General features: G+C 65.4%; 52 protein-coding genes, 2 pseudogenes and 1 riboswitch (2 of these 55 cut by a window edge). Of the genes and pseudogenes, 24 read left to right on the top strand and 30 right to left on the bottom strand.

Annotated features, from left to right (window positions below; all coding sequences use genetic code 11):
• Positions 1-1,127 carry the 3' portion of an NHL repeat-containing protein gene (locus tag GA0061098_RS21050; protein WP_091960311.1) on the top strand. The gene continues 493 nt to the left of window position 1, outside the view, so the window shows 1,127 of its 1,620 coding nt (coding positions 494-1,620); its start codon lies off the left edge, out of view; it ends in the stop codon at positions 1,125-1,127.
• 92 nt (positions 1,128-1,219) lie between these two features.
• Here the strand turns inward: GA0061098_RS21050 and clpB are convergent, their stop codons facing one another.
• Positions 1,220-3,859 (bottom strand): ATP-dependent chaperone ClpB, encoded by a 2,640-nt coding sequence (gene clpB / locus GA0061098_RS21045; protein WP_091960307.1) that lies wholly within the window; start codon positions 3,857-3,859, stop codon positions 1,220-1,222.
• 240 nt (positions 3,860-4,099) lie between these two features.
• On the opposite strand from clpB, the gene GA0061098_RS21040 reads away from it, so the two are divergent.
• The gene (locus GA0061098_RS21040) at positions 4,100-4,888 is read left to right on the top strand and encodes an MOSC domain-containing protein (protein WP_091960304.1); all 789 of its coding nucleotides are present in this window, start codon (positions 4,100-4,102) and stop codon (positions 4,886-4,888) included.
• A 129-nt stretch (positions 4,889-5,017) separates the two neighbouring features.
• Here GA0061098_RS21040 and GA0061098_RS21035 read toward each other — a convergent pair whose 3' ends face one another.
• Positions 5,018-5,692 (bottom strand): TIGR02594 family protein, encoded by a 675-nt coding sequence (locus GA0061098_RS21035; protein WP_091960299.1) that lies wholly within the window; start codon positions 5,690-5,692, stop codon positions 5,018-5,020.
• 216 nt (positions 5,693-5,908) lie between these two features.
• Here GA0061098_RS21035 and GA0061098_RS21030 point away from each other — a divergent pair, with 216 nt between their 5' ends.
• The gene (locus GA0061098_RS21030) at positions 5,909-6,772 is read left to right on the top strand and encodes an alpha/beta fold hydrolase (protein ID WP_091960295.1); all 864 of its coding nucleotides are present in this window, start codon (positions 5,909-5,911) and stop codon (positions 6,770-6,772) included.
• Positions 6,773-6,894: 122 nt separating this feature from the next.
• On the opposite strand, the gene metW is transcribed toward GA0061098_RS21030, so the two are convergent.
• Complete coding sequence (metW, locus tag GA0061098_RS21025; RefSeq protein ID WP_091960292.1) at positions 6,895-7,557, bottom strand: methionine biosynthesis protein MetW; 663 nt, start codon at positions 7,555-7,557, stop codon at positions 6,895-6,897.
• Between the two features lie 2 nt (positions 7,558-7,559).
• A complete protein-coding gene (gene metX, locus GA0061098_RS21020; RefSeq protein ID WP_091960386.1) occupies positions 7,560-8,759 on the bottom strand; it encodes a homoserine O-acetyltransferase MetX in 1,200 nt (399 codons plus the stop codon).
• A 91-nt stretch (positions 8,760-8,850) separates the two neighbouring features.
• A riboswitch (SAM riboswitch) is annotated at positions 8,851-8,930 on the bottom strand.
• Between the two features lie 156 nt (positions 8,931-9,086).
• Between metX and GA0061098_RS21015 the strand changes: the two genes are divergently transcribed.
• Genes GA0061098_RS21015 through GA0061098_RS21005 form a run of 3 tightly spaced genes read left to right on the top strand, consistent with a single transcriptional unit; the run spans position 9,087 to position 12,001 of the window.
• A complete protein-coding gene (locus GA0061098_RS21015) occupies positions 9,087-9,935 on the top strand; it encodes a chorismate mutase (RefSeq protein ID WP_091960290.1) in 849 nt (282 codons plus the stop codon).
• A gap of 36 nt (positions 9,936-9,971) precedes the next feature.
• A complete protein-coding gene (hisC, locus tag GA0061098_RS21010; protein WP_038948510.1) occupies positions 9,972-11,069 on the top strand; it encodes a histidinol-phosphate transaminase in 1,098 nt (365 codons plus the stop codon).
• Positions 11,066-12,001, top strand: coding sequence for a prephenate/arogenate dehydrogenase family protein (locus tag GA0061098_RS21005; RefSeq protein WP_091960287.1), 936 nt, complete (start codon positions 11,066-11,068; stop codon positions 11,999-12,001). The genes hisC and GA0061098_RS21005 overlap by 4 nt, the downstream gene beginning before the upstream one ends.
• A 105-nt stretch (positions 12,002-12,106) precedes the next feature.
• On the opposite strand, the gene GA0061098_RS21000 is transcribed toward GA0061098_RS21005, so the two are convergent.
• The gene (locus GA0061098_RS21000) at positions 12,107-13,291 is read right to left on the bottom strand and encodes a DUF2125 domain-containing protein (protein ID WP_091960284.1); all 1,185 of its coding nucleotides are present in this window, start codon (positions 13,289-13,291) and stop codon (positions 12,107-12,109) included.
• A 110-nt stretch (positions 13,292-13,401) separates the two neighbouring features.
• Between GA0061098_RS21000 and GA0061098_RS20995 the strand changes: the two genes are divergently transcribed.
• On the top strand, positions 13,402-14,010 hold the full coding sequence (locus tag GA0061098_RS20995) for a gamma-glutamylcyclotransferase (protein ID WP_165637500.1): 609 nt from the start codon (positions 13,402-13,404) through the stop codon (positions 14,008-14,010).
• Here the strand turns inward: GA0061098_RS20995 and GA0061098_RS20990 are convergent.
• The 4 genes from GA0061098_RS20990 to ftsE form a co-directional block, all read right to left on the bottom strand.
• Positions 14,007-14,780, bottom strand: coding sequence for a lysophospholipid acyltransferase family protein (locus GA0061098_RS20990; protein WP_091960278.1), 774 nt, complete (start codon positions 14,778-14,780; stop codon positions 14,007-14,009). The two genes, GA0061098_RS20995 and GA0061098_RS20990, sit on opposite strands and share 4 nt — an antisense overlap.
• A gap of 23 nt (positions 14,781-14,803) precedes the next feature.
• Entirely contained in the window at positions 14,804-15,508 is a 705-nt protein-coding gene (locus tag GA0061098_RS20985; protein WP_091960274.1) for a YdcF family protein, read from the bottom strand.
• Positions 15,509-15,761: 253 nt separating this feature from the next.
• Positions 15,762-16,730 (bottom strand): cell division protein FtsX, encoded by a 969-nt coding sequence (locus tag GA0061098_RS20980; protein ID WP_028139935.1) that lies wholly within the window; start codon positions 16,728-16,730, stop codon positions 15,762-15,764.
• Positions 16,723-17,382, bottom strand: coding sequence for a cell division ATP-binding protein FtsE (gene ftsE, locus GA0061098_RS20975; RefSeq protein ID WP_020508614.1), 660 nt, complete (start codon positions 17,380-17,382; stop codon positions 16,723-16,725). Before ftsE ends, GA0061098_RS20980 begins: the two co-directional genes overlap by 8 nt.
• Before the next feature lie 174 nt (positions 17,383-17,556).
• Here ftsE and GA0061098_RS20970 point away from each other — a divergent pair, with 174 nt between their 5' ends.
• Entirely contained in the window at positions 17,557-18,438 is an 882-nt protein-coding gene (locus GA0061098_RS20970; protein WP_091960270.1) for an MJ0042-type zinc finger domain-containing protein, read from the top strand.
• 41 nt (positions 18,439-18,479) lie between these two features.
• Positions 18,480-18,854, top strand: a complete 375-nt coding sequence (locus GA0061098_RS20965; RefSeq protein WP_025033579.1) for a response regulator — start codon at positions 18,480-18,482, stop codon at positions 18,852-18,854.
• Positions 18,855-19,006: 152 nt separating this feature from the next.
• Here the strand turns inward: GA0061098_RS20965 and GA0061098_RS20960 are convergent, their stop codons facing one another.
• Positions 19,007-20,152, bottom strand: a complete 1,146-nt coding sequence (locus GA0061098_RS20960; protein WP_091960267.1) for a DUF4175 family protein — start codon at positions 20,150-20,152, stop codon at positions 19,007-19,009.
• A complete protein-coding gene (locus tag GA0061098_RS20955) occupies positions 20,140-22,089 on the bottom strand; it encodes a TIGR02302 family protein (protein ID WP_091960263.1) in 1,950 nt (649 codons plus the stop codon). Before GA0061098_RS20955 ends, GA0061098_RS20960 begins: the two co-directional genes overlap by 13 nt.
• A 165-nt stretch (positions 22,090-22,254) precedes the next feature.
• On the opposite strand from GA0061098_RS20955, the gene GA0061098_RS20950 reads away from it, so the two are divergent.
• Both GA0061098_RS20950 and GA0061098_RS20945 read left to right on the top strand, forming a co-directional pair.
• A complete protein-coding gene (locus GA0061098_RS20950; protein ID WP_018316258.1) occupies positions 22,255-22,638 on the top strand; it encodes a carboxymuconolactone decarboxylase family protein in 384 nt (127 codons plus the stop codon).
• A gap of 233 nt (positions 22,639-22,871) precedes the next feature.
• A complete protein-coding gene (locus GA0061098_RS20945) occupies positions 22,872-23,780 on the top strand; it encodes an NAD(P)-dependent oxidoreductase (protein ID WP_091960260.1) in 909 nt (302 codons plus the stop codon).
• A gap of 187 nt (positions 23,781-23,967) precedes the next feature.
• Here the strand turns inward: GA0061098_RS20945 and lysA are convergent, their stop codons facing one another.
• The 3 genes from lysA to argH all read right to left on the bottom strand — a co-directional run bounded on the left by lysA (position 23,968) and on the right by argH (position 27,039).
• Positions 23,968-25,233: a diaminopimelate decarboxylase gene (gene lysA / locus GA0061098_RS20940; protein ID WP_091960257.1), complete on the bottom strand. Its 1,266-nt coding sequence runs from the start codon at positions 25,231-25,233 to the stop codon at positions 23,968-23,970.
• A 23-nt stretch (positions 25,234-25,256) separates the two neighbouring features.
• Entirely contained in the window at positions 25,257-25,547 is a 291-nt protein-coding gene (lptM, locus tag GA0061098_RS20935; protein WP_038948523.1) for an LPS translocon maturation chaperone LptM, read from the bottom strand.
• A gap of 94 nt (positions 25,548-25,641) precedes the next feature.
• Complete coding sequence (gene argH / locus GA0061098_RS20930; RefSeq protein ID WP_091960253.1) at positions 25,642-27,039, bottom strand: argininosuccinate lyase; 1,398 nt, start codon at positions 27,037-27,039, stop codon at positions 25,642-25,644.
• Between the two features lie 101 nt (positions 27,040-27,140).
• Here argH and tlpA point away from each other — a divergent pair, with 101 nt between their 5' ends.
• Positions 27,141-27,806 carry a thiol:disulfide interchange protein TlpA gene (gene tlpA / locus GA0061098_RS20925; protein WP_091960382.1) on the top strand — a complete coding sequence of 222 codons (666 nt, stop codon included), beginning with the start codon at positions 27,141-27,143 and terminating at the stop codon, positions 27,804-27,806.
• 6 nt (positions 27,807-27,812) lie between these two features.
• Here the strand turns inward: tlpA and GA0061098_RS20920 are convergent, their stop codons facing one another.
• The 6 genes from GA0061098_RS20920 to GA0061098_RS20895 form a co-directional block, all read right to left on the bottom strand.
• Positions 27,813-28,007, bottom strand: coding sequence for a hypothetical protein (locus GA0061098_RS20920; RefSeq protein WP_091960250.1), 195 nt, complete (start codon positions 28,005-28,007; stop codon positions 27,813-27,815).
• A gap of 180 nt (positions 28,008-28,187) precedes the next feature.
• Positions 28,188-29,069 carry a 3-hydroxybutyryl-CoA dehydrogenase gene (locus GA0061098_RS20915; protein WP_026201637.1) on the bottom strand — a complete coding sequence of 294 codons (882 nt, stop codon included), beginning with the start codon at positions 29,067-29,069 and terminating at the stop codon, positions 28,188-28,190.
• A gap of 210 nt (positions 29,070-29,279) precedes the next feature.
• A complete protein-coding gene (locus GA0061098_RS20910; protein WP_091960248.1) occupies positions 29,280-30,224 on the bottom strand; it encodes an electron transfer flavoprotein subunit alpha/FixB family protein in 945 nt (314 codons plus the stop codon).
• Positions 30,224-30,973 (bottom strand): electron transfer flavoprotein subunit beta/FixA family protein, encoded by a 750-nt coding sequence (locus GA0061098_RS20905; RefSeq protein ID WP_091960245.1) that lies wholly within the window; start codon positions 30,971-30,973, stop codon positions 30,224-30,226. Before GA0061098_RS20905 ends, GA0061098_RS20910 begins: the two co-directional genes overlap by 1 nt.
• Before the next feature lie 126 nt (positions 30,974-31,099).
• Positions 31,100-31,672 (bottom strand): cob(I)yrinic acid a,c-diamide adenosyltransferase, encoded by a 573-nt coding sequence (locus tag GA0061098_RS20900; RefSeq protein ID WP_091960242.1) that lies wholly within the window; start codon positions 31,670-31,672, stop codon positions 31,100-31,102.
• A 2-nt stretch (positions 31,673-31,674) separates the two neighbouring features.
• Positions 31,675-31,869, bottom strand: a complete 195-nt coding sequence (locus GA0061098_RS20895) for a twin transmembrane helix small protein (RefSeq protein WP_091960239.1) — start codon at positions 31,867-31,869, stop codon at positions 31,675-31,677.
• A 295-nt stretch (positions 31,870-32,164) separates the two neighbouring features.
• Here GA0061098_RS20895 and GA0061098_RS20890 point away from each other — a divergent pair, with 295 nt between their 5' ends.
• A complete protein-coding gene (locus GA0061098_RS20890; RefSeq protein ID WP_091960235.1) occupies positions 32,165-33,058 on the top strand; it encodes a YihY/virulence factor BrkB family protein in 894 nt (297 codons plus the stop codon).
• Here GA0061098_RS20890 and GA0061098_RS20885 read toward each other — a convergent pair.
• Complete coding sequence (locus tag GA0061098_RS20885; protein WP_091960229.1) at positions 32,985-34,265, bottom strand: ATP-binding protein; 1,281 nt, start codon at positions 34,263-34,265, stop codon at positions 32,985-32,987. The genes GA0061098_RS20890 and GA0061098_RS20885 overlap by 74 nt on opposite strands.
• A gap of 104 nt (positions 34,266-34,369) precedes the next feature.
• Positions 34,370-35,242 (bottom strand): tRNA glutamyl-Q(34) synthetase GluQRS, encoded by an 873-nt coding sequence (gene gluQRS / locus GA0061098_RS20880; RefSeq protein ID WP_091960377.1) that lies wholly within the window; start codon positions 35,240-35,242, stop codon positions 34,370-34,372.
• Between the two features lie 122 nt (positions 35,243-35,364).
• Here gluQRS and GA0061098_RS20875 point away from each other — a divergent pair, with 122 nt between their 5' ends.
• Positions 35,365-36,018, top strand: a complete 654-nt coding sequence (locus GA0061098_RS20875; RefSeq protein WP_091960226.1) for a DNA-3-methyladenine glycosylase family protein — start codon at positions 35,365-35,367, stop codon at positions 36,016-36,018.
• A 97-nt stretch (positions 36,019-36,115) separates the two neighbouring features.
• On the opposite strand, the gene GA0061098_RS20870 is transcribed toward GA0061098_RS20875, so the two are convergent.
• The gene (locus tag GA0061098_RS20870; RefSeq protein WP_091960223.1) at positions 36,116-37,003 is read right to left on the bottom strand and encodes a LysR family transcriptional regulator; all 888 of its coding nucleotides are present in this window, start codon (positions 37,001-37,003) and stop codon (positions 36,116-36,118) included.
• Positions 37,004-37,184: 181 nt separating this feature from the next.
• Here GA0061098_RS20870 and GA0061098_RS20865 point away from each other — a divergent pair.
• From GA0061098_RS20865 to GA0061098_RS20840, 6 genes and pseudogenes are all read left to right on the top strand, one after another.
• Positions 37,185-38,156, top strand: a pseudogene (locus tag GA0061098_RS20865) (NAD(P)H-dependent flavin oxidoreductase).
• A 35-nt stretch (positions 38,157-38,191) separates the two neighbouring features.
• Entirely contained in the window at positions 38,192-39,376 is a 1,185-nt protein-coding gene (locus tag GA0061098_RS20860) for an ABC transporter substrate-binding protein (protein ID WP_091960219.1), read from the top strand.
• Between the two features lie 23 nt (positions 39,377-39,399).
• A complete protein-coding gene (locus tag GA0061098_RS20855; RefSeq protein ID WP_091960215.1) occupies positions 39,400-40,926 on the top strand; it encodes an acyl-CoA synthetase in 1,527 nt (508 codons plus the stop codon).
• A 164-nt stretch (positions 40,927-41,090) separates the two neighbouring features.
• A complete protein-coding gene (locus tag GA0061098_RS20850; protein WP_129590904.1) occupies positions 41,091-42,866 on the top strand; it encodes a flavin-containing monooxygenase in 1,776 nt (591 codons plus the stop codon).
• A 60-nt stretch (positions 42,867-42,926) separates the two neighbouring features.
• Entirely contained in the window at positions 42,927-43,904 is a 978-nt protein-coding gene (locus GA0061098_RS20845) for a peptidyl-alpha-hydroxyglycine alpha-amidating lyase family protein (protein ID WP_091960211.1), read from the top strand.
• Positions 43,905-44,118: 214 nt separating this feature from the next.
• Positions 44,119-44,676, top strand: a complete 558-nt coding sequence (locus GA0061098_RS20840; protein ID WP_018316280.1) for an HNH endonuclease — start codon at positions 44,119-44,121, stop codon at positions 44,674-44,676.
• A 9-nt stretch (positions 44,677-44,685) separates the two neighbouring features.
• Here GA0061098_RS20840 and GA0061098_RS20835 read toward each other — a convergent pair.
• Both GA0061098_RS20835 and GA0061098_RS20830 read right to left on the bottom strand, forming a co-directional pair.
• Positions 44,686-46,150: pseudogene (locus tag GA0061098_RS20835) on the bottom strand (GH1 family beta-glucosidase).
• Positions 46,151-46,152: 2 nt separating this feature from the next.
• Entirely contained in the window at positions 46,153-47,154 is a 1,002-nt protein-coding gene (locus GA0061098_RS20830; protein WP_091960207.1) for a glycoside hydrolase family 16 protein, read from the bottom strand.
• Positions 47,155-47,392: 238 nt separating this feature from the next.
• Between GA0061098_RS20830 and GA0061098_RS20825 the strand changes: the two genes are divergently transcribed.
• From GA0061098_RS20825 to GA0061098_RS20810, 4 genes are all read left to right on the top strand, one after another.
• Entirely contained in the window at positions 47,393-47,614 is a 222-nt protein-coding gene (locus GA0061098_RS20825) for a dodecin (RefSeq protein WP_018316283.1), read from the top strand.
• Positions 47,615-47,788: 174 nt separating this feature from the next.
• Complete coding sequence (locus tag GA0061098_RS20820; RefSeq protein WP_165637499.1) at positions 47,789-49,693, top strand: sensor domain-containing diguanylate cyclase; 1,905 nt, start codon at positions 47,789-47,791, stop codon at positions 49,691-49,693.
• A gap of 136 nt (positions 49,694-49,829) precedes the next feature.
• Positions 49,830-50,873: a helix-turn-helix domain-containing protein gene (locus tag GA0061098_RS20815; RefSeq protein ID WP_091960203.1), complete on the top strand. Its 1,044-nt coding sequence runs from the start codon at positions 49,830-49,832 to the stop codon at positions 50,871-50,873.
• Between the two features lie 56 nt (positions 50,874-50,929).
• Complete coding sequence (locus tag GA0061098_RS20810) at positions 50,930-51,577, top strand: HAD family hydrolase (RefSeq protein ID WP_091960199.1); 648 nt, start codon at positions 50,930-50,932, stop codon at positions 51,575-51,577.
• A gap of 113 nt (positions 51,578-51,690) precedes the next feature.
• On the opposite strand, the gene GA0061098_RS20805 is transcribed toward GA0061098_RS20810, so the two are convergent.
• The 5 genes in view from GA0061098_RS20805 to GA0061098_RS20785 are tightly spaced (at most 29 nt apart) and all read right to left on the bottom strand, a layout consistent with a single transcriptional unit that may run on beyond the window.
• On the bottom strand, positions 51,691-52,659 hold the full coding sequence (locus GA0061098_RS20805; RefSeq protein WP_091960195.1) for an ABC transporter ATP-binding protein: 969 nt from the start codon (positions 52,657-52,659) through the stop codon (positions 51,691-51,693).
• Positions 52,656-53,651 (bottom strand): ABC transporter ATP-binding protein, encoded by a 996-nt coding sequence (locus tag GA0061098_RS20800; protein ID WP_091960192.1) that lies wholly within the window; start codon positions 53,649-53,651, stop codon positions 52,656-52,658. The genes GA0061098_RS20805 and GA0061098_RS20800 overlap by 4 nt, the downstream gene beginning before the upstream one ends.
• The gene (locus GA0061098_RS20795) at positions 53,651-54,568 is read right to left on the bottom strand and encodes an ABC transporter permease (protein ID WP_018316289.1); all 918 of its coding nucleotides are present in this window, start codon (positions 54,566-54,568) and stop codon (positions 53,651-53,653) included. Before GA0061098_RS20795 ends, GA0061098_RS20800 begins: the two co-directional genes overlap by 1 nt.
• Positions 54,534-55,493, bottom strand: a complete 960-nt coding sequence (locus GA0061098_RS20790; RefSeq protein ID WP_018316290.1) for an ABC transporter permease — start codon at positions 55,491-55,493, stop codon at positions 54,534-54,536. Before GA0061098_RS20790 ends, GA0061098_RS20795 begins: the two co-directional genes overlap by 35 nt.
• A 29-nt stretch (positions 55,494-55,522) precedes the next feature.
• Positions 55,523-56,372, bottom strand: partial view of a peptide ABC transporter substrate-binding protein gene (locus GA0061098_RS20785; RefSeq protein WP_091960189.1) — the final stretch only. Its footprint extends 941 nt past the window's final position; only the last 850 of its 1,791 coding nucleotides appear in the window; its start codon lies beyond the right edge, outside the window; it ends in the stop codon at positions 55,523-55,525.

Genomic DNA, 56,372 nt, shown 5'->3' with positions numbered 1-56,372 from the left:
ACGGCTTCGAGTTCGGTCCCGACGACAAGCTCTATGGTCCGCTCTGGTTCAAGGGCCAGGTCGCAAAAGTCGACGTCGACAAGGCCGAGCTGACGGTCGTCGCCGACGGCTTCAAGGTCCCGGCCGCAGTGAACTTCGATTCCAAGGGCAATCTCTTTGTGGTCGACACCGCACTCGGCCAGCTCGTCCGGGTCGATCCCAAATCGGGCGCCAAGACCATGGTCGCGCAATTGAAGCCGTCGCTGGACAATCTCGCCATCGACGACAAGGACCGCATCTACGTCTCCAACATGGCCGACAACGGCATTCAGGAGGTCGATCCCGCGACCGGCCAGGCCAAGCAGATCATCATCGGCAAGCTCGCTTTGCCCGGCGGCATCGGCGTCACCTCGGAGAACGGCAAGGATACGATCCACCTCGCCGACGTGTTCGCCTATCGCACGGTGGACGGCGCAACCGGCGAGGTCACCGAAAAGGCGCGCATGCACGCCGCAGGCACCACGCTGGAATATCCGATGAGCGCGACGGCGCGAGGCAACGACGTGGTGCTGTCGAGCTGGTTCACGGGCACGGTGCAGGTGATCGACGCCAAGACCGGCGCGACGCGCGACATGCTGCATGGCTTCAAGGCGCCGCACGATGCGATCGTGCTCGCCGATGGCGGCATTTTGGTCGCCGAGCTCGGCACCAAGTCGCTGGTCAAGGTGAGCGGCGAGCACGGCAAGGACCGCACCACGCTGATCGGCGACCTCGAGGGCCCGGTCGGGCTCGTTCGTGGCAAGACCGACGAGGTCTACGTCACCGAGGCCTTTGCAGGCACCGTGTCCCGGATCGACAGCAACGGCGAAAAGACCGTGGTCGCCAAGGAGCTGAAAATGCCCGAAGGCATCGCACTCGGCAGCGACGGCACGCTGATCGTCGCGGAGGTCGGCGCCAAGCGACTGATCGCGATCGTGCCGGAAAGCGACAAAATCACCGAGATCGCGGCCAATCTCCCGATCGGCCTCGCGGGCGCACCCGGCGGCCTGCCGACCAACATTCCGACAGGCGTGGCGGTCGGGGCGAACGGGGTGATCTATTTCTCGTCCGACATCGAGAACGCGATCTACAAGGTGACGAGAAAATAGCGATCGGCCGGCGGGCAAGCCGGGCAAGAACAATTCGCCCCGGAGAGGTTGACCTCTCCGGGGCGATAATGTTTATCGGCGACCGCCCGCGTTCAGTTCAGCTTCCGCTTCGCCACCGGCGCCTCGAACTGGGTGATCTCGGCGGTCTGCGGCGCCTTGCCGTTGAAGGTCAGGACGTTGCCTTCGGACGAGATCGCGACACTGTCACCGTCCCTGATGTCGCCGGCCAGGATCATCTCGGCGAGCGGGTCCTGGACGTGACGCTGGATCACACGCTTCAGCGGCCTTGCGCCGTAGGCGGGGTCCCAGCCCTTGGCGGCGAGCCAGTCGCGGCCGGCAGCATCGAGCGTCAGCACGATCTTGCGATCGGTCAGAAGCTTCTGCAGCCGCGCGAACTGGATCTCGACGATCCGGCCCATCTCGCTCCGCTGCAAGCGGTGGAACAGGATGATCTCGTCGACGCGGTTGAGGAATTCGGGGCGGAAATGCCCGCGCACCATTGCCATCACCTGCTCGCGCACGGCCGAGGTATCCTCGCCCTCCGGCTGGTTCACCAGGAATTCCGAACCGAGGTTCGAGGTCATGATGATCAGCGTGTTGCGGAAGTCGACGGTGCGGCCCTGGCCGTCGGTCAGGCGGCCGTCGTCGAGCACCTGCAACAGGACGTTGAAGACGTCGGGATGCGCCTTCTCGATCTCGTCGAACAGCACCACCTGATAGGGCCGGCGCCGCACCGCTTCGGTGAGCGCGCCACCTTCGTCATAACCGACATAGCCCGGAGGCGCACCGATCAGCCGCGAGACCGAGTGCTTCTCCATGTATTCGGACATGTCGAGGCGGACCATCGCGGTCTCGTCGTTGAACAGATACTCCGCGAGCGCCTTGGTCAGCTCGGTCTTGCCGACGCCGGTGGGCCCTAAGAACATGAACGAGCCCGTGGGGCGGTTCGGGTCCTGCAGGCCCGCGCGCGAGCGACGCACGGCGGTTGCGACCGCGCGCACGGCCTCGGCCTGGCCGACGACGCGGGTGCCGAGCTGCTCCTCCATCTTCAGGAGCTTTTCCTTCTCGCCCTCCAGCATCTTGTCGACGGGCACGCCGGTCCAGCGCGAGACCACCTGGGCAATGTGGTTGGCGGTGACCGCCTCCTCCATCATCTCGCCGGAGCCTTCACGCGCCTCGATATCCGCAAGCTGCTTCTCGAGCTGCGGGATCCGGCCATAGGCCAGCTCGCCGGCCTTCTGGAATTCGCCGCGACGCTGGGCGTCGGCGAGATCGACACGCAGGGCGTCCAGCTCCGATTTCAGCTTCTGGGCGTTGGAGAGCTTGTTCTTCTCCGCGCTCCAGCGTGCCGTCAGCGCCGCGGACTTCTCCTCGAGCTCGGCGAGCTCCTTTTGGAGCGCCTCAAGACGGGACTTGGAGCCGGGATCGCTTTCCTTCTTGAGAGCTTCCTGCTCGATCTTGAGCCGGATGATCTCGCGGTCGAGCGAATCCAGCTCTTCCGGCTTGGAATCGACCTGCATCTTCAGCCGCGCAGCCGCCTCGTCCATGAGGTCGATCGCCTTGTCGGGCAGGAAACGGTCGGTGATGTAACGGTTGGACAGCGTCGTCGCGGCCACGAGTGCGGAATCGGTGATCCGCACGCCATGGTGCTGCTCGTACTTGTCCTTCAGGCCACGCAGGATCGAGATGGTATCTTCAACCGAGGGCTCGCTGACGAAGATCGGCTGGAAGCGCCGCGCCAGCGCGGCGTCCTTCTCGACGTGCTTCTGGTACTCGTCGAGCGTGGTCGCGCCGATGCAGTGCAGCTCGCCGCGGGCGAGCGCGGGCTTGAGCAGGTTCGAGGCGTCCATCGCGCCGTCGCCTTTGCCGGCGCCGATCAGCGTGTGCATCTCGTCGATGAAGAGGACGAAATTTCCCTCGCTCGCGGTCACCTCCTGGAGTACGGCCTTCAGCCGCTCCTCGAACTCACCGCGGTATTTTGCACCCGCGATCAGCGCGCCGAGGTCGAGCGAGAGCAGCTTCTTGTCCTTCAGGCTCTCCGGCACGTCGCCGTTGACGATGCGCAGCGCCAACCCTTCTGCGATGGCGGTCTTGCCGACTCCGGGCTCGCCGATCAGGACGGGATTGTTCTTGGTCCGGCGCGAAAGCACCTGGATGGTGCGGCGGATCTCCTCGTCGCGGCCGATGACCGGATCGAGCTTGCCGTCGCGCGCGGCCTGGGTCAGGTCGCGGGCATATTTCTTCAGCGCGTCGTACGCGTTCTCGGCAGTGGCCGAGTCGGCCGTGCGGCCCTTGCGCAGGGCCTCGATCGCCGCATTGAGGTTTTGCGGGGTGACGCCGCCCTTGGCGAGGATGGTGCCGGCCTCGCTGGTCTTTTCCAGCGTCAGGCCGAGCAACAGCCGCTCGACGGTGACGAAGCTATCGCCAGCCTTCTCGCCGGCCTTTTCGGCGGCATCAAAAGTGCGGGCGAGCTCGGGCGCCAGATAGATCTGGCCGGCGCCGCCGCCACTGACCTTCGGCACCTTGCCGAGGGCATCCTCGGTCGCCTTCAGGATTGCACGGGAATTTCCGCCGGCGCGGTCGATCAGGCCGGAAGCGAGGCCCTCATTATCGTCCAAGAGGACCTTGAGCACGTGCAGGGTGGAAAACTGCTGGTGCCCCTCGCGCATCGCGAGCGACTGCGCTGACTGGACGAAGCCCCTGGAGCGTTCGGTGTATTTGTCGATATTCATCTTTTCTGTCCCTCGGCCTGCCCCTGGAGCCCTCTAAGGCACTCCAAACGGCATCTTCATTGGGTTTCCGATTACCGCATTGACGTTTCTCAACCGGTAACGGTCGTGTTTTTGCCGACGTTGCCGCCGGCCTGAGGCAGATGTGGGAAGCAGGTTGCGGATGCGAAAGAGGCCAGTTCACAATTTCGTGCGCTGATCCGCCGGCTTGGCGGGGCCGGGTCGAATCCCTTAAGTAGCGGCATGACAGCCAGCCAGACCGCCGAGATCACCGGCCTTTACCGCTACCCGATCAAGGGCCTGACACCGGAGCTCCTGCACCGCGCCCCCTTGCGGACGGGCCAGACCCTGCCCGCCGACCGCCGCTACGCCATCGAGAACGGTCCGAGCGGCTTTGATCCCGAACGGCCCGAGTGGAGGCCGAAAATCCAGTTTCTGATGCTCGCGCGCAATGAGCGCCTTGCCGAGCTCGACAGCCGGTTCGACGACGCCACCAATGTCTTGACCATCCGCAGGGACGGCCAGACCGTCGCCAGCGGCGACCTCGAGAGCGCCGCCGGGCGCGCCGCCATCGAGAGGTACTTCGCGGAGAACTTTCAGCCGGAGCTAAAGGGCCCGCCGAAGCTGCTGTCCGGCCGCGACCACAGCTTCTCCGACCTCGCCCGCAAGGTCGTCTCCATCATCAATCTCGGCAGCGTCCGCGCCATCGAGACAATGCTGGGCGGCACCGCCGTGAATCCCCTGCGTTTCCGCGCCAATCTTTATGTAAAGGGCTGGCCGGCCTGGTCGGAGCTCGATCTCGTCGGCCAGACGCTGGCGATCGGCGCGGCGCGCCTGAAAGTGGTCAAGCGCATCGTCCGCTGCCCGGCCACCAATGTCGACCCGGTGACGGCCAAGCGCGATCTCGAGATACCGCCGACGCTCTCGCGCAATCTCGGCCACATGGACTGCGGCATCTATGCCGAGGTGATCGAAGGTGGCGAGATCGGCGTCGGCGATGCGATCGCGTTGGAAGAGCCGAAGCTGGTGTGAGCTTCGTAGGGTGGGTTAGCCGAAGGCGTAACCCACCACTGTCTGTCACCGCAGAAACAGAAGAGGTGGGTTACGCCAGCGGACCGCGCTTCGCGTGACCGCTAGCTAACCCACCCTACGCACCTCACCTCAGTTCGGCATCACATAGGCATAGATCCGCCCGCGCGAGACCGGCGCTTCGCGGACGCGGTTGCCGTTGTTGCCGGAGATCATGATCGGATTGCCCTGCGCGTCGATGCCGGTGATGATGCCGACATGACCGCCGCGGCGGCCGCGCGACATCACCGCGATGGCGCCGACCTGCGGGCCGGAGACACGGGTGCCGTAACGCGCGAACGAGCTCGCCATGTCGGAGCCCGAGCCCTTATGGCCAGTGTGCTCCAGCACCAAGTTCATGAAACGCGCGCACCACAGGCTGCCGCGCCCGGTCGGATTTCCGCCGACATAGCGGCGCGCCTCGGATACGAGGTTTGATCCGCCGCCGAAGCCGCCGCTATTGGCCGTTGCGGTGTTAACCATGGCGTTGTGGGCCATGCCGCCGCTATTGGCGTTCGGATCATAGCTCGCCTGAGTGTCGGCGAATCCGCTCGCCCGCAACTGCGCCGCGCTGCGCTCGAAGCGCGAGCTGCGTGCATGGTGGCGGTAGTGATGATGTCTGGCGTGGTGCACGTGTGCGTGCCGCTCTGCGCTATGACGATGATGCGGCCGCGCTGAGGCCGGAGAAACGAACGCGGCAACCGCCGCGAAGAAGATCGCCAGCGCGACAACACAACGCGACAGGCGAGACGCAAACAACTCAAACATTCTTCATCCTTCGTTGACACCCCACTTCCCAATCGGCCCGTGCAACGGCCGACATCGGTCTGGCCGTTAAGCCGCCCGATGTGGCGAGAAAAAGACTGCCGCGCCGGTGAATGGCTGCGATGATTTTGTGCCGATACTGGCTTGAGGCTGCCGCATTGCCGACAACAGCATTAACTGCAATCCTGCAAGGGCGGCTTAAAGAGAGGGAAACGGTTAATGCCCCACGCCACGACCAGGGACGACGTCCGCATCTATTTCGAAGAAGCGGGTCAGGGAACGCCGATCATTTTTCTGCACGAGTTCGCGGCCGACCACACCAATTGGGAGCCGCAGATGCGCTACTTCTCGCGCGGCCACCGCTGCATCACCTATTCGGCCCGCGGCTACACGCCGTCGGACGTGCCTGAAGGCGAGGTTTACAGCTACACGCATTTCTATAGCGATGCGATCGCGGTGCTCGATCATCTCAGGATTGAGCGCGCGCATCTGGTCGGCCTGTCGATGGGCGCCTACTCCTCGCTCCAGATCGGGCTCAACGCGCCGCAGCGCGCGCTGTCGATGACGCTGGCCGGCGTCGGCTCCGGTTCGGAGATCGAGAATTTGGAGGCCTGGCGCAAGCAGTGCCGCGCCAATGCCGAGCAGTTCGAGACGCTGGGCTCCGTCGAGGTCGCAAAGGTCACGCGCGAGGCGCCGAGCCGGATTCCCTTCCTGGTGAAGGATCCCCGCGGCCACGCCGATTTCTACGCCGCGCTGGCGCGCCACGATTCCAGGGGATCGGCAAACACGATGCGCGGCTTCCAGGGCGGCCGCCCCTCGATCTACACAATGACGGATGCGATCAAGCGCGCATCGACGCCGGCGCTGATCATCTGCGGCGACGAGGACGATCTATGCTTCGGACCGAGCCTGTTCCTGAAGAAGCATCTGCCCGCGGCGGGGCTCGCGATGTTTCCGAAGTCCGGCCACGTGCTCAATCTCGAAGAGCCCGCGCTGTTCAACGAGACGGTGGCGCGGTTCGTGGCGCTGGTTGAGGCCGGCCGCTGGCCAGCGCGCGATCCCAGATCGCTGGCGGCGCATTAGAGCGAAGGCGTCGCCAAACGCTCCGTTTTGTAGCCCGGATGGAGCGCAAGCGTAATCCGGGATTCTCGAGCGCGGCACGACCTGCCCCGGATTGCGCTCCGCTCCATCCGGGCTACGGGAAACTACTTCCCGCCGCCGCGGCTGAGCAGAAACACCGCCTGCTCGCCGAACATGTTCCACACCCACCAGGGCAGGTTCAGCGGCACCGGGCGGCCGTAGAGATCGAGCGCAACCGATCGCTCCATCTTGACGTTGATCTCGTCGCAGAGCTGCACGAAATCCTTGATGGTGCAGAAATGGATGTTGGCGGTGTCGTACCAGGTCGCCGGCAAATTCTCGGTGCGCGGCATGTGGCCGCCGACCAGGAGCTGGAGCCGCATCTTCCAGAAACCGAAATTCGGGAACGAGACGATGGCGCGTCGGCCGATGCGCAGTAGATTCTCCAGCACCACGCGCGGCTGCCGCGTCGCCTGCAGCGTCTGCGACAGGATCACGTAGTCGAAGGCGTCATCCGGATAATTGACGAGATCGGTGTCGGCATCACCCTGCACCACCGCAAGGCCCTTGGCGACGCAGCGGTTGACGCCCTCGCGCGACAGCTCGATGCCGCGGCCGTCGATGCCGCGGGTCTCCAGCAGCTGAAGCAGGTCGCCCTCGCCGCAGCCGACGTCGAGCACTTTCGAGCCCGGCTTGACCATCTCGGCGACCAGCAGATGATCGGCGCGAAACTGGCCGGACGATCCGGTCGCGACGCCGTTCAACGGCAGCACTTCCTGTACAGACATGACTAGCCGTCCCTGGTGAGCCCGCGCGCCTTGCCCGCCGATTGCAGGAAGGCGCGGGAGATGTCGAAGAATTCGGGCACGTCGAGCAGGAAGGCGTCGTGGCCGCGATCGGTCTCGATCTCGGCGAACGACACCCGCGCGCTCGAGGCATTCAGCGCGTGCACCAGCGCGCGCGATTCCGAGGTCGGAAACAGCCAGTCGCTGGTGAAGGAGACCACGCAGAAGCGGGTCGCAATTCCCGCGAACGCCTTTGCCAGCACGCCGCCATGGTCGGCGGCGATGTCGAAATAATCCATCGCGCGCGTCAGATAGAGATAGGAATTGGCATCGAAACGCTCGACGAAGGACGAGCCCTGGTAGCGTAGATAGGACTCGACCTGGAACTCGGCGTCGAACGAGAAGGTCGGCAGCTCGCGGTCCTGCATACGCCGGCCGAACTTGCGATGCAACGCCGCGTCCGAGAGATAGGTGATGTGCGCCGCCATCCGCGCCACCGCGAGCCCGCGATGCGGATGGATGCCGTGATCGGCATAGCCGCCGCCGTGCCAGTCTGGATCGGCCATCACGGCCTGGCGGCCGAGTTCGTGGAAGGCGATGTTCTGCGCCGAGTGCCGCGTCGAGCAGGCAATCGCCAGCGCGGAGAACACGCGGCCCGGATAGGCGGCAGTCCATTGCAGCACCTGCATGCCGCCCATCGAGCCGCCGACCACCGCAAACAGCGTGTCGACGCCGAGCCGGTCGACCAGCATCGCCTGCGCACGCACCATGTCGGGAATGGTGATGACGGGGAAATCGAGGCCCCAGACCTTGCCGGTGGCAGGATTGATCGACGCCGGCCCGGTCGAGCCCATGCAGCCGCCGATCACGTTGGAGCAGATGATGAAGTAGTGCTTGGGATCGATGGGGCGGCCGGGGCCGACCAGCGTTTCCCACCAACCGGGCTTGCCGGTGACGGGATGCACATTGGCGACATGCTGATCGCCGGTCAGCGCATGGCAGATCAGCACCGCGTTGGAGCGATCGGCGTTGAGCTCGCCATAGGTCTGGTAGGCGATCTGGAACGGGGTGAGATCGACGCCGCAATCGAGCCGCAGCGGCTGCTCGGCGCCGAAATGCGCGATCTGCGAGCTTGGATGATCCACCTCGTGCGACCGTTCGTCGGCGCTGATCGCAGGACTCGGTATCGACTTGACGCCACCCATCTGACCATCGACCTCGTTTGCGATCAAACGCGTGATCGCCACTTGCATCAGGCCATGAAAAACCCGGCCTGAACGATAGGTTCGGCCGGGATCGGAAGCGTCCCCGGCCTGTTTAGCGAGTTTTTTAACGTGGCTGCAAGCCGGCCGGCTCAAATGACCACGGAACGGGCAAAAGCTACCGTCTTGGGCGGTTTTCGTCAAGTCGCGGCCCGGATCGGCCCAATTCGTCTCTCTCGCGTCGTCCGAAAAGGACGTGATTTCTCTTTGCTTTCGCCGTCCCGACTGCCTAATCAGGACATCCCCCATCGAAACCATCGACAGCCAGACATGTCCCAACGTCCGCCCGCGCCACCATCGCTCCAGGAACTGCGCAAGGAGATCGACGCGATCGACGAGGGCATGCATCGCCTGCTGATGCAGCGCGGCGACATCATCGACCGCCTGATCCAGGTGAAGCAGACCCAGGAGGTCGGCTCGGCGTTCCGCCCCGCGCGCGAGGCCGCCATGATGCGCGAGATCGTGCAGCGCCATCGCGGCATCCTGCCGCTCGACACGGTCGAGAGCATCTGGCGCGTCATCATCTCGACGTTCACCTATGTGCAGGCGCCGTTCTCGGTGCATGCCGACATCTCGGCGAGCGAGCCGGCGATGCGCGATTCCGCGCGCTTCCATTTCGGCTTCACGGTGCCTTACGTCGCGCATTTCAGCGCGCAGGCCGCGGTCGAGGCGGTGGCGAAATCCAAGGGCGATCTGGCGCTGGTGTCGGCGACGTCGAGCCGCACGCCATGGTGGCTCTTGCTCGAAACGGAAGGCGCGCCGAAGATCATCGCGCGGATGCCCTTCGTCGAGCGCGACGATCATCCGGCGGCACTGCCGGTGTTCGCAATTTCGCGCGTCGCCGACAGCGCCCTGGTGACGGAGGTCGAGACCTTCAGCGTCCGCGTCTCCGGCTGGAACGCCGAGGTCGCGCGCGCCCTGTCGCCGCTCGCCGAGATCGTGGCGGTGCCTGATACCGCCTTCGACGGCGCGGCGCTGCTTGTCTCGGTCACGAGTGCGACCAGCATCGACAAGATCAGGGCTGCCCTGATCGAGGCGGGGGCCTCGGTGCGCTCCACGGCCCTCGTCGGCAGCCACGCAACGCGCTATACGGTGCCCCCGACCGGGGCGAAATCGTAAATCGCACGCCGCGCCCCGCCATTCTCGGAGTTCAAGATGTCCCGCCCCGTGCCGAATCCCGGCATTCTCGATATTGCGCCCTACACGCCCGGCAAGAGCCCGGTGGCGGAGCCGGGCCGCAAGGTGTTCAAGCTGTCGGCCAACGAGACGCCGTTCGGGCCCTCGCCCAAGGCAATCGAAGCCTTCAAGCACGTGGCGGACCACCTGGAAGACTATCCGGAAGGAACCTCGCGCGTGCTGCGCGAGGCGATCGGCCGCTCGTTCGGGCTCGACCCCAACCGCATCATCTGCGGCGCCGGCTCGGACGAGATCCTCAATCTGCTGGCGCACACCTATCTCAGCCAGGGCGACGAGGCGATCTCCACCACGCACGGCTTCCTGGTCTACCCGATCGCGACCATGGCGGTGGGCGCCAAGAACGTCGTCGCTCAGGAGACCAACCTCACCTGCGACGTCGACGCCATCCTCAAGGCGGTGACGCCGAAGACAAAGCTGGTCTGGCTCGCCAATCCCAACAATCCGACCGGCACCTATGTGCCGTTCGACGAGGTCAAGCGCCTGCGCGCCGGCCTGCCCTCGCACGTGCTGCTGGTGCTCGATGCCGCCTATTGCGACTACGTCTCGCGCAACGACTACGAGATGGGGATCGAGCTGGTCGCCACCACCGAGAATACGGTGGTGACGCACACCTTCTCCAAGATCCACGGCCTCGCCGCGCTGCGCATCGGCTGGATGTTTGGCCCCGAGCACATCATCGACGCGGTCAACCGCATCCGCGGCCCGTTCAACGTGTCGACGCCGGCAATGTATGCCGCGGTCGCCGCGATCGAGGACACCGCGCACCAGGCGATGTCGAAGCAGTTCACCGAGACCTGGCGCAACTGGCTGACCGAGGAGATCGGCAAGCTCGGACTGAAGGTAACGCCGAGCGTCGCCAATTTCGTGCTGATCCACTTCCCGACCGACAAGGGCAAGACCGCTGACGATGCCGACGCCTTCCTGACCAAGCGCGGCCTGGTGCTGCGCGGCTTAAAGAATTACGGCCTGCCGCATTCGCTGCGCATGACCATCGGCACCGAGGAGGCCAACCGCCTCGTGGTCGACGGCTTGCGCGACTTCATGGCCGGCAAATGAGCAGCGCACCGCACTTCCAGCGCGTTGCGCTGATCGGCTTCGGCCTGATCGGCGGCTCGATCGCGCGCGCTGCGAAGCTCCAGGGCCTTGCGGGCGAGATCGTCACCACCGCGCGCTCGGAGAAGACCCGCGCGCGGGTGATGGAGCTCGGTATCGTCGACCAGGTCGTGGCGACCAATGCGGAAGCGGTGAAGGATGCCGATCTGGTCATCCTCTGCATTCCCGTCGGCGCCTGCGGCGAGGTCGCGCAGGAGATCGCCGCGCATCTGAAGCCCGGCGCAATCATCTCCGACGTCGGCTCGGTCAAGGGCGCCATCGTCAGGGACATGGCGCCGCATCTGCCGAAGACCATTCATTTCGTGCCGGCGCACCCCGTGGCGGGCACCGAGCATTCGGGGCCGGATTCAGGTTTCGCCGAGCTCTTCATCAATCGCTGGTGCATTCTCACCCCGCCGGAAGGTGTCGATGCGGCCGCCACCGATCGCCTGCGCGCCTTCTGGGCGGCGATGGGCGCCAAGGTCGAGGTGATGACGCCGGATCATCACGATCTCGTGCTCGCGATCACCAGCCATCTGCCGCATCTGATCGCCTACACCATCGTCGGCACCGCCGACGAGCTGGCGCAGGTCACGGAGTCCGAGGTGATCAAGTTCTCCGCCGGCGGTTTCCGCGATTTCACCCGCATCGCGGCGTCCGATCCGACGATGTGGCGCGACGTCTTCCTCGCCAACAAGGAAGCCGTGCTGGAGATGCTCGGCACCTTCACCGAGGATCTCGCAAAACTCACCCGCGCGATCCGGCGCGGCGACGGCGAAGCGCTGTTCGACCATTTCACCCGCACCCGCGCCATCCGCCGCGGCATCGTCGAGATCGGCCAGGATTCGGCGGCCGCGGATTTCGGTCGGCAGCATGGTGCGCTGAAGAAGCCGTGAGTTCGTAGCCCGGATGGAGCGCAAGCGTAATCCGGGATTCTTGATCGCGGCTGGCACCGTCCCGGATTGCGCTTCGCTCCATCCGGGCTACGGCAGCTACGCCACCTAATACAGCGGCGGAATCTGGCCGACCTTGACCGGGCCGAGCAGCACGGCGCCGTCGACGAATTTCAGCGGGAAGCTTCTCGCCTTCTTGCCTTCCAGCGTGCTCTCGGTGCCGATCGAATTGATGCCGGCGGCAACGCCGGCATTGGCGTTCTGCTTGATCACCTTGCCGAGACCGGGAACGGCGCGGTCGAGCGCGCCGAACAGATTGTTGAGGTCCTGCGACTTCATGCCGGGTGCGACGCGGTCGAGCGTAGCCTGCGGCACGCCCTCCTCCAGCATCTTCTTGATGCCGAGCGCCGGGATCACGCGCTCGAGGCCCGTCACCGTCATCTGCAATTCGCCGTCGAGCCGGCCGTTGGCCGAAAGCGCGAGCGTGCCGGCCGCAACCGCGATCATCTCACCCTGCTGGATCCGCGACTGCACGATCTCGATATGACCGCCGGCGGCCTGGATCTCGCGGAAGCGCTGCGGCCAGGGCTTTGGCGTCAAGTCGGACAGGCCCGTGATCTTGGCGCGCGTGTCCGCCTCAAACGGCTCGGCGAGCAGGGGGTGAACGCCCTGGATGCTGCCCTGCGCGACATGGAGCACGGTCTCGATCACGGGATGATCGGCCGGCGAGCCGTCCGCGAGGCGCCCGTGCAGCTCGACCTGCTTGGCGCGCGCGAGCGGCACCTGCATGCTGCCGTCGAGACGATTGATGTTGGGATCGTCGAACACGATGGAGGCGCGGTCCGGCACCGAGGGCAGGCCGACCACGCTGCTGCGGCCCTTGCTCCAGTTCACCACGAAGGTGTTTTGCGTGACGCCGTCGGTCAGCGTCGCCGGCGCGGAGAATTCCGCGATGACGAGCTTGGGATCGTACACCTGGGCAACGACCAGGATGTTGTCGAGCTTGGCCGTGAACGGCGTCTTGCTCGCATTCTGCGAAACCAGGGCGACGCTGGCGCCGGAGCACTGGACCTCGAAGCGGAACGGGAAGCCGGCGATCGAGCGCTTGGCGCAATCATAGATGCGGCCGGATTTGGCCTCCTGCGCCCGCCAGGCGTCTGCGGCCACTTCGGCCTGCGAGGCCGCGTAGAACCAGAAGCAGCTCCAGGCGACGGCGAGGATCAGGACGAGGAGGGGGGCAATGAAAAGGCCCCAACGGGAGCGGCGGCCTGCGGCAACGGTCATATTGGACATGCGGCGACCCTTTGGCCCCAGATTTTGGCAAATGTAAGCGAGGCCAGCCCCCGACGAAAGGCGGAGAATTCGCTTCTTTTGGGGGCGCGGTTCTGGTAGCCGTGCCCGAAATGTCCGAAATCACCCTCCCCTCCGTCACGACAGCCACGGGCGACCTCTGGGTGTTCGGCTACGGCTCGCTGATGTGGCGACCGGGCTTCGATTTCGAGGAGCGCGTCCCGGCGCGGCTGGTCGGCGAGCACCGGGCGCTCTGCGTCTATTCCTTCGTCCATCGCGGCACACCGGAGAAGCCGGGCCTGGTGCTCGGGCTCGACCGCGGCGGCGCCTGCCGCGGTATCGCCTTTCGCGTCGCTGAAAAGAACCGCACCGAGGTCGTCGCCTATTTGCGGGCGCGCGAGCAGGTCACTTCGGTCTATCGCGAGGTGATGCGCTCGGTGTGGCTGGAGAACGATGCGCGCCAGCGCGTCTCCGCGCTCGCCTATGTCGTCGACCGCGGCCATGTGCAATATGCCGGCCGCCTCTCGCTCGCCGAGCAGCATCGCCATGTCATCCAGGGCCACGGACAGTCCGGCGCCAATCGCGACTATGTCACCGCGACGGTGAAGGCGATCGAAGCCGAAGGCTTTCGCGACACCCAGCTGCATCAGCTTGCGACCATGCTGCATGGGGAGGCGCATTCCCTCCACGCGCCGGCTCCCGACGATCGAGAGAGCCGCTAGTTCTCCGACGGCGCGTAACTCGGCGAGGCGCCGATCAATTGCTCCTGCTCCTTGCGGCCGGCTTCGACGAGGCGGCTCGTTGCCTCTTCGATGGCCGTTTGCACACGGGAGAGAAACTCATCCTTCGGCAGGCCTGACGGCAACGGATCGAGGAATTCCACCACGAGCGTGCCGGGATAGCGCATGAAGGTGCGGCGCGGCCAGAACAGGCCGGAGTTGAGCGCGATCGGAAGACACGGCACGCCGCAGGACGAATAGATCTGCGCAAAGCCGGTCTTGTAGTCGGGCGGCGCGCCCGGCGCGCGGCGCGTGCCTTCCGGAAAGATGACGAGCTGCCTGCCCGAGCGCACCGCCTCGCGCGCCCGCCGCGTCATGTCCAAGAGCGCCTTCACGCCGGCCTTGCGGTCGATCGCGATCATCCCGGTCTTGACCAGAAACTGGCCGAACACCGGTATCTGCATGAGCTGACGCTTGAGGATGAAGATCGGACGATTGAAGAAACCGGGCAGAACGAACGTCTCCCAGAACGACTGATGCTTCGCCACGATCACCAGCGGCCCCTGCGGGATGTTCTCGACACCGCGGAATTCGACCTTGATGTTGCAGACCACGCGCATCAGGACCAGCGTCGCCTTGGCCCACCATTGCGCGACCGTCAACATGGCGCGCGGCGGCAATGCGAAGGTCGGCAGCGCCACGATCGCGAGGCAGACTAGCACGGCGTAGAACAGCACGTTGAACACGAGCGAGCGCAGGAAAATCAGGAACATCGACGATCCGATTAATTTGCCTGTCAATTGGCTTGGGCGGTGGCGGGCCGCTTTGGCTGATGACCTGCAGGCTGCTCCGACATCTCGGGCGAAAGGTCAATCCCGAAATCCTCCAGCCGCACCCTGAGCTCTGCCGCGACGTACTTGACATATTCCGACAGCAGCAGCCGCAAGGTGGACGCCGATGTCCACCACGGCTCCTCGCGCCATTTGTCGCCGACCACCGCGAACGGGATCAGCGTCGTCTGCGGCATCGCATGCGAGAATTCCACCAGGGCACGCGGCATGTGATAATTCGAGGTGACCACGATCAGCGACTTGAATCGGCGCCCCTCGGCCCAGCGCCGCGCCTCTGCCGCATTGCCGCGGGTCGAAAGCGCGGTACGGTCGAGATCGACGCAACAGGTCATGAAGGACTGGTTCTCCGGCAAGGTCCGGGAGATGTCGTTCGCCGTCGACGTCGGGTGCACGCCGGAGATCAGGAGCCGCCTGCCATAGCCGGCGGCGAGCAGCTCCATCGCGTCCGACACCCGCGAGGAGCCGCCGGTCAGGACCACGATGCCGTCTGCCTTGCGGCTTGGGGCGATCTCGGCGCCGCGCAATTGCGACAGGAACGCGATGAAGCCCGCCGCCGCGCCGACGAAGGCGAGCGCAATCGTCGACACCACGGCCGCGCGCAGCCAGCCGCGCGGCAGGTTCGGCGATCGATCGTCGGTCGGCGAGGTCATATGATGTCGGTGATCCCTTCCCTGGCTGATTTTAAAAGGTTTTGAGGCGAAGTGGAGTCCTGGGATGTGAGAACACTCGGGCTGCGAGCTCGTCACCCTCTCCCCTTGTGGGAGAGGGTGGCTTCGCGGCAGCGAAGCCGGGTGAGGGGTATCTCTCCGCGAGCTCACCTCTCGCGATTCGAGTGCGCTGAGAGATACCGCTCATCCGGCGCTTCGCGCCACCTTCTCCCACAAGGGGAGAAGGAAAAAGACCTCAATCCACATCGTTCAACGTCGCAAACAGGGTCTGGCGTGAGGCCACCGCGGTGATGGCGCCGATCAGCACGGCCTGGGCCGCGAGCACGATGTAGCCGGACGGCCGCAGCGAGAAGGTGCCGAGCAGCGCGGCGAACTGGTCGCCGACGGGGGTACCGGAAAACCAGCCGGCGATCGACTCGGAGAAGCCGAACACCAGCATGGCGGCGCCGCCGCCGATCACGCCGCCCTCGAGGCCGAGCCTCAGGAAATGACGCAGGAAGTGATTGGCGATGTAGCGGTCGCCGGCGCCGACGAAATGCAGCACCTCGACGATCGGACGGTTCGCCGCCATGGCGCCACGGGTCGCGAACGAGACCGAGATGATGGTGGCGATGATGACCAGCGCGAGGATGCCGAGGCCGGCGAGCACGGTGGCGTTGGTCATCGAGCGCATCCGCTCGATCCAGGCGCGGTGATCATCGACGCTGGCACTTGGCGCGACCTGGGTCACGCGCGCGCGCAAGACGCCGAGATCGAGCAGCGTGCCGGGTTGCACACGCGCGATGATCATGCGCGGCACCGGCAGGTCGTCCATCGACAGCCCGGTGCCGAGCCAGGGCTCGAGCAGCTTGCCGCTCTCCTCCCGGGTGAACGGCTTGACCTCGACGACGCCGGCTTGCGCGCGCATCGCCTCCGTCACCGCCGCGGTGTCGCGTTCGAGATCGCGGCCGGCCTGCGGGCGGACCTGGATGGTGATTTCGCTGGCGACGTCCGACTGCCATTCCGCGGCGGAGGCGCTAACCAATAGCACCGTGCCCGTGGTCATCGACGCCAGGAAGGTCATGATGGCGACGACGGCGACCAGCGCGCGGCCCTGGATCGAGGCCCGCGGCACGATCGGCGACATGTTGCGCGCGTTGGCCGGAAGCTGCGGACGCTCCTGTCCGAGGTCGACCAACACGCCGCGCTCGTCGGTCCTACTCATAGACGTGCAACCGCCCCTGATGCAGCACCAGCCGCCGGGCCTCGTACTGGTCCATCAGGCCGATGTCGTGGGTGGCGATGATGACGGCGGTGCCCGATTTGTTGAGCTCGATGAAAAGCCGCAGCAGGCGGCGTCCGAGCGTCGGGTCGACGCTGCCGGTCGGCTCGTCCGCGAGCAGCAGTTGCGGCCGCGAGATCACGGCGCGCGCGATCGCCGCGCGCTGCTTCTCTCCGCCCGACAGGATCGGCGGCAGCGCGTCCATGCGGTCGCCGAGCCCAACCCAGCGCAGCAGGTCGATCACCTCCTTGCGGTAGCTCGACTCGCTGCGGCCCATGACGCGAAACGGCAGCGCCACGTTCTCATAGGTCGTCATGTGATCGAGCAGGCGGAAATCCTGGAGCACGATGCCGATGCGCTTGCGCAAATCGGCGATCTCGTCCTTGCCGAGACGCGAGATGTCGTGGCCGAACAGATTGACGAGTCCCCGCGTCGGCCGGTGCGACAGGAACAACAGGCGCAGCAGCGAGGTCTTGCCGGCACCCGAGGGGCCGGTGAGGAACTGGAACGAATGCGCCGGGATCTGGAAGCTGAGGTCGCGCAGGATCTCCGGCCCCAGACCGTAACGCAATCCGACATTTTCGAACCGAACCAAGCTCAGCTCCGTTCGAGAGGGGGGCGCGGGTCGCACTGCTGCGCTCCGCCATACGCGACCAACGGGTTTTGCCGCCGTTATGGTTTCCGGTTCGTTAACGGTCGCGCTGTAGCATACATCGTAGCATCCTTGCCGCGCGGCTCTCCCCGACGCGGTCATCGTCAAGGCTCGTCCATGCATATCGTCTGCCCCCATTGTATGACATCCTACGCCATCAAGCTCGCGAGCCTTGGGGCGAACGGACGGGCGGTCCGCTGTTCCCGCTGCAAGGAGACCTGGATCGCCCATGCCGAGGATGCCATCGAGGAGGCATCCGTCCCGGCCATGGCCGCGGCCAGCCAGGCCGACGACCAGGCCGACCTCGCCGAGCAATGGAACTCTTATGCCAAGGACGACGGCACCACGGACGCGCCTGTCGTCGACAGTCCCTCGATCGCCAGCGACTGGCCTGACGAAGAGGCTTCCAAGGAAACCGAGGACGAGTGGTCCGCGGCGGCCCGGGAAGCTGAGGAAGAGGTCGTCGGCGCGCAGCACCAGTCCTGGTTCCGCGGTCTGTTCCCTCGCCGCGGCGCGCGGGTGAGCCGTCCGGTCGCCACCGCGTCGCCCAAAAAATCTCATTTCGGCCTGCCGACCGCCTGCGCTGCCATGGGCGCGCTGGTGCTGGCGCTGGTGATCTGGCGCGGCGACATGGTGCGGCTGCTGCCGCAGACCGCCGCTTTCTACAAGATGGTCGGGCTCGAGGTGAACCTGCGGGGCCTCGCCTTCAAGGACGTGAAGCTGTCCAGCGAGACCGTGGACGGTAAGCAGGTGCTGGTGATCGAGGGTGTGATCGTCGGCGAGGGAAAGAAGCCGCTCGACATTCCGCGGCTGCGCTTTGCCGTGCGCGACGGGCAAGGCGCGGAGATCTACGCCTGGAATACGGTGCTGGAGCAGACCGTGCTGCGGCCCGGCGAGCGCGCCTTCTTCCGCTCCCGCCTGGCCTCGCCGCCGCCCGAAGGCCGCAATATCGACGTTCGCTTCTTCAACCGGCGCGACATTGCCGGCGGCAGCGTATAATCGCGCCGCCCGGTACCAAGGTTGGTCCGAAAGTTGATCCCATGCCGAAGATCTTGATCGCCGATGACGAAGATTCGATGCGCACGCTGGTGGCGCGCGCCATCGCCATGGACGGCCACGAGACCGTCACCGCGCAGGACGGCGCCGAGGCACTGGAGATCCTGACCCGCGAGGACGGCGCCTTCGACCTGCTGCTCACCGACATCCAGATGCCCGTGATGGACGGCATCGCGCTGGCGCTCTCCGCCGCGCGCGATTTTCCCGATTTGACCATCTTGCTGATGACCGGCTTTGCCGACCAGCGCGAGCGCGCCTCGAACCTCAATGCGCTGGTGCACGACGTCGTGACAAAACCGTTCTCGGTCGCCGACATCCGCACCGCCGTGGCGGATGCGTTGGCGGCGAAGAAGGGGTGACGCGAAGCTGCCGTCCTACACTCCGCTGTCATGCCCAGGCTTGACCGGGCATCCAGTACACCGCGGCGGATGCGGTGAGAGCGTGACCTCCAACGCAGGCCTCTGGAATACTGGATCGCCCGGTCTTCGCCGGGCGATGACACTGAGTGGTGTCAAAAATCCTTCAGCAGCCGCTCGATGTAATCGAGCTCGATCTGCGGACGCGAGCTGTCGCCGAGGCGGCGGCGGAGCTCTTCGAGGATGCGGCGGACGCGCTGGGCGTCGATCTCGCCCGGGATCTTGACGGTGTAGTCGTCGCTGAGATCGCGGCCGTGAAGCGGGCGCCCGAGCGGATCGGTCTGATTGCCGCCGCTCTGCTGACGGCCGGCCCGATTGCCGGGACCATCGCCCTGCCCGTCGCCATCGCCCTGCTGCATCGCCTCGGCCATCTTCTGCGCGCCCTTGCGCATCGCGTCGAGGGCCTTGCCCTGCGAGTCCACGGCGCCGTCGGCATTGCCTTCGCCGAGCTTCGAGCCGGCATCGCCCATGGCACCGTCGGCGGCATCGAGGCTGCCGTCATCATCGCCCTGATCGCCGTCCTGATCGCCGCTCTGGCCCGGGTCGCCCTGCTGGCCTTTCTGACCCTGCTGACCCTTCTGGCCTTTCTGTCCCTTCTGCGCGAGGCCGCGCTTGGCGAGCTCGTCCTGCAGCTTCTTCAGGCGGTCGCGCAGCGACTGCTGATCCTGCTGCAGGTCCGACATCGACTGGTCGCCCTGCTGCTTGCCACGCGAACGGTCCCGCCGGGAATCCTGGCCCTGCTTGAAAGTCTTGTCGCGCAATTGCTGCTGCTTGCGGATCATGTCGCTGAGCTCGTTGAGCGCCTGCTCCATCTCGCTCTCACCGGATTGCCCGGGCTGCGCCATCTGGAGATTTTCCATGATCTGCGCGAGCTGCTCGAGCATGCGCTGGGCCGCCTCTTTATTGCCCTCGCGCGCCGCCTTCTCGATCTGCCGCAGCAGGTCATCCAGATCGCGCTGCGTGATGACGGAACGATCGCGATTGGAAGACTGGCTTCTTTCCGTGGCGCGCTTGTACTCCTCGAGCTTCTGAATGGCGTCGGACTGGTTGCTCAGGCTCTTCCCGGATTCCTTCTGCCTGAGGCTGTCGCCGGATTCCTGCATCGCCTTTTCCGCGCTGTCGAGCAGCGCATCGGGATCCTGATCCAGCTGAGCCGCGGCCGGCGAGACGCCGCCCAACAGCATGGCGAGGCAGGCGATCGACATCGCCTTCAAGACTGGCACGGGTGCTAGCTTCCGCATTTCCGGTCCCGCGTAAACTGGTTGGTCCTGTCGTCCCCCGCCTTGTTGGCACGGTTGTTCGCCGATTTGCGATAGGCCTGAAGCTGCTCGCGCAAGACGTCCTGCTGCTGCGCCAGCTCTGCGAGCTGCTCGGGCGTCGCATGCTGGGTCTTTTGTCGCAGCTCGACTGCCTTGTCGAGGATGAGCTGGACCTCCGCGGGGAACGGCTGCCGGGCGCCGAGCGGATTCTGCTCGGCGCGGCGGGCGAGATCGCGCACCTTGCCGGCCATGGCCTCACGAAGCTTCTGCGTCAGGACCCTGAGCTCGTCCTCGCTGGCGCCGCGTTCCAGCGCCGCCTTGAGCGCATCCTGCGCCGAGCGCAGCGCGGCGTTGACGCTGCCGGCGACGCCGTCATCCTCGATGGTCGTCGCGAAGGCCCACATGCTCGCCACCACGTTGCGCAGCGCATCGTCGGTGCGGGCGGCCTCGAGCTGGCTCGCCAGACTCCGGAGGCCGAGATAACAGCCGGCATCCGGCGTAAACAATTCGGGTGCGATCATCAGCGCGTCGAGCGCGGTGTAGACGTCGGAATTCCTGTTGGCGTCGAGCGCGAGGATGCGGCGCTGCTCGATCAGCGCGCGCGCGAGCGAGTTGGTGAACAGGCGCTCGGGCAGGCGCATGTTGAAGGGTTCGCTCCTGGCCTCGTTGCCGGCCTCGTCCTTGGCGGTGAGCGTCAGCGTGACGTCGGCGCCGGCATAGGGGTCCTCGCTGAGATCCTTCACGGTCTGGCCGACGCCGTTGCGGGTGCGCGCGTTCGGCAGCACGAGCGGGAATTGCGGCGGCTGGAACAGCGGACGCGCCGCGGCCTTGCCGTCGGAATCCTTGCTGCCATCCTTGCTACCATCCTTGGCGTCGGCGGGGCGCAGGGCAATGTGCGCATCCGCGCCGGTCACGCCGTAATCGTCCTCGATCTTGTAGGAGAGCTGGAGCCCGCCGCGCGCCTGGCGCTCGGGATCCTTGGCGAGCGCGATCGTCGGCGCGCGGTCCGGCGTTGCCGCAAACGCCCATTGCGGCTGGCCGGAGGGCGCGCGGACATGCGCGGTACCATCTGCGGTGATGGTGAAATGCTTCTCGTTGGTGCCCTTGGGCGCGGCTTCTGTGGGAGCAACCTCCTTGAGGCCGCCGGAGACCACGACATCGAGGCTGCCGCCGGAGGAGCGCACGATCAGGGTCGAGCCTGCGGGAACGGCAAGCGGGCCGGCGGCAGGCAGCGCCGCGGCCTCCTTGTTGGCGGCCGACAGGATGACCGGCGGCTTGCCGGTGTAGAGCGGCGGAGTGACCCAGGCATCGACGCGAACATTCGCCGGCGCCAGCACGCCGTTCCAGTCGAAGGCGGCCCCGAGCCGCATCGCGCGCTCGTCGCCGGCGGCGAAGAAGGTCGCGACCAGCATCACCATAACCAGCGCGCGCAGCGCCCAGGGATCATGCAGCGCGAGCCGCGGATGCGGCAGGCCGGCGCGGATGCGCTTGAGCGAGGCCAGCGTACGCTCGCGCTGCGCCTGCCACAGCGCCTGTGCGACCGGGTCCTGCGAGGACAGCGTGTCCGTCAGCGTCGTGGCCGGGCGGTGACGGATGCCGGAGCCACGATCGAGCCGGCTGAGCGCCTCCTCGCGGCTCGGCCAGCGGAAGCGAATCAAGGGAAACAGGACGGCAATCGCGATGCCGGCGAAAACGACGAGACCGATGGCACGGGCAACGAACGGCAGCGCCAGCCAGAGGCCGGCCCAGGACACCACCAGGAACAGGCCGACGACGGTCAGAAGCCGCGCCAAATTCGGCCAGGCACGCTCCCACGCGATGGCATAAATGGCCCGATCGAGGGCCTGCGCCAGCTTCAGCCGCGACAGAGCATCGCTGTTGCGGATCGGGTCTGACGGGTCGGGGGTGACGCCGTTCAATCAACTCTCCAGGTTGCCCGGTAGAGAAGCCTATCACAACGGCAGCACTGAGGCATCCGTTCCGGTACGGGAGACGCCCCTTTTCCCGCATAACACGAGGACGTGACTGGCCCGCGGCAACCCCGTAATTTCCGCGCCGCCCCGAGGGAGATGAGAGGAAACGCCATGGACAAGAAGATGCACGACAAGGGCCTGGAAGTCCGCAAAGCGGTGCTGGGCGAGGCCTATGTCAACAACGCCCTGAAGAACGTCGACGATTTCAACCGCCCGTTCCAGGAGATGCTGAACGAATATTGCTGGGGCACGGTGTGGGGCCGCGAGGAGCTGCCGCGCAAGACCCGCAGCATGCTCAACATCGCCATGATCGCGATCCTCAACCGCCAGCACGAATTTCGCGCGCATCTGAAGGGCGCGCTCACCAATGGCGTCAGCCGCGAGGAGATCCGCGAGATCCTGATGCAGGTCGCGATCTATGGCGGCATGCCCGCCGCAGTCGACAGCTTCCGCATCGCGCGCGAGGTGTTTGCGGAGATCGACGGCAAGGCGTGAGATGTCGTCAAAATCTCCGCTGTCGTCCCGGGGCGCGCGTAGCACGAACCCGGGACCCATAACCACAGGCAGCTGTGGTTAGCGGGACTCGGAGTGACCGCTTCCGCGCAACGACTCCTCCCTGGGGTTATGGGTCCCGGGCTCATCGCTTCGCGATGCCCCGGGACGACGAGCGGAGAATGATCGCCGCTTCACGTTCAACCACCAACGAATAACAACCACAAGGAAACACCATGGACATCGGATTCATCGGGCTCGGAAACATGGGTTTCCCGATGGCGCGGCGGCTGATCGAGGCGGAACACAAGCTCGTCGTGTTCGACACGCGCAAGGAGGTCACGGACAAGCTCGTAGCACTCGGCGCTAAGCCAGCGACATCGCCGAAGGACGTCGCCGATCAGGTCGAGACCGTGATGGCAAGCCTGCCCTCGCTGCAAGCCTCGCTCGAAGTCGCAACGGGAGCGAACGGCGTCATCGAGGGCAGCCGCGCAAAGCGCTTCATCGACCTCTCCACCGTCGGCTCGGCGATGGCCGTGAAGATTCACGACCTGCTCGCCAAGCGCAACATCGTGCAGATCGACTGCCCCGTCTCCGGCGGCGTCGGCGGCGCCGAGAAGGGCACGCTGGCGGTAATGGTCTCCGGACCGAGAGCGGAATTCGAGCTGCTCAAGCCCGCGCTCGACGTGATCGGAAAAGTGTTCTTCATCGGCGAGAAGCCCGGCGCGGCGCAGACCATGAAGCTCGCCAACAATTTCCTGTCGGCCACCGCGATCGTGGCGACGTCGGAAGCGGTCGTGATGGGCGTGAAAGCCGGGCTTGATCCCGCCGTCATGATCGACGTCATCAATGCCGGATCCGGCATGAACACCGCGAGCCGCGACAAGTTTCCACGCTCGGTGCTGCCGCGCAGCTTCGATTTCGGCTTCGCCACGGGACTGATGGTGAAGGACGTGCGGCTTGCGCTGGAGGAGATGAAGCAGCTCGGCCTGTCGATGGAGGTCGCGGACGCAGTCGGGCGGTTGTGGGAGACCGTGATCAGCGCAGAAGGCGCCGAGTCCGATTTCACCGCGGCGATTAAGCCGATCGAGAAGAAGGCGGGGGTGGTGGTCGGCGAAGCCAAGGGCCGATTGGCGGGGAAGTAGCGATCCCGCACTCCGTTCGTCGTCCCGGGGCGCGCGCAGCGCGAACCCGGGACCCAAAACCCCAGGGAGAAGTTTGGCGAAGACTCGGAGTAACCAGCTTCGTGTCATAACCACTTCCTGTGGTTATGGGTCCCCGCGTACGCGGGGACGACACGTGTGAAGCGCGCTTGTGCCGCCCCTTACCGCCTCACAGCCACGGCGCCGGCGTGTCCATCGCGATCAGCTGCTCGACCTCGATGCGCGGGCGGACCACGGCGTACTGATCGTCCTTCACTAGCACCTCCGGCACCAGCGGGCGCGTGTTGTAGGTGCCGGCCTGCACCGCGCCATAGGCGCCCGCGGTCATGATGGCGATGAGATCGCCGGGCGCCGGCGTCGGCAGCGTGCGGTCGAGCGCGAGATAGTCGCCGGTCTCGCAGACCGGGCCGACGACGTCGGCCATGATGGTGGCGGCGCCCTTGGCAGGCTGCGTCACCGGCAGGATGTCGTGATGCGCCTCGTACAGCGTCGGGCGGATGAGGTCGTTCATGGCGGCGTCGATGATGACGAAATTCTTGCCGTCGCCGTGTTTCACATAGATCACCTTGGCGACGAGGATGCCGGCATTGCCGACGATCATGCGGCCCGGCTCGAACATCAGCGTGCAGCCGAGATTGTGGCTGACGCGCTTGACCATGGCGGCATAGGCCGCCGGTGCCGGCGGCGCCTCGCGGTCCATGTAATAGGGAATGCCGAGGCCGCCGCCGAAATCGACATGGGAGATGTTGTGGCCGTCGGCGCGCAGCGTCTGCACGAACTCGGAGAGGATGCGGAAGGCGGTCTCCATGCCGGAGAGGTCGGTGATCTGGCTGCCGATATGCACGTCGGTGCCCGTTACCTCGATGCCCGGGAGTTTCGCAGCGCGGGCATAGACCTCTCGCGCATGCACGATCGGGATGCCGAACTTGTTCTCGGACTTGCCGGTGGAAATCTTGGCGTGGGTGCCGGCGTCGACATCGGGATTGACGCGGAGCGAGATGCGCGCGGTCTTGCCCGTCTCGGTCGCAAGCCGCGACAGCAGCTCGAGCTCGGGCTCGGATTCGACGTTGAGACAGAGGATGTCGGCGGCGAGCGCGGCGCGCAGCTCTTGTTCAGTCTTGCCGACACCGGAGAACAGGATCTTGTTCGGCGGAATGCCGGCGGCCAGCGCGCGCTTCAATTCACCACCGGAGACCACGTCGGCGCCGGCGCCCAGCTTGGCCAGCGTGCGCAACACCGACTGGTTGGAGTTCGCCTTCATGGCGTAGCAGACCAGCACCTTCTCGCCGGCGAAGGCCTCGGTGAAGACGCGATAGTGCCGCTCGAGCGTCGCGGTCGAATAGCAATAGAACGGCGTGCCGACGGTTGCGGCCAGCTCGGACAGGTTCACCGCCTCGGCGTGCAGCACGCCGTTGCGATAGTCGAAATGGTTCATGACGCAGGCTCGGTTGTCCCGGCTTATTTCTTGCCGGGAGGTTCGTCCAGGAGCGGATCGAGAATGAACGGTTTCTTCCTGCCCTTGGCCGCCGCGGGCGCGGCATCCGCACCGTAGGTGGGATTGAACACGCTCGGCGTCCTCTGGGCCTCAGTCTCGGTGTCGGTTGGCGCAGCACCGTTGGCCGTGGGCGCGTTGGCGGTCGGCGGCAAATCCAGCGGACCCTTGCGGCCGCAGCCGGCAAGCGCAAGCGCCGTCAGGCTCAAGACAATGATGGCCCACCCCGAGCCGGCCGGGCGAAACTTTGACGTCACGACGAAATCCCCACTACGCGGGGCGCACCATACAGAGATTGGCGCGCTCTGGCGAGAGCCGGATGACCATGAAACATAAGCGAAATTTTGCCCCTCAGCCCAATTTTCGCTCTTTTTCCAGCCGCTTCGCCCAGGCCTTGGCCTGCGACGCTACGTTCTTCGGCGCGGTGCCGCCGAAGCTGGTGCGGCTCTTCACCGACGATTCGACCGAGAGCACGCCGAGCACGTCCTTGGTGATTTTTGGCTCGATCGCCTGCATCTCCTTGAGCGGCAGCTCGTGCAGCGCGACGCCGCCCTCGGCGGCCTTGGCGACGATGCGGCCGGTGACGTGATGGGCGTCGCGGAACGGCATTTTCAGCGTCCGCACCAGCCAGTCGGCAAGGTCGGTCGCAGTGGAATAGCCCTCGCCTGCAGCAAGCTTCATCTTGGCTTCATCAGGCACGAGGTCGCGGACCATGCCGGTCATGGCGCGGATCGCCAGCGACAGCGCGGCAAAGCCTTCCATGGCGCCCTGCTTGTCCTCCTGCATGTCCTTTTGATAGGCGAGCGGCAGGCCCTTCATCACGATCAACAGACCATTGAGCGCGCCGATGACGCGGCCGGTCTTGGCACGCACCAACTCGGCGGCATCCGGATTGCGCTTCTGCGGCATGATGGAGGAGCCGGTGGTGAACTTGTCGCTGAGCCGGATCATGCCGACCAGCGGCGAGGTCCAGATCACGATCTCCTCGGCAAAGCGCGACATGTGCACGGCGCAGATCGAGGCGGCCGACAGCGTCTCCAGCACGAAGTCGCGGTCGGAGACGGCATCGAGCGAATTCGCCATGGGACGGTCGAAGAGGAGCGCCTTCGCGGTGGCGTGGCGGTCGATCGGGAACGAGGTGCCGGCGAGCGCGGCGGCGCCGAGCGGGGATTCATTCAGCCGCTTGCGCGCATCCTGGAAGCGGCCACGATCGCGCGCGGCCATCTCGACATAGGCGAGCAGATGATGGCCGAAGGTCACGGGCTGCGCGGTCTGCAGATGGGTGAAGCCGGGCATCACGGTTGCGGCATGCTCCAGCGCGCGATTGACCAGCGCGGCCTGGAACGCGGCGAGCGCGGCGTCGGTCTCGTCGAGAACATCACGGACATAGAGACGGAAATCGGTCGCGACCTGGTCGTTGCGCGAGCGCGCGGTGTGCAGGCGGCCGGCGGCGGGGCCGATCAGCTCGGACAAGCGGCTCTCGACATTCATATGGATGTCCTCGAGCGCGCGCTTGAACTCGAAGTCGCCCTTGCCGATCTCTGACAAAATCGTGTCTAGACCCTTGCCGATATTTTTCGCATCAGAGCCCGTGATGATGCCCTTCGCGGCAAGCATCGCAGCGTGGGCCTTGGACGCGGCAATGTCCTGGGCGAAGAGGTGACGATCGACGTCGATGGAGACGTTGATCTCTTCCATGATCTCGTCGGGACGTTCCGAGAACCGGCCGCCCCACATCTTGTTGCTCATGATCCCCTGCTCACGCCTTGATTTGCCGCACGTTTGCTGGCCGCCGCCAGCCGTATTAAGAGGCCCCTGATAGCCATATCTGCGACCGGATGACAAACGATATGCTCGACAAGACGCCCTCCGCCACGCGCCGGGTCCCCCTCGTCATCGCCACCGTGGCGGTCGGAGGGCTGGCCGGCTTCGCCGCGCTGTACGGACTGGGCCTGAGCCGGGCCCCATCAGGCGATCCGGCCTGCCGGTCGGCCGTGGCTACGGCGCAAAAAATAGCTCCACTGGCCCATGGCGAGCTGGCGGCGCTGACCATGGCGAGCGCGCCTCTCAAGCTGCCTGACCTCACCTTCGAGGGCGCCGACGGCAAGCCGAAAAAGCTGTCCGATTTCCGCGGCAAGACGCTGCTGGTGAACCTCTGGGCCACCTGGTGCGTGCCGTGCCGGAAGGAAATGCCGGCGCTGGACGAGCTCCAGGGCAAGCTGTCGGGCCCGAATTTCGAGGTGGTGGCGATCAATATCGACACCCGCGACCCCGAGAAGCCGAAAACCTTCCTGAAGGAGGCCAATCTGACCAGACTCGGCTATTTCAGCGACCAAAAAGCCAAGGTTTTTCAGGATCTTAAAGCCATAGGCCGGGCGCTGGGCATGCCGACCTCGGTGCTGGTCGATCCGCAAGGCTGCGAGATTGCGACGATCGCGGGGCCGGCGGAATGGGCGAGCGAGGACGCACTCAAGCTGATCCGGGCGGCGACGGGCAAGGCCGCCGCGGCGCTCTAGGGATTTTTAGGCGGTGACGTTGAGATTGCCGCCGACGCCGGCGCCGACATTGGCCAGCGAAGGCTGCCCGGCACCCATCAGCGTCAGGACGGTGGATTTTTCCATATCCATGTTCTGCTTGGTCAGCGTCGCCGAGATATTCGACTGCAGCGCGCCTTGCTGAGCGGCCAGCATGGTGCTGACCATTGCCATCATGTCCATTACGCGAACCCTCTTACCGGCTGCAGCCTAGGCGCGAGGGGTTAATAGGACATGAATCGACACACGGCCGAGGGGCCGTAGGGTGGGCAAAGCGAAGCGTGCCCACGCAATTTTTGCGACCGAGAGAGATGGTGGGCACGGCGCAAGTGCGCCTTTGCCCCACCCTACGGCACCGCCGCCTTATCGCGTCGGAACCGGCTTGGCACCGCGATAATCGTAGAAGCCGCGCTGGGTCTTGCGGCCGAGCCAGCCGGCCTCGACATATTTCACCAGCAGCGGGCACGGACGGTACTTGGAATCGGCCAGCCCTTCATGCAGCACCTGCATGATGGAGAGGCAGGTATCGAGGCCGATGAAATCAGCCAGCTCCAGCGGGCCCATCGGATGGTGGGCGCCGAGCTTCATGGCCGCGTCGATCGCCTCGACATTGCCGACGCCTTCATACAGCGTGTAGATCGCCTCGTTGATCATCGGCAGCAGGATGCGGTTGACGATGAAGGCCGGGAAATCCTCGGAGACCGCGACCTGCTTGCCGAGCTTGGCAACGAATTCCTTGGACGCCTCGAAGGTCTGGTCGTCGGTGGCGATGCCGCGGATCAGCTCCACCAGCTCCATCAGCGGCACCGGATTCATGAAGTGAATGCCGATGAAGCGCTCGGGCCGGTCGGTGGCGGCGGCAAGCCGGGTGATCGAGATCGAGGACGTATCGGAGGCGACGATTGCCTCGGGCTTCAACACGGCGCAGAGCTCGTGGAATATCTTGCGCTTGACCTCTTCCTTCTCGACCGCGGTCTCGATCACGAGGTCGCAATCGGCGAGGTCGTCCAGCTTCTCGGCGGACGTGATGCGCGCCATCGCCTTGGCCTTGTCGTCCTCGGAGACGGCCTTCTTGGAGACCTGGCGCGCCAGATTACCGTTGATGGTGGCCATGCCCGACTTGAGGCGATCAACCGAAACGTCGTTGAGCACCACGTCGAAGCCGGCCAGCGCCGCAACATGCGCGATGCCATTGCCCATCTGACCCGCGCCGATCACGCCGACCTTCTTGATCACTGCCGCCATCTTGTCATCCACCGGAACGGCGCGCGACGAGCGCACCTGCCTATCCCCCGAGCCGGGAGGTCTGATTTGATCAGAAGCTTGATTTAATCAGAACCCGGGCTCGAAACCTAGATTGGATCGCTTCCCCGGCGTGCCCCACGCCAAAGAAAACGCTTCAGAAATGAAACACCGGCCGGAGTTTATGCCTCCGGCCGGTGTTTTTGGCGTCTTTTATTTGCCGAGCTTGCCGAGTTCGGCCGTCAGCTCCGGAACCGCCTGGTAGAGATCGGCGACTAGGCCGTAATCCGCAACCTGGAAGATCGGCGCGTCCTCATCCTTGTTGATCGCGACGATTACCTTGGAGTCCTTCATGCCGGCCAAATGCTGGATGGCGCCGGAAATGCCGACGGCGACATAGAGCTCGGGGGCCACGACCTTGCCGGTCTGGCCGACCTGCCAGTCGTTCGGCGCATAGCCGGCGTCGACCGCCGCACGCGAGGCACCGACACCGGCGCCGAGCTTGTCGGCGAGCGGCTCGATGTATTTGGCAAAATTCTCGCGGCTCTGCATGGCGCGGCCACCGGAGACGATGATCTTGGCCGAGGTCAGCTCGGGACGGTCGCTCTTGGCGACCTCCTCGCCGATGAAGGACGACAGGGCCGGATCGGCCGCCGCCGCGACGGTCTCGACCGCCGCGCTGCCGCCCTCGCCGGCTGCGGCGAAGGTGGAGGTGCGGACCGTGATGACCTTCTTGGCGTCCTTGGACTTCACCGTCTGGATCGCGTTGCCGGCATAGATCGGGCGCTCATAGGTGTCGGGGGCGACCACCTTGATGATCTCCGAGACCTGCATGACGTCGAGCAGGGCGGCGACGCGCGGCATCACGTTCTTGAAGCGCGAGGTCGCGGGCGCGACGATCGCATCATAGCCGGACGCCAGCGAAACGATCAGCGCGGCCAGCGGCTCGGCGAGATCGTGGGCGTAGAGCTCGCCGTCGGCGAGCAGCACCTTCTTGACGCCGACAAGCTTGGCAGCGGCATCCGCCGCGGCCTTGGCGTTCTGGCCGGCAACGAGGACCTCGACGTCCGCGCCGAGCGCGGCGGCAGCGGTCAGGGCCTTGTTGGTCGCATCCTTGAGCGACGCATTGTCGTGTTCGGCAATCAGCAGCGTCGTCATCAGAGCACCCCGGCTTCGTTCTTGAGTTTCGACACCAGCTCGGCGACGTCCTTGACCTTGACGCCCGCCTTGCGGCCGGCCGGCTCCGTCGTCTTGACGACCTCGAGACGCGGAGCAACGTCGACGCCGTAGTCGGCGACGGTCTTGTCCGCGATCGGCTTCTTCTTGGCCTTCATGATGTTCGGCAGCGAGGCATAGCGCGGCTCGTTGAGACGCAGATCGGTGGTGACGATCGTCGGTCCCTTCAGCTTCACGGTCTGGAGACCACCATCGACTTCGCGGGTGACCTTGAAGTCAGAACCTTCGACCTCGAGCTTCGAAGCGAAGGTCGCCTGCGACCAGCCGAGCAGCGCAGCCAGCATCTGGCCGGTCTGGTTGCTGTCGTCGTCGATCGCCTGCTTGCCGAGAATGATCAGGCCGGGCTGCTCTTCGTCAGCAACCTTCTTCAGGATCTTGGCGACCGCGAGCGGCTCGACGGTGCCCTCGGCCTTCACCAGGATGCCGCGATCGGCGCCCATGGCAAGACCCGTGCGGATCGTCTCCGACGCCTGGGCCGGTCCAATGGAGACCACCACGACTTCGGTCGCCTTGCCGGCTTCCTTCAGGCGCAGCGCTTCTTCGACTGCGATTTCGTCGAACGGGTTCATCGACATCTTGACGTTGGCGAGTTCAACGCCCGATCCATCGCCCTTGACGCGGACCTTGACGTTGTAATCGACCACCCGCTTTACCGGCACTAAGACCTTCATCGATCCTCTTTCACTCAATTTGGGAGGGGGGTTATCAACTGGCGCGGAACCTAAAGGCCTGATCTGCCCCGGTCAACGCGCGAACGAGCCTAATTTTAGCCCTCTGAAATGCGAGAGCTCGATGGGTCAGCGGTTCTGGCCCGGAACCCAGAGCACGTCGCCGGCGCCATTCCCATTGGCGGCCCGGCTGGCCACGAACAGGAAGTCCGAGAGGCGGTTCATATATTGAATGCCAGCTGCGCTGACCTGCTCCCCGGGTCGGGCCGCCAGTTCCACGATCACCCGTTCCGCCCTGCGGCATATCGTGCGCGCCACATGGAGATGGGCAGCAGTCGGCGTGCCGCCGGGAAGCACGAAGGAGGTCAGCGGCGCGAGCTTGTCGTTGAGCGCATCGATGTCGCGCTCGAGCCGTTCGACCTGGCTCGCCACCATCCGCAGGCGCTCGGCTTTGCCGTCACGTTCCGGAACCGCAAGGTCGGCGCCGAGATCGAACAGATCGTTCTGGATGCGGCCCAGCATCGCGTCGAGCTCGGGGGCATCCTGGGTATGGAGCCGCACCACGCCGATCGCGGCATTGGTTTCGTCGACCGTGCCATAGGCCTCGATGCGCAGATCGTATTTTGGGCGGCGCTCGCCCGAGCCGAGGGCCGTCGTGCCGTCGTCACCGGTCTTCGTGTAGATGCGATTCAGTACGACCATGATTACCGCCCCATCGCCCAGACCGCGAGCATTGCGATGACGATCGCCACGAACTGAAGCAGCACGCGCCAGCGCATCAGCTTCTGCGAAATGTTGGGCGAGCCGCCGCGCATCATGTTGATGAGCCCAAGCAGCAGCACCAACGCCACGGCGCCGGCTGCCGCCGGCAGGATGAAAGTCGTCAGGAGAGATGCCATTGGGGGGTGATAACACCGTGCGCGCCGGTCCGCCATGGTGCCGCAGCAGCCTCCGGCGTCGTTCCGGGCGATGCGAAGCGTCGAGCCCGGAATCCATCGGGCCACCCCTACTGCGGCGAAATGGATTCCGGGCTCGCGCTGCGCGCGCCCCGGAATGAGAGCGAAGCGCTTCGCGAACTGGCTTTTGGGGCAAGAATATCAGATGGTAGCGCGATGATTTCCGATTTGCGCCCATTGCCTATTCTCCTGACCTCTCCCTACGTGCGGGGAGAGCGAGCAGCGGTGTAGGTGCCACGTGAAAGCCATCCGCTACATTTACTGCGTCTTGGAGGATGCGTTCTACACGTTCCTGGCCGACGACGGCTGGGCGATCGCGAGCCACATCGCGCTGTCGACGCTGATGGCGTTGTTCCCGTTCCTGATCGTGCTGACCTCGCTCGCGGGCTTCTTCGGCTCCAAGGAACTCGCCGACCAGGCCGCCAGCCTGATGCTGCAGATCTGGCCCAAGCAGGTCGCCGATTCGATCTCGGGCGAGGTGCACGACGTGCTGACCACGACCCGCACCGGCATTCTGACGATCGGCGCGGCGCTGTCGGTCTATTTCGCCTCCAACGGCGTCGAGGCCCTCCGGGTCGCACTCAATCGCGCCTATGCGGTGGTGGAGATGCGGCGCTGGTACTGGCTGCGTCTGGAATCGATTGTCTACACGCTGATTGCGGCCTTCACCGCGCTCGCCATGGCGTTCCTGATCGTGCTCGGTCCGCTCTTGATCGAGGCGGCGCGACGCCATATCCCGCTGTTCGTCGAGTCCAACGAAAGCATCCTCACCTGGCTGCGCTACGGCATCACGATCGGTGCGCTGGTGGTGGCGCTGATCATCCTGCACGTCTGGCTGCCGGCGGGACGGCGCGGCTTCCTCCAGATCCTGCCCGGCATCGTCTTCACCATCGTGGCCTCGCTGATATCAGGCATCGTGTTCGGACAATATCTGGCGCGCTTCGCCAACAATTACGTGACCATGTATGCGGGGCTCGCCTCGGTGATCATCGCGCTGGTGTTCCTGTATTTCATCGCCGCGATCTTCGTTTACGGCGGCGAGCTCAATGCCGCGATCATCAAGTCGCGGCTTCCTCACGGCGTGTCGCTTCAAGCAGCGCAGTCGCTAGCGCCCGCGGAGACACAGGCTTGACCAGGAAGGCGTCGGCGCCGGCCTCGCGCGAGGCCGCCTCGTCCTCGCCGCGGCCGGACACCCCGATGATCGGGATCTGAGCCAGCGGCGCCTCCATAGTGCGGATCCGCCTGATGGCCTCGACGCCGTCGATGCCCGGCAGCACCATATCCATCAGCACCGCATCGAACGCCCCTTGCGCCAGCCGGCCGACGGCGTCCTCGCCGCGCCCGATGAACTCGGCATGATGGCCGAGCTCGGTCAGAATCGTGTTGAGCACGACGCGGCCGAACGGATTGTCCTCGACGCTGAGGACGCGCAGCGCCGCGACCGCATCTGCCTCGGCTTCACCCTTCGCCTTGCGGGATTTGCGCGGTCCCGCCGCATCGAGCGACACCGTCAGCGTGAAGGTAGCACCACCGCCGCGGCGCGGTGCGACGGTGATGTCGCCGCCCATCGCGCGCGCCAATTGCTTGACCGAGGACAGACCCAAGCCGGCGCCGCCGAAGCGCGAGGCGATGGTGACATTGGCCTGAGTGAACGGGCGGAACAGCCGCTTGATCTCGGCCATGGTGAGACCGATGCCGCTGTCGGACACTGCGAAGGCGACGCCGACCCTGCCCTTCTCTTTTGGCTTGCCTTTCGTTTTGCCTTTGGCAGGACGCCAGGGCGCGACCTCGAGTGCCACGCCGCCCTGGTCGGTGAACTTCACGGCATTGTCGATCAGGTTCTCGAGCGCGGCGCGCAGGCGGACGGGATCGCCGACCACGAGGCCGGGGAGCTTGTCGGAGATCTCGACCTGGGCCTGGAGACCTTTGGCCGCGGCACGGCCGGCCAGTGAATCGCCGGCGCTGCGGGCGAGCGTGCGGAGATCGAACAGGTCCTGCCGCAGCGTACTTCCGGCCTTGCTGGCCCCCTTGCCGGTTCTGGCGGCATCCACGAACAGCGTAGCAAGGCTCGCCAGATGCTCGGCACCGGCCTTGATGGTGTCGGCCCAGCGCCGTTCCCGCTCGCCGAGATCGGAGGTCGCGAGCAGGTCGCTGATCGCCAGAATGCCGGTCAGGGGGGTGCGGACCTCATGGGCAAAGGCGGCGAGCGCGGCCTGGACCACGTCCGGCGCGACCGCCTTGGTGCTGCGCTTGGGCAACCCGCCGGTCGTCCCGGACCGCTTCCGAGGCGGTCGCCTGGACGTCCGCGTGGTGCGCGCTGGGCGCTTTTTCGCCGCCATAGATCCCCTTCGAAGTGTCCCCTTCGAACCCCGGGCTGTCGGCCAAGCATGGCACGGCGGAACCCCCGGAGTCACGGCGGCGTTTCGCTAACCCCCAGAGAAACTTAACCTAATCCCACCAGCTGACGGATGTCGGCAGGCGCCATGCCGGCCGCGCGCAAGGCGCGCAGACCGGTCGAGCCGCTCGATTTCGACAGCTTCCGCCCCTCGCTGTCGCAAATCAGCCGGTGATGGCGGTAGGCGGGTTCGGGCAGGCCGAGCAGGACCTGGAGCAGGCGGTGGACGGCGGTGGCGTGAAACAGGTCCTGGCCCCGCACGATCTCGCTGACGCCCTGGAGCGCGTCATCGACGACGACGGACAGGTGGTAGCTGGTCGGCGTCTCCTTGCGCGCCAGGATGACGTCACCCCAGGCCTCGGGCCGCGCCGGGACCGTGCTGCGCTCGCCATCAGGCCCCTCGCCCAGCTCATTCCAGGTCAGGCCGGCAACGCGCCGGCAGGCCGCCATCATGTCGAGCCGCAACGCGTAAGGCGCGCCGCTGTCGATCAGGCGCACCCGCGCGTCGGCAGGCAGCGATTTGGACTCGCCGGGATAAAGCGGTGCGCCGTCGGGATCACGCGGCCACGGGCCGTCGGCCTCACGCGCGGAGACGAGCTTTGCGATCTCGGCGCGGCTTTCGAAGGCGGGATAGATGAGCCCAAGCGCCGACAGCGTGTCCAGCGCCGCGCGATAATCAGCGAGATGCTCCGACTGCCGCCGGACCGGCATCTCCCAATCAAATCCGAGCCAGGCCAGATCCTCATAGATCGCCGCCTCGAATTCCGGCCGGCAGCGCGTCGTGTCGATGTCCTCGATCCGCAGCAACAACCGACCGCCCGACTCGCGCGCGCGGTCGAAATTAAGGAGCGCCGAATAGGCGTGGCCGAGATGGAGGTGGCCGTTCGGGCTCGGGGCGAATCGGAAAACGGGTGGCGCCATCATATCGAACTCGTCATGGCCGGGCTCGACCCGGCCATCCATCTTCCAAGGACTCTGTTACGATATGAGATGGATGCGCGGGTCAAGCCCGCGCATGACGTCGAAGAGAGCTTGCCGATCGCATGACCATCCACCTCGAAACCCAATCCGATCTCGAAGAGGCCGTCCAAGCGCTGATCAAGCGCGATCCCCGCCTCAAACCCGTGTTCGAGATCGCGGGCATGCCAGCCTTGCGGCGGCGCGAGCCGGGCTTTGCGGGGCTTGCCCACATCGTCTGCGGCCAGCAGCTCTCGACCGCGAGCGCCGCGGCGATCTGGGGACGGCTGTCGGCGGCCTTCGATCCGTTCGACCATGACGCGGTGCGCCGCGCCCGCGCTGACCGGCTGGGGCGGCTCGGCCTGTCGGCCGCCAAGATCAAGACGCTGAAGCATCTCGCGCGCGAGATCGGCGCGCAGCGGCTGAACCTCGACGTGCTCGCCGAGGAGGATGCCGACGCCGCGCATCACACACTGATCGCGCTGCCCGGCATCGGCCCCTGGACCGCGGACGTCTATCTGTTGTTCTGCCTCGGCCATGGCGATGCCTGGCCCGCCGGCGACCTCGCCGTGCAGGAGGCTATCCGCGTCGGGCTCGGCCTTCAGGCAAGGCCGACGGAAAAGCAGATGGCGCCGCTCGCCGAACCCTGGCGTCCCCTGCGCGGCGCGGCGGCGCATCTGTGGTGGAGCTATTATCGCGCGGTGAAGAAGCGCGAGGGCGTGCTCGCCGGCTCGGGCTAAAGCGCGATGCGATCAGGATGAAACGTCATCGCGCTTTAGGTTGTTGTTTAAGCATGATCTTTTCGGAAAACCGCTGCGCACTTTTCCGGATCATGCTTTAGCCCCGCAGCCTCGCGCGGTCGGCCCGGGCGCATTCGGCGACGAAATCCACGACGGCGCGCACCGCCGGGAGTTCGACGAGGTCGGGATGGGCCAGCAGCCACAGGTCCGCCACGCTGGCGAGCTTTTGCGGGGCGACGCGCACGAGGTCGGGATAGCTTTCCGCGACGAAACAGGAGAGCGCCGAGATCCCAATCCCGGCGCGGACCGCCGCCAGCATGTCGCCCTGGGAAGAGCAGCGCATCACCACCCTGGCCTGCCGCGTGACGACGTCGCTCCAGCGCGCAAGCTGTGCATTGGACGCCTGGTCGGCGAAGCCGACGACGCTATGCTCCTTCCACTCGCCGCGCCGTTCAGGCAAGGACCGCCCCGCGGCATAATCGCGCGAGGCATAGAATCCGGTCCCAAGGCGGCCGATCTTGCGGCCGACCAGGTTTTCCTCGCCGCTGTCGAAAGGCCGCAGCACCACGTCCGCCTCACGCCGGCGCACGCTCGCGGGAAACGGGTGGGTGATGATCTCGAGCTGGACATGATCGTGCGCACGCAGGAAGGCGGGCAGGCGCGGCATCAGCCAATGCGAGGCCAGCGTCGCGCCGATCGAAAGCTTGACGATGCCGCGGGCCTTATGTCCTCCGGCCGCAACCGCGGTCTCGGCCCGCAGCGCCGCCGCCGCCATGGCCTCGGCGTGCTCGCGCAATGTCCGTCCATCCGCCGTCAGCGCCAGGCCGTCGGCGGCGCGCGCCACCAGTCGGGTGCCGAGCTGAGCTTCCAGCGCCGCGATCTTGCGGCTGACGGTCGGATGGCTGGTGTGCAGCCGGCGGGCGGCGGCGGTGAAGCTTCCGGTGTCGGCGACCGCGACGAAGGTCTTGCAAAGATCCCAGTCCAATCGGCACCCCCCGTTCATATCTGAATGGCTATCCGTTCATTATTGAACGACCGGAGCGCGCCGTCCAACCTTATAGTGGGTTCAAATCCGCAACACGGGCGGCAATCGCCCGCGCGACAATCAACAGGGAAACGCCTCGTCATCCGCCCGCCGGCGGGGCCGCGTTTTCAGGGAGGACATGATGGCGCTGCCCGCTCTCTTGAAGGATTCGCTCACGCTGCCCGTGGTGGGCTCGCCACTCTTCATCGTCTCCGGACCTGAGCTGGTGATCGCCCAGTGCAAGGCGGGCGTCGTCGGCTCGTTTCCGGCGCTCAATGCCCGTCCGGTCGAGAAGCTGGACGAGTGGCTGAGCCGCATCTAGGACGAGCTCGGGCAATACAAATCGCTCAATCCGGGCAAGAAGGTCGCGCCCTACGCGGTCAACCAGATCTGCCACGCCTCCAACGACCGCCTGATGAAGGATATGGAGACCTGCGTGAAACATCGCGTCCCCATCATCATCACCTCGCTGCGGCCGCCAGCGGAGATCGTCGAGGCCGCGCATTCCTATGGCGGGCTGGTGTTCCACGACGTCATCAACGTCAAGCATGCGCGGAAAGCGGCCGAGCACGGCGTCGACGGCCTGATCCTGGTCTGCGCGGGCGCCGGCGGGCATGCCGGAACGCTCTCGCCCTTCGCGCTGGTGCGCGAGGTCAAGCAATGGTTCAAGGGCACGATCCTGCTGTCGGGCGCGATCAGCGACGGCTTCGGCATCGCCTCCGCGCTGACACTGGGCGCCGACCTCGCTTATATGGGCACGCGTTTCATCGCGACCAAGGAAGCCAACGCCGACGAAGCCTACAAGTCCGCGCTGACGCAGCATGCCGCGCACGACATCGTCTACACCAACCTGTTCACCGGCGTGCACGGCAACTATCTCGGCCCCTCCATCGCCGCCGCAGGACTCGATCCGGACAATCTGCCGGTGGCCGACAAGACGAAGATGAATTTCGGCTCAGGCGGCAACACCAAATCAAAGGCCTGGCGCGACATCTGGGGTTCGGGCCAGGGCATCGGCCAGATCACCGACGCGCCTGCCGTCGCCGACCTGGTCGACCGGATGAAAGCGGAGTTCGATCGGGCCCGGCAGGATTTCCTGCGCGCCAGCGCCTGACGTCTCGGACTGACAAGAAAAAACGGGAGGACATTATGAAGCTCGCAGCCGCATTGATCGGCATGTCGTTGCTGACGCTCGGCGCCGGCAGCGCCCACGCCGAAGGCAGCGCCGAGATCCGCATCGGGCAGACCCTGCCCTATAGCGGCCCGGCCTCCGGCTTCGGCGCGATCGGGCGGACGCAGGAGGCGTTCTTCGACAAGATCAATGCCGAAGGCGGCATCAACGGCCGCAAGGTCAAGTTCATCACGCTGGACGACGCCTATTCGCCGCCGAAGACGGTCGAGCAGACCCGCAAGCTGGTCGAGCAAGACGAGGTGCTGATGATGTTCGGCTCGCTCGGCACCGCCACCAACAGCGCCGTGCAGCGTTATCTCAACGCCAAGAAGGTGCCGCAGCTGTTCGTGCTCTCGGGCGCCACCAAATGGGCCGAGCCGCAGAAGAATCCGTGGACGATGCCGGGGATGGCGGCCTACGAATCCGAGGGCGTGGTCTATGCCAAATACATTCTGCAGACCAAGCCCGACGCCAGGATCGCGATCCTGGCGCAGAACGACGATTTCGGTCGCGACTATGTCGCAGGCTTCAAGCGCGCGCTCGGGGCCAAGGCGGCCGGCATGATCATCGCCGAGCAGACCTACGAGACCAGCGCGCCGACGATCAGCTCGCAGCTCTCGACCCTGAAGGCCTCGGGCGCCAACGTGCTGTTCGGCGTCGTGCTCGGAAAGTTCACCTCGCAGATGGTCAAGGGCGTGGCCGAGATCGGCTGGAAGCCCGAGCTGTTCTTCGTGCCGACCTCGGCTTCGTCGATTTCGTTCCTGGAGCCGGCCGGGCTCGACAACGCCGTCGGCCTGATCTCGTCGAGCAACCAGAAGGACACGATGGACCCGCAATGGGCCGACGATCCCGGCGTGAAGGAGTATTTTGCCTTCATGAAGCAATACATGCCGAACGCCGACCTTTCCAATTCCAACTACGCGGCCGGCTACCACTATGCGACGCTGCTGATGACGGTGCTGAAGGCGTGCAAAGATGATGTCAGCCGCGACAACATCATGCGCCAGGCGGCCTCGCTGAAAGAGGTGAAGCTGCCGCTGCTGCTGCCGGGAATATCGGTTACGACCGGCGCCGACGATTATCTGCCGTTCCAGCAGCTTCAGCTCCGCCGCTTCAACGGCAAGAGCTGGGTCGGCTTCGGCGACGTGCTGGACGATCGCTAGGCTCGCGCGGGAAAGGACACGCCATGATCATCAGCGGCGAGCGCCGGATCAGCTATGACGAGATCCAGTCACGCATCAGGCGGGCGGCGAGCGGATTCCGCGCCCTGGGCCTGGCCGAGGCCGCGCCGGTTGCGATGATGCTGCGCAACGATTTCGCCCTGTTCGAGGTGGTTGCGGCCTCCGCCGCACTCGGTAGCCCGGTGGTGCCGATCAACTGGCATCTGAAGGCCGAGGAGGTCCGCTACATCCTGACCGACAGCGGCGCGAAGATACTGGTCTGCCACGCCGACCTGCTGCCGCAGATTCGCGACGGCGTGGCGCCGGATGTCCGCCTCCTCGTGGTCGCGACGCCGCCCGAGCTGGCGGCGACCTTCGCCATTGCCCCGGAGCTGACCGCGGTCCCGGCCGGACTGACCGATTGGGAGCGCTGGCGCGACGGCCATCCTGAAGCCCAGGAACCGCCGCGCCGAGCCGCGGCAATGATCTACACGTCGGGCACGACCGGCATGCCGAAAGGCGTGCGGCGCATGCCGATGCAGCCCGAGCAGGCGGCCGCTTCCGAACGCGTCGGCGCGATCGCCTATGGCATCAAGCCGCGGGACAACCAAATCGTGCTGATCAACGGGCCGATGTATCACTCGGCGCCGCATTCGTACGGCATGATGGCGTTCCGCAACGGCTGTACCGTCATCCTCCAGCCGCGGTTCGACGCGGAGGAGCTGCTGGCCCTGATCGAGCGTCACCGCGTGACGCACATCCACATGGTCCCGACGATGTTCGTGCGGCTGCTGCGGCTGCCCGAGGCGGTCAGGCGGCGCTACGACCTCTCGTCGCTGCGCTTCGTCGTGCACGGGGCTGCACCCTGCCCACCCGAGGTGAAGAAGGCGATGATCGATTGGTGGGGGCCGGTCATCAACGAGTATTTCGGCTCGACCGAGACCGGGATCCCGGTATGGCACTCTGCCGAGGAGGCGCTGAAGAAGCCCGGCACCGTCGGCCGCGCCATCGAAGGCGGCATCGTCAGGATCTTCCGCGACGACGGCAGCCCGTGCGACGCCAACGAGGTCGGTGAAATCTACATGCGTCAGACGGCGGTGCCCGATTTCGATTATCACGGCAAGGCACAGGCGCGCGCCGAGGCGGGGCGCGACGGCCTCGTCAGCGTCGGCGACGTCGGCTATCTCGACGAAGACAGCTATCTGTTTCTGTGTGACCGCAAGCGCGACATGGTGATATCAGGCGGCGTCAACATCTATCCCGCCGAGATCGAGAACGCGCTGATCGGCATGCCCGGCGTGCGCGATTGCGCCGTGTTCGGCATTCCCGACCCGGAATATGGCGAGCGGCTATGTGCCTGCATCGAGCCCGACACCGGCGAGCAGCTCTCGGCCGCCGCAGTGCAGGCTTTTCTGCGCGAGCGGCTGGCGAACTTCAAGGTACCGAAGGAGATCCGGTTCCTGGATGCGCTGCCCCGGGAGGCGACCGGAAAGATCTTCAAGCGCAAGCTGCGCGATCCCTATTGGACCGGCCGCGGTCCGGGCGGCGCTTAGACCTTCTCCGGCCGGCGTCCGCGCGAGTGGAATGCCAGGCCATATTCCGCCCGAGCAGGGCTGCATGCCTGCCTCGCTCGGGTCCGCAGCTTTTGGCGGGCGAGGAAACCGTATAGCGTTCGATCTCAGAGGAAACGCCGCGAAAGACGGCCAAGAGGTCGCGCATGCTCGACAAGACCAAGGATCTATCCGCGTGCGCCCAGGCCTGGCTCGATGAATTCGAGCGCGCGCTGGGCAGGCCCGATCCCGCCACGCTGGACCGCCTCTTCCTCGCCGACAGCTTCTGGCGCGACGTGTTGGCGCTGAGCTGGAACCTGCAGACGATCGCCGGCCGCGAGATGATTGTGCAAGCGCTCGACGCGCTCGCGCCCGAGGCGGCACCAGTCAATTTTAGGATCGCGCCGAACCGTGCGCCGCCGCGCTGGGTGACGCGTGCCGGCACCAACACCATCGAAACGATCTTCACGTTCGAAACCGCGACCGGCCGTGGCAGCGGTATCCTGCGGCTGATTCCCGACACCGCCGACGGCGACCGCCCGAAGGCCTGGACGCTGCTCACCGCGCTCGACGAGCTCAAGGGATTCGAGGAGCAGCTCGGCACGTCGCGGCCGCGCGGCCAGGCCTATTCCCGCGATTTCCGCGGGCCGAACTGGCTCGATTTGCGCAGCGCCTCGCGCGACTATGCCGATCGCGATCCGGCCGTGCTGGTGGTCGGCGGCGGCCAGGCCGGGCTCGCGATCGCAGCCCGGCTGAAGCAGCTCAAGGTCGATGCGCTGATCGTCGATCGCGAGATGCGGATCGGCAACAATTGGCGCAAGCGTTATCACGCGCTCACCTTGCACAACCAGGTGCAGGTCAATCACCTCCCCTACATGCCGTTCCCGCCGAACTGGCCGGTCTATATCCCCAAGGACAAGCTCGCCAATTGGTTCGAGGCTTACGTCGACGCCATGGAGCTGAACTTCTGGACCGGCACCGAATTCGCAGGCGGCGCCTATGACGAGGCGAACGGGCGCTGGACGGTCACCCTGCGGCGCGTCGACGGCAGCACGCGCACCATGCATCCGCGCCATGTCATCATGGCGACCGGCGTCAGCGGCATCGCCAATATTCCTGATATTCCGACGCTCGACAATTTCAGGGGTACGCTGCTTCATTCGAGCCGCTATGGGGATGGCGAGAGCTGGACCGGCAAGCGCGCGATCGTCATCGGCACCGGCAACAGCGGTCACGACATCGCGCAGGATCTTCATTCCAGCGGCGCCGAGGTGACGCTGGTACAGCGCGCAGCCACGCTGGTCACCAATATCGAGCCGTCGGCGCAGCTCGCTTATGCGACCTACAACGAAGGCACGCTCGAGGATAATGATTTGATCGCGGCCTCGATGCCGACGCCGCTGGCGAAGAAGACGCATGTGATGCTGACCGAGCAATCGAAGCAGCTCGACAAGGAGCTGCTCGACGGCCTCTCCCGCGTCGGCTTCAAGCTCGACTTCGGCGAGGCCGGCACCGGTTGGCAGTTCAAATACCTCACCCGCGGCGGCGGCTATTATTTCAACGTCGGCTGCTCCAACCTGATCGTCGAGGGCAAGATCAGGCTCAGGCAGTTTGCCGACATTGAGGGCTTCGTCACCGAGGGCGCACGGATGAAGGACGGCACCCTCCTTCCCGCCGATCTCATCGTCTTGTCGACCGGCTACAAGCCGCAGGAATATCTGGTGCGAAAGCTGTTCGGCGAGGCCATCGCCGACCGCGTCGGCCCGATCTGGGGCTTTGGCGACGGTTTTGAGCTGCGCAACATGTATGCGCGCACCAGGCAGCCCGGGCTCTGGTTCATCGCCGGCAGCCTCGCGCAGTGCCGGATCAACTCGAAATATCTCGCGCTGCAGATCAAGGCGATCGAGGAAGGGATTTTGGGGCGTGAGGTGGGCACTGCTTGAGCCCCTCGTCATTGCGCGGATGCAACGAGCACGACAGGAACAACTGAAGGAAGGGAACCCATGCCAGCCATTCTCGGCAGCGGCGAGCACCGCTACCGCGTCGTCGACAATTTCGCGAAACTGCCCGACGGCTGGCAGCTCACCGACGTCGCCTCCGTCGCGGTCGACAGCAAGGACCGTGTCTACGTCTTCAACCGCGGTGCTCACCCGATGGTGGTGCTCGACCGCGACGGCAGTTTCCTGCGCAGTTGGGGCGAAGGGCTGTTCTCGCGCGCGCACGGCCTGCACATCGACGCCGACGACAATCTCTACTGCACCGATGACGGCGACCACACCGTGCGCAAATGCACCACGGACGGCAAGGTGCTGCTGACGATCGGCATCCCCGAGAAGCCGGCGCCGTTCATGAGCGGCGATCCCTTCCACCGCTGCACCCACACCGCGCTGTCGCCGAAGGGCGAGATCTACGTCTCCGACGGCTATGGCAATGCGCGCGTGCACAAATTCACGCCGGACGGCAAGCTGCTCAAGAGCTGGGGCGAGCCCGGCACCGATCCCGGCCAGTTCAACATCGTGCACAATATTGCCACCGATGCAGATGGCTGGGTCTATGTCGCCGACCGCGAGAACCACCGCGTGCAGGTGTTCAATGGCGAGGGCAAATACGAGACGCAGTGGAACAACCTACATCGGCCCTGCGCGCTGTGCTGTTGCGGTGGGACCAAGAGCCCGACTTTCGTGATCGGCGAGCTCGGCCCGGGCTTTGCCATCAACCGCAATGTGCGCAATCTCGGCCCGCGGCTGTCGATCGTGGACGCCAAGGGCAAGCGCATCGCACGCCTCGGCGGCGAGGAAGGGCCGGGTGTTGCGAGCGGAAAGTTCCTGGCGCCCCACGGCATCGCGCTGGATTCCAGGGGCGACATCTATGTCGGCGAGGTCGGCGTCACCAACTGGGACACCAGCTTTCCCGACGAGGAGATGCCGGCCGCAGTGCGCGCGACGCGGTGCTTGCAGAAGCTGGAACGGGTACGGGAGTAGCTGCCGCGGCAGGCCGCGACGCACTGGTCACGGCAGTTCCGCGCCAGCCGCGCACCTCCCCCAAATCGCGGCTTTTTGAGCGCTTTCGCCACCCCGGCGCCGCATTGCTTGCACCTGAATAAGTCGCTCAGCGGGCTTCACAATCCCGTCACGCTGCATGTAGTATGTCAGTACATGCTGCTTCGCAGCGTATATTGGAGGCCGGGAGCGTTACTTGAACGCACATGTCTCGCAAGGCAGTTGGCCGGTGTTGGTGCTGAATGCGGACTTCCGGCCGCTGAGTTACTACCCGCTGTCTCTTTGGTCGTGGCAAGACGCGATCAAGGCGGTGTTCCTCGATCGCGTCAACATCGTCGCACATTACGATCAGGCGGTTCATAGCCCCACGCTGCAAATGCAGCTGCCGAGCGTCGTCTCGCTCAAATCCTTCGTCAAGCCGACCACCCATCCGGCCTTCACCCGGTTCAACGTCTTCCTCCGCGACCGCTTCGCCTGCCAATATTGCGGCTCGCCCGAAGATCTCACCTTCGATCACATCATCCCGCGCAGCAAAGGCGGCCAGACCACCTGGGAGAACGTGGTCGCGGCGTGCTCGCCGTGTAACCTGCGCAAAGGCAATCTCACGCCGGTGCAAGCCAAGATGTTTCCGCGCCAGCACGCCTTCGCCCCGACCGTGCACCAGCTTCACCGCAACGGCCGCCTGTTCCCGCCGAACTATCTGCACGATAGTTGGCTCGACTATCTGTACTGGGATACGGAGCTGGATCCGTAGGGTGCAGTCTCACCCCCCGATCGCGTTCCGTGCCACCACATCCCGATAGAACGCCGCGCTCAGCTTCGGCACCCTGGGTCTCGAAATCGACCCGGTAGAGGCCGAAGCGCTTGCCGTAGCCGAAGATCCACTCGAAATTGTCCATCAGGCTCCAGAGGAAGTAGCCGCGGATCGGCACGCCCTCGGCGGTCCCGCGCTGCATCTGGGACAGGTAATTGCGCAGGAACATGATGCGGTCGAGGTCGTAGACCTGGCCGTCGGCAGAGACTTTGTCCTCGGACGAGGTGCCGTTCTCGCTGATGTAGATATTCTCGATGTTCCACATCTTTGCCGCAAGGCGCGGCGCCCAGTAGATCACTTCGGGGCCGACCCGCAGCCATTCCGAATTCATGTGCGGGAACGAGGTGGGGAACGGCAGCACGTGGAAGCCGGGCGCGCTGTCGGAAGCCGTGACGTAATATTGCGGCGCGTAGATATTGAGGCCGACGAAATCGTTCGGCGCGCCGATGATCTTCAATTCCTCGGCAGTGAATTTCGGCGCGTCCGCGCCGGCATAGGCCAGGAAACCGTCGGTATATATGCCCTCCAGCACCACGCCGAGAAAGCCGGCATTAAGCTCGCGCGTCGCGATCTCGGCGGCGCGGATGTTTTCCGGCGTCACGATCGCCGGCACGCAGGCGGCGATGTTTTCGGCCGCGCCGACGCGGGTGCCGGCGCGGCCGGCGGCGCGGATCGCCTGCACGGCAAGCCCGTGCGCCAGCGCGACGTGGTGGCGAGCCTGGTTGAGTTGCGCGGTCGGCAACTTGAGACCGGGCGCATCGATGCCCCAGCCATAGCCGAAATTCACGAAACGCCCGACCTCGTTCACGGTGAAGATATTCTTCACCCGATCGGTCAGACGCGCGGCGACATGCGCAGCGTAGTCAGCAAAAGCCTTCGACGTGTCGCTCGACGACCAGCCCCCGACGCGGTCCTGGAGTGCCTGCGGCAAGTCCCAATGGTAGAGCGTCGCGTAAGGCTCGATGCCGTTCGCGAGCAGTTCGTCGACGAGGCGGTCGTAGAAATCGAGCCCCTTGGGATTGGGCTGGCCCGTCCCATCCGGAAACACGCGCGGCCATGCGATCGAGAAACGGTAGGCCTTGACGCCGAGCGCCCTGATCAGCGCGACGTCCTCCTTGTAGCGATGATAGTGCTCGTTGGCCCGGTCGCCGGTCGAGCCGTCCTCGATGTTGCCGGGGATGTGGCTGAAGATGTCCCAGATCGACTTGCCGCGACCGTCCTCGCCGACCGCGCCTTCGATCTGGTAGGACGAGGTCGCCGTTCCCCACAGAAAATCCTTCGGGAACGGCGCCGGCACGTGGCGGTCGGTCGAAGCGGACTTTTCATTCTCCGCGGCCCGGACACCTGCGGCTACGCCCAGCGCGGCGAGGCCCGTGAGCTTGGCAAAACGGCGCCGCGAGACATCGGCTGACATCGCTATCTCCGTGCCAGCTCCAGATCGATCTGATAGGCCGAAATCCGGTCGATCTCGAATGCGACGCTCGACGGCGATTCCGCGTCGACGGGACCGACGCCGAGAAAGAACTTCGACCCGATCGCCAGATTGACGATCATGTACATGGGATCGTCGAAGCCGATCGGCACCTTGATGTCGGAGACCGGCCTGCGGTCGATGAAATAGACCAGCCGATCCTCCTGCCACAGCACACCGTAATTGTGGAATACGCTCGAGGCGTCGCCGACCGCGAAATCGAAGCCGCAGGACTGGATCTTCTGGGTCGAGGGAATCCGCCAATGGGTCGTCATCACGAGATCGCCTGGCCGTTCGCCGCGGCCTTCCAGCACGTCGACCTCCGGCGGCCAGCCGCCATCGTCCGCCAGCATCCAGAACGCCGGCCACACCGCATGGCCGACCGGCACCTTGGCCCGAATTTCGAAATATCCGTGCTTCTGGGCGAACGTGCCCTGGGTCGTCAGGATGCCCGAGATGTACTCGTTGTTGAACAGCAGCTGTTTCAATTCCGGCGGCGTTCGGCTGGCGATGATCGACAGCACGCCGTCCTTCACCCTGAATGGATCGAGCCCGAGCGGCGCGGCCGCGCGGCCGGCATAGCGCGGATCGACGTAGATCTGCTGCTCGCCATTGGCGCTGGTCTTGCGCTTGAAGTCGGAGCCGTCGCCGCCCCAATAGCGGGCCTCCGGCCAAGCCGCGCCGCCGGCATAATGCGGGACCCAGCGTCCGTTCGACAGCGGATGCTCGTCAAAATCCTCGCTGAAGGTCCGGCGCAGCGGCAGGAACACCAGCGAGGCTGGATTGACCGTGTCCAGGCGGCGACACTCGATGGTGGAAGGATCGGTCGTCACCTGCAGGGCCATGCTCGCCGGCGCGCGATCGAGCTCATCCTGCGCAATACAAGGCGCAGGCAGCACGCCGAGGCCGATCGCAACCAGAGTGCCCCTCGTCCAACGGCCGATCATCACCGCACTCGAAGATGCCACGACATGCGCAGAGGTTAGCTCATCCGTCTTCGCGCGGGCAACCGCGGCATCCGATGCCGGCGGGCGATTTGAAAACCATTCTTCTCGCCTCCGCTCCGGGGCCATCGGGCACTGGGAACCCCAAGCGCCCACGCCCGTTCAGAGTCAACGCCATGCGCTCGCATGCACGTTCCATCGAGCGCGTTTGTCCGCTGCAAGATGAAACAAGGGAAGACCCATGGCCGCAACCGAGAGTGATCATGTCTACAAGATCCTGGACCTCGTCGGATCGTCCGAAACCTCGATCGAGGACGCGATCAAGAACGCGATCAGCCGCGCGTCCAAGACCATCCGCGAGATGAAATGGTTCGAGGTGGTGCAGACGCGCGGCCACATCGAGAACGGCGCCGTGCGCCACTATCAGGTGACGCTGCGCGTCGGCTTCACCCTGGAGGGATGAGACGGCAGGCGGCAGAACGGAATTGTCGCACTGCGGTAGCGTGGCTCCGCCGACCGGCCCTGAGGGTGTCGGCAATCCTTCCGGTTGATTACGGACCCCGCACAATCATTGCAGATTTTGCAAGAGGCCGTTAAGACGAAAGTGAGAGGTTTGCCCCGATTTGGAGCAAGCCTGATGGTCACGAGCCGCGAATTCGGCAAGACGCGCCTTCCGCTCTGGGCGGCGGGCTTCGTTGGGCTGATCTGCGTGACGATCCTGGGCCTCAGCGCCTGGCGCGAATGGGAAGCTCGCAATGTCGACCTCAGGAACGCCGAGATCGACGTCACCAACCTCGCACATTCACTGATCCAGCACGCGGACGATACGTTCGAGCTGGTCGATACGCTCCTGGTTGGACTGGTCCACCGGCTCGAACTCGACGGGACCGGCCCCGACACGATCACGAAGCTCCAGGCCTATCTGCCGACGCGCAAATCATCGGACCGCATCCGCGGCATCTTCGTCTATGACGCGACGGGCCGGTGGCTTGCCACGACCGAGCGCCTCGACTTTTCCAAGCTCAACAACAGCGACCGGGAATATTTCCAGCGCCATCGCGACTCCACGGAGACGGGCACGCTGATCGGACCGCCCATCAAGAGCCGCTCCGGGGGCCAGTGGATCATCACGGCGTCCCGGCGGATCAACGATCCCGACGGCGGCTTCGCCGGCGTTGCCCTGCTCACGATCGACGTCAGCTATTTCGTCAAATTCTACGAGCGGTTCGACCTAGGGCCGAACGGCTCGGCATCGCTGCTCAACAATGGCGGCATCATGCTGGCACGCAGCCGAGACGAGAGCGGCGCCTTCATCGGACGCGACCTGTCCAATGCGCCCTTGTTCAAAGGCTGGAAAAGCCGCCCCGCCGAAGCGGTCTATTATTTCAAGTCGCCGCTCGATGGCGTGCAGCGCCTGAGCTACTACCAGCGCAGCACCCGCTATCCCCTGATGGTGCTGGCGAGTAAGTCCCAGGACGACGTGCTGGCTCCCTGGCGACGCGCCGCCGCCACGCGCATAACTTTCGTCGTCGGCCTCGTCCTGCTGATCGCGGTGATCGGCTCCTACCTGGTCCGTCAGCTCTGGCAGCGACAGCGCATGGCGCAGGCCCTGGTCGCCAAGGAGGCAAATTTCCGGCTGCTGGCCGAGCAATCCAGTGACATGGTAACCCGGATCGGGCTGGATAACCGGCTGCTCTATGTCTCTCCGTCATGCGTGCGCATCACCGGCTGGACCGCCGAGGAACTGCTGAACACGTCGGCCCTGGCCGGCATTCACGCCGACGACATGGAACGGGTCGCTCAGGCCATCACCGCGCTGAAGAGCGGAGAGGCCGAGGAAGCGCGGTTCGTCTATCGCCAGCGTCATCGCGAAAAAGGGGAGATCTGGGCGGAGGCGGCGCTGCACGTGACGGTGGCATCAGACAGCGGCGCGATCGACGGCGTCGTCGCGGTCGTGCGCGACATAACCGAGCAGAAGGATCTTCAGGACAAGCTCGCTTCGCTTGCGAGGACCGACGGTCTCACCGGCCTTGCCAACCGGCGCGCATTCGACGAACGCCTTGCCGACGAATGGGCGCGCGCCCGGCGCGACGGCACGCAGCTTTCGCTCTTGCTGATCGACGTCGATCATTTCAAGAAATTCAACGACCATTACGGACATCTGGCGGGCGACGGGTGCCTGCGCGCGCTGGGCCGGATCCTGTCCACCCAGGCCAGGCGTCCCGCCGACCTCGCGGCGCGCTACGGCGGCGAGGAATTCGCCGTGTTGTTGCCGAACACAGGTCCGGATGGCTGCGTGGAGGTCGCGGAAGCGGTTCGCCAGGCGCTGCACGATCTTGCCATGCTGCATGCGCAGAATCCGCCCTCCCGGCTGGTCACGGTAAGCGTCGGCGCCGCAACCGGACTTCCGTCTCTGACCTCCACGGACTTCAGCACGCTGGTCGCCGCGGCCGACCGTGCGCTCTATGCCGCGAAGGACAGCGGCCGCGATCGGCTGGTGATGTCCGGACAGGTCGTGCCTTGGCCCGCGAAGACCGCGTGACGGAATCCACCTCGACCTCGCTTGCGCACCGATTTCCGAATGGCTACATCCAGACCCGACATTGGCTTGCCGCCGATCTCGAGAAATCAGTTGCATGCGGTCTTCCGCATCGCGAGGGGATGTGGACGGGACTGCGTTGAACGGAAGCACGGCGGCGGACAATCCCGGGCGCGGTCCGGAGGCGCTCGCGCAGTTGCGGGCCATGACGGTCGACATTTGTGAGGTCATTCCGCGCACCGCGGAGGACGACTTCCATGTCACTACGGTGACGAGGATGACCCGCAACGCCCTGCTGATCGACACGCGTGCCACCGACCAGGACTATGACCGCACGCCCGCGCACGTCGCCCGCGGCGTCATGGATCATTTTCAGATCACCCTCTGCGTCGAGGGCGAGATGCAGTTCAGCTCGGGCCGGCGCGAGGTCACGCTGCGGCCCGGCGACATCGTTCTCATCGACATGGCGCAGCCAAACCGGACCGCGCTGCGCGCCGCGGGCGGCCGCACCCATCTGATGTCGATCGTGCTGCAACGCGCGATTTTGGCGCCTCGGCTTGCCCATCCGGATGCGGCGACGGCAACCCTGCTGCCGTCGGATCACCCTCATGCACGCCTGCTCGCCAGCCACTACGCCGCGCTTGCCCTGCCGTCCGAGCCCGGGACGGACACCGCGATCGGCCATGCCGAAGCCACCGTCGAGGCGATCGCCGATCTCGTGGCGGCCGCCGCCGGCGGGACGGCCGAGATCGTCGCGGGCCTTGAGCGCGCCGAGCGGCACCTCTACCTCACGATGATCAAGCGCCGCATCGCGAACAATCTCGAAACCGATGCGCTCACCAGCGAAGAGCTCTGCCGCCACTTCCATATCTCGCGCGCGACCCTCTACCGGCTGTTCGAGGCCGAGGGCGGGCTTGCGCATTATGTGCGGGAGCAGCGGCTCAATCTCGCGTTTCGGCGCTTGATATCGCCATCCGCGCAGGACGGCCGTCTGATCGATCTCGCCGTCGACATGCGCTTCAGCAGCGATTCCACCTTCATCCGCGCGTTCCGTCGCAAGTTCGGCCTGACGCCGGGCGAATTGAGGGAATTGGCCGACACGTGGCTGCGCGAGACCGGAGCGGTGCCGGCCGTCGACACGGTGCTGCATCAACTGGCGCGGCGGCGCGCATCGCAGCCCTAGCCAGCACCTGATTTGTCGCCCGCGTTCCGGCGGGATATGACTCACGCCAGGGCCGGATGTTCGGCCAATGCGCGAGCGTCGCCGTGACTGATGCCATCAAGCTCGTCCTCTTCGACATGGACAATGTCCTCTGCGACTACGACAGGGCGACGCGCGTCGCCTATCTGGCGGAGCTCGCGGGGACGACCAGCGCGTTCATCCATGAGGCGATCTGGGACAGCGGATTCGAGCTGCTCGGCGATTCCGGCGCGCTCGAGGCCGCCGACTATCTGCGAGGTTTTGGCGAACGCATCGGCTATCCCCTCTCTCTCGATGAGTGGGTGGAGGCCCGGCGTCGATCAATGCAGGCCGATCGCGCGATGCTGAACATTGCCGGAAGCCTACGAAAGACCGTCGATATCGCGGTGCTGACCAACAATACCACGCTGGTTGCCGACCACATCGACACGCTGCTGCCGGAATTGCGCCCGCTGTTCGACGCCCGGATCTACACCTCGGCGCAATTCAAGACGGCCAAGCCGGACCCGCACTGCTATCGCCTCTGCCTCTCGGAGCTCGGCGTGAGGCCGCAGACCGCCCTGTTCGTCGACGATCTCGCAGCCAACGTCGCCGGCGCGCGTGAGGCGGGCCTGTTCGCGCATCAGCACAACTCCGTGGAGACCTTCAGGCAGGCGCTGTCGGAGTACGGCGTGCCTCTCGACTAAGATGGAAGTGCGTTGGGTGGGCAAAGGCGCGACAGCGCCGTGCCCACGTCTTCAGAATCGTGGGCACGCTTCGCTTTGCCCACCCTACAGGTTCTGAACTCGCTTTCGGAGCCTCAAGCCAGATGACACGCCACGAAATGCCCGCCCGCACCTTCCTTCAGCACGGGCGCGCTTTCCGCGCAGCGCGGCTGGGCGATCGGGCAGCGGGTGTGGAAGTGACAGCCCGACGGCGGCTTCATCGGGCTCGGCACGTCGCCCTTGAGGCAGATGCGCTCGCGCTTGAGTTTTGGATCGGGCACCGGCACCGCCGACAGCAACGCCCTGGTGTAGGGGTGCTGCGGGTTGCGATAGAGATCGCTCGCTTTCGCCAGCTCGACGATCCGGCCGAGATACATCACCGCGACGCGGTCGGAAATGTGCTCGACCACCGAGAGGTCGTGCGCCACGAAGAGATAGGTGAGGTTCAGCTCGGCCTGGAGGTCTTCCAGCAGATTGATGACCTGGGCCTGGATCGACACGTCGAGCGCCGATACCGGCTCGTCGCAGACGATCAGCTTCGGCTCGACCGCCAGCGCGCGCGCGATCACGATGCGCTGGCGCTGGCCGCCGGAGAACTCGTGCGGATAGCGCCGCATATGCTCGGCCTTGAGCCCGACCTTGACCAGCAGGCCCGCGACGCGCTCCTCGCGCTCTTTGGCGGAAGTCGCAAGGTTATGGATGGTGAAGGCCTCGCCGAGGATCGCGCCGACCGTCATGCGCGGATTGAGCGAGGCAAACGGATCCTGGAACACCAGCTGCATGTTGCGCCGCATCGCGCGCAGATCGTTGCCGCCGAGGCTGCGCACGTCCTGGCCGTCGAAAGTGACCTCGCCGTCGGTCGGCTCGATCAGGCGCAGCACGCAGCGCCCCGTCGTCGACTTGCCGCAGCCGGATTCGCCGACAAGACCGAGCGTCTCGCCGCGATTGACCGAGAACGACACGCCGTCGACCGCATAGACGGTGCCAACCTGGCGCGACAGCAGGCCGCCGAACACGGGGAAGTGCTTCTTCAGGTTGGAGACTTGCAGCAAGGGTTCGCTCATGCCGCGCCTCCCAGGTTTGTATCGCCGAGATGACAGGCCATGCGATGGCCAGGTGCGATCTCGCGCAGCAGCGGCTCCTTCTCGGTGCAGACGTTCATGGCGAACTTGCAGCGCGGCGCAAAGCGGCAGCCGACCGGCGGATTGATCAGGATCGGCACCGAGCCGCCGATCGCCTCGAGCCGCGTCTTGTGCTCGCTGTCGAGGTCGATGCGCGGGATCGAGCGAATCAACCCTTGCGTATAGGGATGGCCGGGATTGCCGAAGAGATCATCGACCGGCGCTTCTTCGACCACCTTGCCGGCATACATCACGACGACGCGCTGCGCGGTTTCGGCGACGACGCCCATGGCATGGGTGATCAGCATCACCGCCATGCCGAAGCGCTCCTTCATGTCCTGGAGCAGGTCCAGGATCTGGGCCTGGATGGTCACGTCGAGCGCAGTGGTGGGCTCGTCGGCGATGATCAGCTTCGGCTTGCAGGCGAGCGCCATCGCGATCATCACGCGCTGGCGCATGCCGCCGGAGAACTGGTGCGGATAATTGTGCACGCGGCCTTCGGCGTTGGGGATCTGCACCAGCTTCAGCATCTCGATGGTGCGATCGAGCGCCTGCTTCCTGGTCACGGCCTCGTGGCGGCGCAGGCTCTCGGCGATCTGCTCGCCGACGGTGAGCACCGGGTTGAGCGAGGTCATCGGCTCCTGGAAGATGAAGCCGATCTCCTTGGCCCTGATCTCGTCGAGCTCGTTGCTGGTCAGCGGCACGAGGTCGCGACCCTCGAAGATGATCTGACCCGCCGCGATGCGGCCCGGCGGCATCGCGATCAGCTTCAGGATCGACATCGCGGTGACGGTCTTGCCGCAGCCGGATTCGCCGACCACGCAGAGCGTCTCGCCCCGGTTGATGGAGATGTCGACGCCGTCGACGGCCTGGAGGATGCCGTCGTCCGTGGGGAAGTGGGTCTTCAGTCCCTTGATCTCGAGCAGCGGCGCCATCAGATCACCCGTCGCGCATCGAGCGCGTCACGCAGGCCGTCGCCGATGAAGTTGATGGCGACCACCGCGATGAAGATCGCGCCGCCCGGAAACAGCGCCCAGTGCGGGCCGATGTCGAGAAAGTCCTTTGCGTCATACAGCAGCCGGCCCCAGGTCGGCGTGTCGGGCGGGAAGCCGAGGCCGAGGAAGGACAGCGTCGATTCCGCGATGATGGCGGCGGCGACGTCGATGGTGCCGGCGATGATCACCGGACCGAGCGCATTGGGCAGGATGTGACGTACCACCTGCCGCACCGGGCTCGCCCCGAGCGCTCGCGCGGCCTCGACGAATTCCTTCTCGCGGATCGACAGGAACTGGGCGCGCACGAGCCGCGCCACCGGCATCCAGCGGAGGCCGCCGATCACGAGCACAATCAGGATGAAGATGCCGCCCTCCGGACCGAACGCGGCCTTCAGACCGTCGCGGAAGAGGTAGATCAGCAGCAGCAGCAGCGGCAATTGCGGCAGCGACAGGAACAGATCGGTAAGCCACATCAACCCGTGACCGAGCGCACCGCGCGACATGCCGGCGAGCGCGCCGATCAGCACACCGACGAAGACCGAGACCAGCATCGCGGCGAGGCCGACCGCGAGCGAGATGCGCCCGCCATAGATCATGCGGGCGAGGATGTCCTGTCCGAGATCGTCGGTGCCGAAGGGATGCGCCGGCGAGGGCCCCTGCATGCCTGCGACGATGTCGATGTCGTCGATCTTGACCCGCCAGATGAAGGGGCCGAGCACGACTGCCAGGATCAGAACGAGCAGCAGGAACGCGCTGACCACGGCAAGCTTGTGGCGGCTATAGCGCCGCCACGTCTCGCGCCAGGGCGAGTAGACGCGCCGCTCAGCGGAGGGAGATGCGAGGGTCAAGCCAGCCATAAAGCACGTCCGCGATGAGATTGAACAGCACGACGAGACACGCAAAGACGAAGGTGACGGCCATCACCACCGGCGTGTCGTTCGAAAGGATGGAGGAGATCAGCAGCGAGCCGATGCCGGGAATGCGGAAGATCTGCTCGGTGACGATGGCGCCGCCGAACACCGCGGGCATCTGCAGCGCGATCAACGTCACGACCGGAATCATGGCGTTGCGCATGACATGCTTGACGATGACCTTGGCCTGCCCGAGCCCCTTGGCGCGGGCGGTGGTGACGTAGTCGAGCCGGATCACGTCCAGCATCGCCGAGCGCACGAAACGCGTCATCGACGCCGCCTGGAACAGGCCGAGCACCGCCACCGGCATGATCGCCTGACGGATCATCTCCAGCACCCAGTGGATGCCGGTGCCCTTGATGTCGGTGGTGTAGACGAACGGCAGCCAGTCCAGCGTGACCGAGAAGATCAGGATGAACAGGATGCCGGTGAAGAACGTCGGCAGCGAGAAGCCGACGAAGGCGAGCGTGTTGGCGATCTGGTCGAACAGCGAATACGGCTTCGTGGCGGCATAGACGCCGACCGGAATCGCGATCAGCAGCGCCAGGATCTGCGCCGAGCCGATCACGTAGAGCGTGGCCGGCAGGCGCTGCAGGATGAGCGTGTCGACGTTCATCCGGCTGACGAAGGAGAAGCCCCAGTCGCCGTGCAGCATGGCGTTGAGCCAGTGCAGGTAACGAAGGTGGATCGGATCGTCGAGGCCGAACTTGGCCCGGAGCGCCGCCTGCACCTCGGGCGGCACGTTCGGGTTGGTCGCCAGCTCGGAGAACGGATCGCCGGGCGCGAGCGCGAGCACGACGAACAGCACGACCGAGATTCCGAGCAGGCTCGGAATCGCGATCATCAGGCGACGCAGGACGTATTGGCTCATGAGGGAAGGCCCCGTCTAGAGTTGGGGGATCATTCCTCGCGGTACCAGTCGAACAGATTGTCGGTTTCGTTGGCCCAGCCGGACACGACCGGGCGCAGATTGTTGGCCGCTGCCTCGACCTTGAGGCGATGCTGCACCGGGATGAACACGGTGTCCTGGTACATCAGGTCGTTGGCCTTGATGTAGAGCGCAGCGCGCTTGACCGGATCCATCTCGCCGTCCGCAGCCTGGATGGTTGCGTCGTACTCCTTGTTGACCCAGCGCGGGAAGTTGGTGCCCTGCCACTTGTTCTCCTTGGTGGCGACGAGGGTCGAGAGATAGCGGCGCATGTGCTGCGACGGATCGGGCTGGCTCAGCGGAATCTGGAACATCTCCATGTCGGCGTAGAACTTGGAATAGGTATCGGGATTGCCGACGTCGGACGAGAAGAACACGGAGGCGACGACCGATTTCAGCTCGACGTCGATGCCCGCCTTCTGGCAGGCCTGCTTGACGATCGCCTGGGTCTTCTGGCGCGGACCGTTGATCGCGGTCTGGTACAGCAGCTTCAGCTTCTTGCCGTCCTTCTCGCGGATGCCGTCGGCGCCCGGCTTCCAGCCGGCCTCGTCGAGGATCTTCGAGGCCTTCTCGATGCTGAACTCCCACGTGGTGTTCTTGGAGACGAACTTTTCGGGACCGTTGAGGAAGTTGGCCGTGGTGCGGCCGGCGCGACCGTAGATCGCCTTCTTGACCGACTCGCGATCGATCAGCAGCGACAGCGCCTTGCGCACCGCCGGATCCGAGAACAGCGGGTGCTTGGTCTTGATCGAAGAGCGTTCACCATCGACCTCGGTGTTGGGATCGGTGAAGTTCAGTGCGATGAACTCGGTGTCGCCACCG

The sequence above is a fragment of the Bradyrhizobium shewense genome (genome assembly GCF_900094605.1).
Taxonomy (GTDB): Bacteria; Pseudomonadota; Alphaproteobacteria; order Rhizobiales; family Xanthobacteraceae; genus Bradyrhizobium; species Bradyrhizobium shewense.
The sequence above is the reverse complement of the archived record's forward strand: the minus strand, read 5'-3'. Positions and strand labels throughout refer to the sequence as shown.

Coding starts and splice junctions, on each gene's coding strand:
- clpB (WP_091960307.1), bottom strand. CDS start 3,859: ATGAATATCGACAAATACACCGAACGCTCCAGGGGCTTCGTCCAGTCA.
- GA0061098_RS21040 (WP_091960304.1), top strand. CDS start 4,100: ATGACAGCCAGCCAGACCGCCGAGATCACCGGCCTTTACCGCTACCCG.
- GA0061098_RS21035 (WP_091960299.1), bottom strand. CDS start 5,692: ATGTTTGAGTTGTTTGCGTCTCGCCTGTCGCGTTGTGTTGTCGCGCTG.
- GA0061098_RS21030 (WP_091960295.1), top strand. CDS start 5,909: ATGCCCCACGCCACGACCAGGGACGACGTCCGCATCTATTTCGAAGAA.
- metW (WP_091960292.1), bottom strand. CDS start 7,557: ATGTCTGTACAGGAAGTGCTGCCGTTGAACGGCGTCGCGACCGGATCG.
- metX (WP_091960386.1), bottom strand. CDS start 8,759: ATGGGTGGCGTCAAGTCGATACCGAGTCCTGCGATCAGCGCCGACGAA.
- GA0061098_RS21015 (WP_091960290.1), top strand. CDS start 9,087: ATGTCCCAACGTCCGCCCGCGCCACCATCGCTCCAGGAACTGCGCAAG.
- hisC (WP_038948510.1), top strand. CDS start 9,972: ATGTCCCGCCCCGTGCCGAATCCCGGCATTCTCGATATTGCGCCCTAC.
- GA0061098_RS21005 (WP_091960287.1), top strand. CDS start 11,066: ATGAGCAGCGCACCGCACTTCCAGCGCGTTGCGCTGATCGGCTTCGGC.
- GA0061098_RS21000 (WP_091960284.1), bottom strand. CDS start 13,291: ATGTCCAATATGACCGTTGCCGCAGGCCGCCGCTCCCGTTGGGGCCTT.
- GA0061098_RS20995 (WP_165637500.1), top strand. CDS start 13,402: ATGTCCGAAATCACCCTCCCCTCCGTCACGACAGCCACGGGCGACCTC.
- GA0061098_RS20990 (WP_091960278.1), bottom strand. CDS start 14,780: ATGTTCCTGATTTTCCTGCGCTCGCTCGTGTTCAACGTGCTGTTCTAC.
- GA0061098_RS20985 (WP_091960274.1), bottom strand. CDS start 15,508: ATGACCTCGCCGACCGACGATCGATCGCCGAACCTGCCGCGCGGCTGG.
- GA0061098_RS20980 (WP_028139935.1), bottom strand. CDS start 16,730: ATGAGTAGGACCGACGAGCGCGGCGTGTTGGTCGACCTCGGACAGGAG.
- GA0061098_RS20970 (WP_091960270.1), top strand. CDS start 17,557: ATGCATATCGTCTGCCCCCATTGTATGACATCCTACGCCATCAAGCTC.
- GA0061098_RS20965 (WP_025033579.1), top strand. CDS start 18,480: ATGCCGAAGATCTTGATCGCCGATGACGAAGATTCGATGCGCACGCTG.
- GA0061098_RS20960 (WP_091960267.1), bottom strand. CDS start 20,152: ATGCGGAAGCTAGCACCCGTGCCAGTCTTGAAGGCGATGTCGATCGCC.
- GA0061098_RS20950 (WP_018316258.1), top strand. CDS start 22,255: ATGGACAAGAAGATGCACGACAAGGGCCTGGAAGTCCGCAAAGCGGTG.
- GA0061098_RS20945 (WP_091960260.1), top strand. CDS start 22,872: ATGGACATCGGATTCATCGGGCTCGGAAACATGGGTTTCCCGATGGCG.
- lysA (WP_091960257.1), bottom strand. CDS start 25,233: ATGAACCATTTCGACTATCGCAACGGCGTGCTGCACGCCGAGGCGGTG.
- argH (WP_091960253.1), bottom strand. CDS start 27,039: ATGAGCAACAAGATGTGGGGCGGCCGGTTCTCGGAACGTCCCGACGAG.
- tlpA (WP_091960382.1), top strand. CDS start 27,141: ATGCTCGACAAGACGCCCTCCGCCACGCGCCGGGTCCCCCTCGTCATC.
- GA0061098_RS20920 (WP_091960250.1), bottom strand. CDS start 28,007: ATGGACATGATGGCAATGGTCAGCACCATGCTGGCCGCTCAGCAAGGC.
- GA0061098_RS20915 (WP_026201637.1), bottom strand. CDS start 29,069: ATGGCGGCAGTGATCAAGAAGGTCGGCGTGATCGGCGCGGGTCAGATG.
- GA0061098_RS20910 (WP_091960248.1), bottom strand. CDS start 30,224: ATGACGACGCTGCTGATTGCCGAACACGACAATGCGTCGCTCAAGGAT.
- GA0061098_RS20905 (WP_091960245.1), bottom strand. CDS start 30,973: ATGAAGGTCTTAGTGCCGGTAAAGCGGGTGGTCGATTACAACGTCAAG.
- GA0061098_RS20900 (WP_091960242.1), bottom strand. CDS start 31,672: ATGGTCGTACTGAATCGCATCTACACGAAGACCGGTGACGACGGCACG.
- GA0061098_RS20895 (WP_091960239.1), bottom strand. CDS start 31,869: ATGGCATCTCTCCTGACGACTTTCATCCTGCCGGCGGCAGCCGGCGCC.
- GA0061098_RS20885 (WP_091960229.1), bottom strand. CDS start 34,265: ATGGCGGCGAAAAAGCGCCCAGCGCGCACCACGCGGACGTCCAGGCGA.
- gluQRS (WP_091960377.1), bottom strand. CDS start 35,242: ATGGCGCCACCCGTTTTCCGATTCGCCCCGAGCCCGAACGGCCACCTC.
- GA0061098_RS20875 (WP_091960226.1), top strand. CDS start 35,365: ATGACCATCCACCTCGAAACCCAATCCGATCTCGAAGAGGCCGTCCAA.
- GA0061098_RS20860 (WP_091960219.1), top strand. CDS start 38,192: ATGAAGCTCGCAGCCGCATTGATCGGCATGTCGTTGCTGACGCTCGGC.
- GA0061098_RS20855 (WP_091960215.1), top strand. CDS start 39,400: ATGATCATCAGCGGCGAGCGCCGGATCAGCTATGACGAGATCCAGTCA.
- GA0061098_RS20850 (WP_129590904.1), top strand. CDS start 41,091: ATGCTCGACAAGACCAAGGATCTATCCGCGTGCGCCCAGGCCTGGCTC.
- GA0061098_RS20845 (WP_091960211.1), top strand. CDS start 42,927: ATGCCAGCCATTCTCGGCAGCGGCGAGCACCGCTACCGCGTCGTCGAC.
- GA0061098_RS20830 (WP_091960207.1), bottom strand. CDS start 47,154: ATGATCGGCCGTTGGACGAGGGGCACTCTGGTTGCGATCGGCCTCGGC.
- GA0061098_RS20825 (WP_018316283.1), top strand. CDS start 47,393: ATGGCCGCAACCGAGAGTGATCATGTCTACAAGATCCTGGACCTCGTC.
- GA0061098_RS20820 (WP_165637499.1), top strand. CDS start 47,789: ATGGTCACGAGCCGCGAATTCGGCAAGACGCGCCTTCCGCTCTGGGCG.
- GA0061098_RS20810 (WP_091960199.1), top strand. CDS start 50,930: ATGTTCGGCCAATGCGCGAGCGTCGCCGTGACTGATGCCATCAAGCTC.
- GA0061098_RS20805 (WP_091960195.1), bottom strand. CDS start 52,659: ATGAGCGAACCCTTGCTGCAAGTCTCCAACCTGAAGAAGCACTTCCCC.
- GA0061098_RS20800 (WP_091960192.1), bottom strand. CDS start 53,651: ATGGCGCCGCTGCTCGAGATCAAGGGACTGAAGACCCACTTCCCCACG.
- GA0061098_RS20795 (WP_018316289.1), bottom strand. CDS start 54,568: ATGGCTGGCTTGACCCTCGCATCTCCCTCCGCTGAGCGGCGCGTCTAC.
- GA0061098_RS20790 (WP_018316290.1), bottom strand. CDS start 55,493: ATGAGCCAATACGTCCTGCGTCGCCTGATGATCGCGATTCCGAGCCTG.